General features: G+C 65.5%; 58 protein-coding genes (2 of these 58 running past the window's edge). 28 read left to right on the top strand and 30 right to left on the bottom strand.

Annotation, left to right across the window (positions count from 1 at the left end; translation table 11 throughout):
• The 3 genes from ftsY to ACO055_RS11125 all read left to right on the top strand — a co-directional run.
• Window positions 1–471, top strand: partial view of a signal recognition particle-docking protein FtsY gene (gene ftsY / locus ACO055_RS11115; protein ID WP_422058933.1) — the 3' portion only. 456 nt of this gene lie to the left of the window's left edge; 471 of the gene's 927 nt are visible here — the last part of the coding sequence; its start codon lies beyond the left edge, outside the window; its stop codon occupies window positions 469–471.
• Window positions 468–1,145: an inner membrane-spanning protein YciB gene (locus tag ACO055_RS11120; protein WP_422058934.1), complete on the top strand. Its 678-nt coding sequence runs from the start codon at window positions 468–470 to the stop codon at window positions 1,143–1,145. Before ftsY ends, ACO055_RS11120 begins: the two co-directional genes overlap by 4 nt.
• A 77-nt stretch (window positions 1,146–1,222) precedes the next feature.
• A complete protein-coding gene (locus ACO055_RS11125; protein ID WP_422058935.1) occupies window positions 1,223–1,795 on the top strand; it encodes a urate hydroxylase PuuD in 573 nt (190 codons plus the stop codon).
• Window positions 1,796–1,856: 61 nt separating this feature from the next.
• Here the strand turns inward: ACO055_RS11125 and ACO055_RS11130 are convergent, their stop codons facing one another.
• From ACO055_RS11130 to ACO055_RS11145, 4 genes are all read right to left on the bottom strand, one after another.
• Window positions 1,857–2,411, bottom strand: coding sequence for a gamma carbonic anhydrase family protein (locus tag ACO055_RS11130; RefSeq protein ID WP_422058936.1), 555 nt, complete (start codon window positions 2,409–2,411; stop codon window positions 1,857–1,859).
• A complete protein-coding gene (locus ACO055_RS11135; RefSeq protein WP_422058937.1) occupies window positions 2,408–4,666 on the bottom strand; it encodes a spermidine synthase in 2,259 nt (752 codons plus the stop codon). The genes ACO055_RS11130 and ACO055_RS11135 overlap by 4 nt, the downstream gene beginning before the upstream one ends.
• Window positions 4,667–4,685: 19 nt before the next feature.
• Window positions 4,686–5,684 carry a porphobilinogen synthase gene (gene hemB, locus ACO055_RS11140; RefSeq protein ID WP_422058938.1) on the bottom strand — a complete coding sequence of 333 codons (999 nt, stop codon included), beginning with the start codon at window positions 5,682–5,684 and terminating at the stop codon, window positions 4,686–4,688.
• A gap of 83 nt (window positions 5,685–5,767) precedes the next feature.
• On the bottom strand, window positions 5,768–7,288 hold the full coding sequence (locus ACO055_RS11145) for a M23 family metallopeptidase (protein WP_422058939.1): 1,521 nt from the start codon (window positions 7,286–7,288) through the stop codon (window positions 5,768–5,770).
• 319 nt (window positions 7,289–7,607) lie between these two features.
• Between ACO055_RS11145 and ACO055_RS11150 the strand changes: the two genes are divergently transcribed.
• The 6 genes from ACO055_RS11150 (at window position 7,608) to ACO055_RS11175 (ending at window position 16,380) form a co-directional block, all read left to right on the top strand.
• Complete coding sequence (locus ACO055_RS11150; RefSeq protein ID WP_422058940.1) at window positions 7,608–10,379, top strand: helicase-related protein; 2,772 nt, start codon at window positions 7,608–7,610, stop codon at window positions 10,377–10,379.
• The gene (locus tag ACO055_RS11155; protein ID WP_422058941.1) at window positions 10,379–10,678 is read left to right on the top strand and encodes an RNA-binding S4 domain-containing protein; all 300 of its coding nucleotides are present in this window, start codon (window positions 10,379–10,381) and stop codon (window positions 10,676–10,678) included. Before ACO055_RS11150 ends, ACO055_RS11155 begins: the two co-directional genes overlap by 1 nt.
• A 172-nt stretch (window positions 10,679–10,850) precedes the next feature.
• The gene (fdxA, locus tag ACO055_RS11160; RefSeq protein ID WP_422058942.1) at window positions 10,851–11,189 is read left to right on the top strand and encodes a ferredoxin FdxA; all 339 of its coding nucleotides are present in this window, start codon (window positions 10,851–10,853) and stop codon (window positions 11,187–11,189) included.
• A 151-nt stretch (window positions 11,190–11,340) separates the two neighbouring features.
• Window positions 11,341–11,991 (top strand): ATP-dependent Clp protease proteolytic subunit, encoded by a 651-nt coding sequence (locus ACO055_RS11165; RefSeq protein ID WP_422058943.1) that lies wholly within the window; start codon window positions 11,341–11,343, stop codon window positions 11,989–11,991.
• 179 nt (window positions 11,992–12,170) lie between these two features.
• Window positions 12,171–13,442 (top strand): ATP-dependent Clp protease ATP-binding subunit ClpX, encoded by a 1,272-nt coding sequence (clpX, locus tag ACO055_RS11170; RefSeq protein ID WP_422058944.1) that lies wholly within the window; start codon window positions 12,171–12,173, stop codon window positions 13,440–13,442.
• Window positions 13,443–13,713: 271 nt separating this feature from the next.
• Window positions 13,714–16,380, top strand: a complete 2,667-nt coding sequence (locus tag ACO055_RS11175) for a TonB-dependent receptor (RefSeq protein WP_422058945.1) — start codon at window positions 13,714–13,716, stop codon at window positions 16,378–16,380.
• A 122-nt stretch (window positions 16,381–16,502) separates the two neighbouring features.
• Here the strand turns inward: ACO055_RS11175 and ACO055_RS11180 are convergent, their stop codons facing one another.
• The 10 genes from ACO055_RS11180 to ACO055_RS11225 all read right to left on the bottom strand — a co-directional run bounded on the left by ACO055_RS11180 (window position 16,503) and on the right by ACO055_RS11225 (window position 20,193).
• Entirely contained in the window at window positions 16,503–16,913 is a 411-nt protein-coding gene (locus ACO055_RS11180) for a SufE family protein (RefSeq protein ID WP_422058946.1), read from the bottom strand.
• Window positions 16,914–17,117: 204 nt separating this feature from the next.
• On the bottom strand, window positions 17,118–17,372 hold the full coding sequence (locus ACO055_RS11185) for a hypothetical protein (RefSeq protein WP_422058948.1): 255 nt from the start codon (window positions 17,370–17,372) through the stop codon (window positions 17,118–17,120).
• Window positions 17,373–17,399: 27 nt separating this feature from the next.
• Window positions 17,400–17,669, bottom strand: coding sequence for a hypothetical protein (locus ACO055_RS11190; protein WP_422058949.1), 270 nt, complete (start codon window positions 17,667–17,669; stop codon window positions 17,400–17,402).
• Window positions 17,670–17,692: 23 nt separating this feature from the next.
• A complete protein-coding gene (locus tag ACO055_RS11195) occupies window positions 17,693–17,941 on the bottom strand; it encodes a hypothetical protein (protein WP_422058950.1) in 249 nt (82 codons plus the stop codon).
• A gap of 11 nt (window positions 17,942–17,952) precedes the next feature.
• A complete protein-coding gene (locus tag ACO055_RS11200; protein ID WP_422058951.1) occupies window positions 17,953–18,270 on the bottom strand; it encodes a hypothetical protein in 318 nt (105 codons plus the stop codon).
• 20 nt (window positions 18,271–18,290) lie between these two features.
• Complete coding sequence (locus tag ACO055_RS11205) at window positions 18,291–18,590, bottom strand: hypothetical protein (RefSeq protein ID WP_422058952.1); 300 nt, start codon at window positions 18,588–18,590, stop codon at window positions 18,291–18,293.
• A gap of 41 nt (window positions 18,591–18,631) precedes the next feature.
• Window positions 18,632–19,012 carry an envelope stress response membrane protein PspC gene (pspC, locus tag ACO055_RS11210; RefSeq protein ID WP_137891839.1) on the bottom strand — a complete coding sequence of 127 codons (381 nt, stop codon included), beginning with the start codon at window positions 19,010–19,012 and terminating at the stop codon, window positions 18,632–18,634.
• Window position 19,013: 1 nt separating this feature from the next.
• Window positions 19,014–19,289: an envelope stress response membrane protein PspB gene (gene pspB / locus ACO055_RS11215; protein ID WP_422058953.1), complete on the bottom strand. Its 276-nt coding sequence runs from the start codon at window positions 19,287–19,289 to the stop codon at window positions 19,014–19,016.
• Window positions 19,290–19,301: 12 nt separating this feature from the next.
• Window positions 19,302–19,964: a phage shock protein PspA gene (gene pspA / locus ACO055_RS11220; RefSeq protein WP_422058954.1), complete on the bottom strand. Its 663-nt coding sequence runs from the start codon at window positions 19,962–19,964 to the stop codon at window positions 19,302–19,304.
• Window positions 19,965–20,052: 88 nt separating this feature from the next.
• Window positions 20,053–20,193: a hypothetical protein gene (locus ACO055_RS11225; RefSeq protein WP_422058955.1), complete on the bottom strand. Its 141-nt coding sequence runs from the start codon at window positions 20,191–20,193 to the stop codon at window positions 20,053–20,055.
• A 176-nt stretch (window positions 20,194–20,369) separates the two neighbouring features.
• Between ACO055_RS11225 and pspF the strand changes: the two genes are divergently transcribed.
• Window positions 20,370–21,404 carry a phage shock protein operon transcriptional activator gene (gene pspF, locus ACO055_RS11230; protein ID WP_422058956.1) on the top strand — a complete coding sequence of 345 codons (1,035 nt, stop codon included), beginning with the start codon at window positions 20,370–20,372 and terminating at the stop codon, window positions 21,402–21,404.
• A gap of 225 nt (window positions 21,405–21,629) precedes the next feature.
• Here the strand turns inward: pspF and ACO055_RS11235 are convergent, their stop codons facing one another.
• Entirely contained in the window at window positions 21,630–22,151 is a 522-nt protein-coding gene (locus ACO055_RS11235; RefSeq protein ID WP_422058957.1) for a hypothetical protein, read from the bottom strand.
• A 228-nt stretch (window positions 22,152–22,379) separates the two neighbouring features.
• Between ACO055_RS11235 and rplU the strand changes: the two genes are divergently transcribed.
• The 3 genes from rplU (at window position 22,380) to ACO055_RS11250 (ending at window position 24,044) form a co-directional block, all read left to right on the top strand.
• On the top strand, window positions 22,380–22,892 hold the full coding sequence (rplU, locus tag ACO055_RS11240; protein ID WP_422058958.1) for a 50S ribosomal protein L21: 513 nt from the start codon (window positions 22,380–22,382) through the stop codon (window positions 22,890–22,892).
• Window positions 22,893–22,939: 47 nt separating this feature from the next.
• Entirely contained in the window at window positions 22,940–23,209 is a 270-nt protein-coding gene (gene rpmA / locus ACO055_RS11245) for a 50S ribosomal protein L27 (protein WP_422058959.1), read from the top strand.
• 238 nt (window positions 23,210–23,447) lie between these two features.
• Window positions 23,448–24,044, top strand: a complete 597-nt coding sequence (locus ACO055_RS11250) for a GNAT family N-acetyltransferase (RefSeq protein WP_422058960.1) — start codon at window positions 23,448–23,450, stop codon at window positions 24,042–24,044.
• A gap of 366 nt (window positions 24,045–24,410) precedes the next feature.
• Here ACO055_RS11250 and ACO055_RS11255 read toward each other — a convergent pair whose 3' ends face one another.
• A complete protein-coding gene (locus ACO055_RS11255; protein ID WP_422058961.1) occupies window positions 24,411–25,031 on the bottom strand; it encodes a DUF937 domain-containing protein in 621 nt (206 codons plus the stop codon).
• 178 nt (window positions 25,032–25,209) lie between these two features.
• Between ACO055_RS11255 and ACO055_RS11260 the strand changes: the two genes are divergently transcribed.
• Together ACO055_RS11260 and ACO055_RS11265 are read left to right on the top strand one after the other, a co-directional pair.
• Entirely contained in the window at window positions 25,210–25,626 is a 417-nt protein-coding gene (locus ACO055_RS11260) for a DUF3597 domain-containing protein (protein WP_422058962.1), read from the top strand.
• Between the two features lie 125 nt (window positions 25,627–25,751).
• Entirely contained in the window at window positions 25,752–27,596 is a 1,845-nt protein-coding gene (locus ACO055_RS11265; RefSeq protein ID WP_422058963.1) for a DUF885 domain-containing protein, read from the top strand.
• Here the strand turns inward: ACO055_RS11265 and ACO055_RS11270 are convergent.
• Together ACO055_RS11270 and ACO055_RS11275 are read right to left on the bottom strand one after the other, a co-directional pair.
• On the bottom strand, window positions 27,593–28,045 hold the full coding sequence (locus ACO055_RS11270; protein WP_422058964.1) for a hypothetical protein: 453 nt from the start codon (window positions 28,043–28,045) through the stop codon (window positions 27,593–27,595). The two genes, ACO055_RS11265 and ACO055_RS11270, sit on opposite strands and share 4 nt — an antisense overlap.
• Window positions 28,046–28,094: 49 nt before the next feature.
• On the bottom strand, window positions 28,095–29,696 hold the full coding sequence (locus tag ACO055_RS11275) for a phosphoenolpyruvate carboxykinase (RefSeq protein ID WP_422058965.1): 1,602 nt from the start codon (window positions 29,694–29,696) through the stop codon (window positions 28,095–28,097).
• A gap of 243 nt (window positions 29,697–29,939) precedes the next feature.
• On the opposite strand from ACO055_RS11275, the gene ACO055_RS11280 reads away from it, so the two are divergent.
• From ACO055_RS11280 to ACO055_RS11310, 7 genes are all read left to right on the top strand, one after another.
• Window positions 29,940–30,650 carry a response regulator gene (locus ACO055_RS11280; protein WP_422058966.1) on the top strand — a complete coding sequence of 237 codons (711 nt, stop codon included), beginning with the start codon at window positions 29,940–29,942 and terminating at the stop codon, window positions 30,648–30,650.
• The gene (locus ACO055_RS11285) at window positions 30,640–32,247 is read left to right on the top strand and encodes an ATP-binding protein (RefSeq protein ID WP_422058967.1); all 1,608 of its coding nucleotides are present in this window, start codon (window positions 30,640–30,642) and stop codon (window positions 32,245–32,247) included. The genes ACO055_RS11280 and ACO055_RS11285 overlap by 11 nt, the downstream gene beginning before the upstream one ends.
• 76 nt (window positions 32,248–32,323) lie before the next feature.
• Entirely contained in the window at window positions 32,324–32,770 is a 447-nt protein-coding gene (locus tag ACO055_RS11290) for an HPr kinase/phosphorylase (RefSeq protein ID WP_422058968.1), read from the top strand.
• A complete protein-coding gene (gene rapZ, locus ACO055_RS11295) occupies window positions 32,767–33,705 on the top strand; it encodes an RNase adapter RapZ (RefSeq protein ID WP_422058969.1) in 939 nt (312 codons plus the stop codon). The genes ACO055_RS11290 and rapZ overlap by 4 nt, the downstream gene beginning before the upstream one ends.
• A 38-nt stretch (window positions 33,706–33,743) precedes the next feature.
• Complete coding sequence (locus ACO055_RS11300) at window positions 33,744–34,148, top strand: PTS sugar transporter subunit IIA (RefSeq protein WP_422062459.1); 405 nt, start codon at window positions 33,744–33,746, stop codon at window positions 34,146–34,148.
• Window positions 34,145–34,423, top strand: a complete 279-nt coding sequence (locus tag ACO055_RS11305) for an HPr family phosphocarrier protein (protein WP_077145441.1) — start codon at window positions 34,145–34,147, stop codon at window positions 34,421–34,423. Before ACO055_RS11300 ends, ACO055_RS11305 begins: the two co-directional genes overlap by 4 nt.
• Before the next feature lie 146 nt (window positions 34,424–34,569).
• Entirely contained in the window at window positions 34,570–35,379 is an 810-nt protein-coding gene (locus tag ACO055_RS11310) for a TrmH family RNA methyltransferase (protein ID WP_422058970.1), read from the top strand.
• A 116-nt stretch (window positions 35,380–35,495) separates the two neighbouring features.
• On the opposite strand, the gene ACO055_RS11315 is transcribed toward ACO055_RS11310, so the two are convergent.
• From ACO055_RS11315 to ACO055_RS11335, 5 genes are read right to left on the bottom strand one after another with little or no spacing between them, the layout of a single operon-like run.
• Window positions 35,496–36,839, bottom strand: coding sequence for a DNA recombination protein RmuC (locus ACO055_RS11315; RefSeq protein ID WP_422058971.1), 1,344 nt, complete (start codon window positions 36,837–36,839; stop codon window positions 35,496–35,498).
• Window positions 36,840–36,892: 53 nt separating this feature from the next.
• Window positions 36,893–37,336 (bottom strand): PH domain-containing protein, encoded by a 444-nt coding sequence (locus ACO055_RS11320; protein ID WP_422058972.1) that lies wholly within the window; start codon window positions 37,334–37,336, stop codon window positions 36,893–36,895.
• A 9-nt stretch (window positions 37,337–37,345) separates the two neighbouring features.
• Entirely contained in the window at window positions 37,346–37,921 is a 576-nt protein-coding gene (locus ACO055_RS11325; RefSeq protein ID WP_422058973.1) for a hypothetical protein, read from the bottom strand.
• Window positions 37,918–38,415, bottom strand: a complete 498-nt coding sequence (locus ACO055_RS11330; RefSeq protein WP_422058974.1) for a vgr related protein — start codon at window positions 38,413–38,415, stop codon at window positions 37,918–37,920. The genes ACO055_RS11325 and ACO055_RS11330 overlap by 4 nt, the downstream gene beginning before the upstream one ends.
• A 6-nt stretch (window positions 38,416–38,421) precedes the next feature.
• Window positions 38,422–38,964, bottom strand: a complete 543-nt coding sequence (locus ACO055_RS11335; RefSeq protein WP_422058975.1) for a copper chaperone PCu(A)C — start codon at window positions 38,962–38,964, stop codon at window positions 38,422–38,424.
• 154 nt (window positions 38,965–39,118) lie between these two features.
• On the opposite strand from ACO055_RS11335, the gene dnaK reads away from it, so the two are divergent.
• Together dnaK and dnaJ are read left to right on the top strand one after the other, a co-directional pair.
• Entirely contained in the window at window positions 39,119–41,023 is a 1,905-nt protein-coding gene (gene dnaK / locus ACO055_RS11340; protein ID WP_422058976.1) for a molecular chaperone DnaK, read from the top strand.
• A 127-nt stretch (window positions 41,024–41,150) separates the two neighbouring features.
• A complete protein-coding gene (dnaJ, locus tag ACO055_RS11345; RefSeq protein ID WP_422058977.1) occupies window positions 41,151–42,287 on the top strand; it encodes a molecular chaperone DnaJ in 1,137 nt (378 codons plus the stop codon).
• Between the two features lie 115 nt (window positions 42,288–42,402).
• Here dnaJ and ACO055_RS11350 read toward each other — a convergent pair whose 3' ends face one another.
• On the bottom strand, window positions 42,403–44,715 hold the full coding sequence (locus ACO055_RS11350; RefSeq protein ID WP_422058978.1) for a patatin-like protein: 2,313 nt from the start codon (window positions 44,713–44,715) through the stop codon (window positions 42,403–42,405).
• A gap of 250 nt (window positions 44,716–44,965) precedes the next feature.
• Between ACO055_RS11350 and ACO055_RS11355 the strand changes: the two genes are divergently transcribed.
• Complete coding sequence (locus ACO055_RS11355) at window positions 44,966–47,134, top strand: primosomal protein N' (protein ID WP_422058979.1); 2,169 nt, start codon at window positions 44,966–44,968, stop codon at window positions 47,132–47,134.
• A gap of 93 nt (window positions 47,135–47,227) precedes the next feature.
• Window positions 47,228–48,745, top strand: coding sequence for a tetratricopeptide repeat protein (locus ACO055_RS11360; RefSeq protein ID WP_422058980.1), 1,518 nt, complete (start codon window positions 47,228–47,230; stop codon window positions 48,743–48,745).
• Window positions 48,746–48,751: 6 nt separating this feature from the next.
• Here the strand turns inward: ACO055_RS11360 and ACO055_RS11365 are convergent, their stop codons facing one another.
• Genes ACO055_RS11365 through ACO055_RS11375 form a run of 3 tightly spaced genes read right to left on the bottom strand, consistent with a single transcriptional unit; the run spans window position 48,752 to window position 51,008 of the window.
• Window positions 48,752–49,510 (bottom strand): isocitrate lyase/PEP mutase family protein, encoded by a 759-nt coding sequence (locus ACO055_RS11365; RefSeq protein ID WP_422058981.1) that lies wholly within the window; start codon window positions 49,508–49,510, stop codon window positions 48,752–48,754.
• A complete protein-coding gene (gene ada, locus ACO055_RS11370) occupies window positions 49,507–50,541 on the bottom strand; it encodes a bifunctional DNA-binding transcriptional regulator/O6-methylguanine-DNA methyltransferase Ada (RefSeq protein WP_422058982.1) in 1,035 nt (344 codons plus the stop codon). Before ada ends, ACO055_RS11365 begins: the two co-directional genes overlap by 4 nt.
• Window positions 50,538–51,008, bottom strand: coding sequence for a DUF1203 domain-containing protein (locus ACO055_RS11375; RefSeq protein WP_422058983.1), 471 nt, complete (start codon window positions 51,006–51,008; stop codon window positions 50,538–50,540). The genes ada and ACO055_RS11375 overlap by 4 nt, the downstream gene beginning before the upstream one ends.
• A gap of 159 nt (window positions 51,009–51,167) precedes the next feature.
• Between ACO055_RS11375 and ACO055_RS11380 the strand changes: the two genes are divergently transcribed.
• Both ACO055_RS11380 and ACO055_RS11385 read left to right on the top strand, forming a co-directional pair.
• Entirely contained in the window at window positions 51,168–51,989 is an 822-nt protein-coding gene (locus ACO055_RS11380) for a DUF2306 domain-containing protein (protein ID WP_422058984.1), read from the top strand.
• 41 nt (window positions 51,990–52,030) lie between these two features.
• Window positions 52,031–53,578 (top strand): S1C family serine protease, encoded by a 1,548-nt coding sequence (locus ACO055_RS11385; protein ID WP_422058985.1) that lies wholly within the window; start codon window positions 52,031–52,033, stop codon window positions 53,576–53,578.
• On the opposite strand, the gene ACO055_RS11390 is transcribed toward ACO055_RS11385, so the two are convergent.
• From ACO055_RS11390 to ACO055_RS11400, 3 genes are all read right to left on the bottom strand, one after another.
• Window positions 53,556–54,113 carry a hypothetical protein gene (locus ACO055_RS11390; RefSeq protein WP_422058986.1) on the bottom strand — a complete coding sequence of 186 codons (558 nt, stop codon included), beginning with the start codon at window positions 54,111–54,113 and terminating at the stop codon, window positions 53,556–53,558. The two genes, ACO055_RS11385 and ACO055_RS11390, sit on opposite strands and share 23 nt — an antisense overlap.
• 78 nt (window positions 54,114–54,191) lie before the next feature.
• On the bottom strand, window positions 54,192–54,668 hold the full coding sequence (locus ACO055_RS11395) for a DUF6790 family protein (RefSeq protein WP_422058987.1): 477 nt from the start codon (window positions 54,666–54,668) through the stop codon (window positions 54,192–54,194).
• A 26-nt stretch (window positions 54,669–54,694) separates the two neighbouring features.
• Window positions 54,695–55,132, bottom strand: partial view of a hypothetical protein gene (locus tag ACO055_RS11400; RefSeq protein WP_422058988.1) — the 3' portion only. 33 nt of this gene lie beyond the right edge of the window; only the last 438 of its 471 coding nucleotides appear in the window; its start codon lies beyond the right edge, outside the window; the stop codon is at window positions 54,695–54,697.

Raw genomic sequence — 55,132 nt, forward strand, 5'->3', positions numbered from 1 at the left:
GTCTGGGCCGAACGTCTGGGCGTGCCGATCATGGCCGGACCCGAAGGCGGCGACAGTGCCGGCATCGTCTTCGACGCCGTCAAGCAGGCGACCGCGACGGGCATCGACGTGTTGATCGTCGACACGGCAGGGCGGCTGCAGAACAAGCGCGAGCTGATGGACGAACTCGCAAAGATCAAGCGCGTGCTCGGCCGTCTCAACCCCGCCGCCCCGCACGACGTCGTGCTGGTGCTCGACGCAACCACCGGACAGAATGCGCTGTCGCAGATCGACGTGTTTCGTGAAGTGGCCGGCGTCACCGGCCTGGTGATGACCAAGCTCGACGGCACCGCGCGCGGCGGCGTGCTCGTCGCCGCGGCCGAGCGCCACGGCCTTCCCATCCATGCGATCGGCATCGGCGAGACCATCGACGATCTTCGCCCCTTCGACGCCGACGAAATTGCAGGCATCATTGCCGGAAACATCCGATGAACGAACCGATCGACCAGCTTCCCGGCGGCCCGGAGGCCGCCCCCGCACCGCCGCCCGCCAAGCATGGCTGGCTCAATTTCGCGATCGATTTCGGGCCGCTGCTCGTCTTCTTCCTCGCCTATAAATTGTCCTCGGGCGGCGAAGGCGCCTTCGCTGCGACCACCGCCGCGATCAAGGGCACGCTTGCCTTCATGGTCGCGATCGTCATCGCGATGGGCGTGTCAAAGTGGAAGCTGGGCAAGATTTCGCCGATGCTGTGGATGTCGAGCATCCTCGTCATCGGGTTCGGCGCACTGACGATCTGGTTCCACGACGAACGTTTCATCGTGATGAAGCCGACGATCATCTATGCCGCCTTCGCCGTCCTGCTGCTCGGTGGCTATTGGTTCAAGAAACCGATGCTCAAATATCTGCTCCAGTCGGCGCTCGAGGGACTGACCGAAAGGGGCTGGCTCTTGCTGTCGCGCAACTGGGGTTTGTTCTTCGCCACGCTCGGTATCGCCAATCATGTGATGTACGAGATGATCCAGGCGAAACAGATGAGTTTCGACTTTTGGCTGACGATCAAGGTCTGGGGTGTCACCGCGCTGTCGTTCCTCTTCACGCTGGCGCAGCTGCCGGTGATGCTCAGGAACGGGCTCGCCGTTCCCGAGGACGCCGACAAGCAAGCTTGAGCCTGTCCCCCTAGGCTGGCATAGCAGCGCCATCCGGCACCGGGTCGCACTGGGCCGAGACAAGAGGGGGATTGCAAATGGACAAGTTTTTCGGGAATCTTCACGCCGTACTCGGCGCGGGGCTGGTGCTGGCCATCATCCTGATGCTGGGCCTCAACGGCCAGAATTTCGAGGATGGCATTGCTGCGGGCAACGCGATCATGCGCTGGCTGCACACCTTCTTCGGCGTGCTGTGGATCGGGCTGCTCTATTATTTCAACTTCGTCCAGATTCCGACGATGCCCAAGATTCCGGCCGAGCTGAAACCCGGCGTGTCGAAGCATATCGCGCCCGCCGCGCTCTTCTGGTTCCGCTGGGCGGCGCTGATCACGGTGCTGCTGGGCCTCGCCATCGCGTTCCACGCGAAATATGCGATCCCGGCCTTGAGCTTGCAGGACCCCTACAAGCTGATCGGCGTCGGCATGTGGCTGGGCCTGGTCATGGCATTCAACGTCTGGTTCGTGATCTGGCCGAACCAGAAAAAGGCGCTCGGTATCGTCGAGGCCGACGATGCGACCAAAGCCAAGTCGGCGAAGACCGCGATGATCTTTTCGCGGACCAACACGCTGCTGTCGATCCCGATGCTCTATGCGATGGTGAACTTCAGCTGAGGCAGCGAGCCTGAAAAAAAGGGGCGCCCGGGGAAACCCGGGCGCCCCTTTTTCGTTGGCGTCAGCTTTCGATCGCCGCCTTGTGCATGCGCCCGTTCAGCACATAGTGCGCGACGCCCATCTGCATTCCCGCCGCCTGTGCGTCGTCGATCTCGCGCACGCGGCGCGCGGGCGATCCCGCCCATAGTTCGCGGTCGGGTATTTCCTTATTCTCGGTGAGCAATGCGCCCGCCGCCAGCATCGCGTCACTGCCGATGCGGCACCCGTTCATCACCGTCGCCTTGAGCCCCACGAAGGCCCGATCGGCGAGCGTGCAGCCATGCACCATGGCCATGTGGCCGATTAGCACATTCTCTCCAATGATCGTCGGAAAGCCGTCGGGGCGGTGCGGCATCGGGCCGTCGCAGTGCACGACGCTGCCGTCCTGGATGTTCGACCGCGCGCCGACGACGATACGGCTGACATCGGCGCGGAGGACGCAATTGTACCAGATGCTGACGTCGGGTCCGATCACGACATCGCCGATGATCCGGCATCCCGGCGCGATGAACGCACTCGGGTCGATCTGCGGCGTCTTGCCATTGACGCTGATGATGGTGACGTCGACGTAGGTCATGAGCGTTTCCCGACCAGATGGCCCCAGAGAAGAACCGGCAGCGTCGATGCATAGTCATCGGTCCAGGGTGTGAAGCCGGGACGCGCGGCAAGCGGCACCCACGCGTCATCCTGATCGGATTTGGCGCGCGGCTTCACGCCGCCGGTCAATTGCTGCAGGCGCTCGGGCTTTTCGGTCAGCGCCACCCAGCTCGACGCGGTCAGATTGCCATAGTCGCGGGCCATCGGGTTGTCGGCGTTCCCCGAAGGATCGAGCCGGATCGCGGCGCTCCACCCACGCGCCTTCGCCTCGGCCGCGAGGACGGGTTCGAGGTCGAAGAACCGGTTCGAGACATGGATCAGCAAGATGCCGCCGGGTTTCAGCGCCCGCGCATAGATACCGATCGCTTCGTTGGTCAGCAGGTGCAGCGGGATCGCGTCGGACGAAAAGGCGTCGATGACGAGGATGTCGAATTGCGCCGCCGGCCGCTTCGCGATCTGCAACCGCGCATCGCCGATCACGATCGGCACGGTGGGCGCGCATTTGCTGATGAAGGTGAATTTCGACGGGTCCCGCGCGATGGCCGCCATCGCGGGATCGATCTCGAAGATCGTCCACGCCTGTCCGGGGCGACGATAACAGGACAGCGTCCCTGCGCCGAGGCCGACGATACCGATCGAAGCGTTGGGTCCGGCAAGCTGCGGTGCCTTGTCGAGCGTCAGCCCGACGCCCGATTTGTGCCCATAATAGGTCGTCGGTTCGAGTTCGCGCCCCTTTTCGGTGCGCTGCAACCCGTGCAGCGTCGTGCCATGCGCGAGGCGGCGCTGGTGCCGATAGCTGTCGTCGGTCACCGTATAGACGCCGAAATAGCTGCGCACGCGCGAGCCGTCGGTGCTGCTTTTCAGCGTTTCGAGGCCGCCAACGCCGAGCATCAGCATCCCGAGCGACAGGACATAGGCCCAGCGCCATCCGATCACGAGCAGGCCGACGCCAAGCGTCAGCCCCGCCCAAAGACCATTGATGCCGCCGAACGTGCCATTCCAGTTGGCCGACAATTTCCAGCTGGCAAGAGCGGCAATGACCAGGAGAAGAACGACGATCGGCAGCGGCCGGGACACCTTCAGCCACCGGTCCCACGGGAACAGCGCCGGCAAGGGCAGCAGCATGGCCGCCGCCAGCACCAGAATCGGATGTTCGTAAACCCAGTCGAACAGCAGCGGCGCAATCAGCGCCGCGAACAGGCCGCCGAGCACGCCGCCCGCCGACATGATGAGATAGAACAGGGTGAGGTAACGGGTCGGCGGACGCAAATGATAGAGATAGTCGTGCAATGTGGTCGCCACGACGAACAGCATGACCAGACCCATGAAGGCGATCAGCATCGTCCCGCCGCTGGTGCTGAGAAGTGCCTGCCCGCCTGCGATCAGCAGCACCGCCGGGGCGAGCACCCGGAATGTTCCCTTGATCGATTCGGCATTGGAAAAGGCGATGGAGAAGCTGAGGAGATAGAGCCCGAGCGGGAGGACCCAGAGCAGCGGCATCGCCACGATGTCGGTGGTCAGATGCGTCGTCGTCGACAGCATCAGCCCCGAGGGGACCGCAGCGATGAGCAGCCAATGGATCTGGCGGCGCAGCGTCGGCCGTGGCTCGTCCGCCGCGCTGGCCGCATCATCCTGCGCGACATGGTTTTGCCAGCGCGCCGCCGCGGCGGCAGCGACCAGCAGCAGAAGCAAGGCATAGCCCGCGGTCCAGCCCCAGCTTTGCGATGCGAGCGGCAAATTCGGCTCGACGAGCGCCGGATAGCTGATCAGTCCCGCGAAACTGCCGAGGTTCGATGCCGCGTAGAGATAATAGGGATCGCCCGCGCGCGTATCGGCAGCGAACCAGCGCTGCATCAGCGGCGCCTGCGCCGATATGACGAAAAAGACCGGGCCGATCGACGCGAGCAACAGCAAGGGCACCCACAACGCTTCCTGCCCCGGCCCCGGCGGCGCAATCTGCGCGATGCCGAGCGGGAGCCACAGCGCGGCGAGCACGAACAGCGCAATGTGGATCATCGCCTGGCGGCGGATCTCGAAACGGCCGAGCCAATGCGCATAGGCATAGCCGCCAAGCAGCAACGCCTGATAGACGAGCATCGCGCTGTTCCACACCGCCGGTGCGCCGCCCAATTTGGGCAGCACCATGCGCGCCACCATCGGTTGAACCTGGAACAGCAAAAAGCTGCCGACCAATATGGTCAGGACAAAAAGCCAGCGGCGCGGTGTCTGCGTCATCTATTCCCCACCCGGTCGGTCAATCGTTCAAAAGCCGCGCCGCGTGGAGCGCATGATAGGTCAGCACGCCCGACGCGCCCGCCCTGCGGAAAGCCAGCAGGGTTTCGAGAACGAGGGCGTCGCGGTCCCCTGCCCCCACAGCGGCCGCAGCCTCGATCATCGCATATTCGCCCGACACCTGATACGCATAGACCGGGACTGCAAAATGATCCTTAACGGCGCGAACGACGTCGAGATAGGGCAGGCCGGGCTTCACCATCACGCTGTCAGCGCCCTCGGCAAGGTCCTGCGCGACCTCGCGCAGTGCCTCTTCGACATTGGCCGGGTCCATCTGATAGGTTTTCTTGTCGCCCTTGAGCAGGCCGCGCGAGCCCACGGCATCGCGGAACGGGCCATAGAAGGCCGAGGCATATTTCGCCGCGTAGCTCATGATCTGGACATGGCCAAAGCCCTCCATCTCCAGCGCCTCGCGGATCGCGCCGACGCGGCCATCCATCATGTCGCTGGGCGCGATGATGTCGGCACCGGCGCGCGCCTGGTTGAGCGCCTGCCCGACAAGCACTTCGACCGTCTCGTCATTGAGGACATAGCCCGCCTCGTCGATCAGCCCGTCCTGGCCGTGGCTGGTATAGGGATCGAGCGCGACGTCGGTGAGCACGCCGATATCGTCGCCGAGCGCATCCTTGATCGCGGCGACCGCCTGGCACATCAAATTGTCGGGATTGAGCGCCTCGGCGCCATCGGCGCTGCGCCGGTCGGGCTGAGTATAGGGAAAGAGCGCCAGGCACGGGATGCCCGCCGCCACCGCTTCCTTTGCGCGCGCTACGATCAGATCGACCGACCAGCGCGACACACCGGGCAGGCTGCCGATCGGCTCTTCAGCGCCGGTTCCGGGGCAGACGAACAGCGGCCAGATCAGGTTCGAGGGCGTGAGATGGTTTTCGCGAACCATCGCGCGGCTCCAACCGGTGCGGCGCGTGCGGCGCAAGCGCAGGTCGGGAAAGGCGGCTTCAGTCATGCGGCGTGCATAGCGGCGCGGCGCCCGAGGGCAAATGCTTATTGGACAAGGCCCCCTTCCGCCGGCGGGAGAGGATGGTGTGTTCAGTTCGCGCCGCCCGCGCGCTTCGTCGCGACGTCGGCCAGCGAACCGAGCTTTGGCCCCGCCGCGGGCTTGACCGCAGCCGCGCTCATCGCGGCGCCCGGCACGATCGACGTCAGTTGGCGGATGCGGGCGCGGAAATCAGCCAGCGCCTTGCCCTCGAGCTGCGCGCGCGTGACGAAGCTCACCGACATCGGATTCACCGGAACGCCGTTGCGATAGACTTCGAAATGGAGATGCGGGCCGGTCGAAAGGCCGGTCGAACCAATGTAACCGATCACCTGTCCGCGCGACACATGCTGGCCGGGGCGCACCGCAATGCGGCTCATATGGCCATAGCCCGTGCCGAGCCCGGCGCCGTGGCTGAGCTTCACATAATTGCCGAAACCGCCGGTGCGGCCCGCAATGGTCACCTGCCCGTCGCTGACGGCATAGATCGGCGCGCCATAACCGCCGCCAAAGTCGACGCCGCTGTGCATCCGCTTGTAGCCGAGGATCGGGTGGCGGCGCATACCGAAGGTCGAGGTGATGCGGCCGTTGGTCGGACGCCCGACCCCGCCTCCGCTCTGCTGGCCGACGCCCGATGCCTCGAACCATTGCAGACGACCGTCGACATTCCATTCGATCATCGACACTTTCGGCTTCCCGCCGCGGACAAGTCCGGCATAGAGAAGTTTCCCGGTCTCGCTCTCGCCCGTCTCTGCCCTGCGATGATCGACGATGATGTCATATTCGTCGGACGAGCGGATGTCGCCGCCGACCGAAATCTGGCGGCCGATGACGCGGAGATACGACTGGATCGATTCGGGCGAGGCGCCCGCGGCACGGGCCGAGAGATAAAGGCTGTCGCCGACCCTGCCGCGGATACGCAAGGGCGTGCTGTCGACCGCGATCGGAATCCGGCGCATCACCAGGCGGCCGTCGATCCGCTCCATCTCGATCCGCAGGTCGAACCGCGCGCGCATCGCGAGCGCTTCGACAGGGCGCGGCATGGTGCGCGCCGCACGGCGACCGAGGATCAGGTCGATGCGAGTGCCGGGCGCGATATCCGCCAGCGGCACGGCCGAAGAAACCTGGCTGGCGAGCGCCTGCGCATCGCCGCTGCCGACACCCGACCGTTCGAGCAGCCGCGCGAAGCTGTCGCCGGCGCCAAGCGTCGCGGTCAGTTCGATCTGCGGGCGCTCGGGCGTCTGGACGAGCGGGCGGACGGCGTCGGTCGCGGCCATGTGGCGGCCGGTGTCGCCGCCATAAGCGAGCGGCACGATCATCTGCGCGCGCGCTTCGTTGAAATCGGAGGCGTCGAGCGCAGGCGCGCCGCCGGTTGCCAGCGGCCGGACGCCCGGGAACGTCGCAATCGCCGCGCCGCAGAGAAAAGTTAACGTCGCAAGGCCCCGCCACCATTCGCGCGAGCCGATATTGTCGCCGAGATCGGGAACGAGATCGAGCAGCGCGAGCCGGTCGCGCCACGTCAGCCTGGGCTCGGGGCGGGTGCCCACTGTCCGCAACGGGATCGCCTGCGCCATCGAAAGCGCAGCCGCGTTGCCGGATATGCCCGCAAGGGATCCGTGGCCCGCAATGGGTTCGTGGCGCTTAAACAAAAAAGGCAACCCCCGCTCGACGGGCCTCCCATGACCCGGCCGTCGCATGCTTTTCGACCGCTTGTCTGTAAAGAAAGGTCGTTAAAGTCAATTTAATGGCCTCTGACAGCGCTCTGCTTGCGGCGGGCCGTGGCGGCGCTGCGCCATGATGTGCCCGCGCCAAGAAAATGCAGCCGTTCCGCCGCGGTTCGACGATCACCTGTTGCGCGCCGAACGCGCGCATGCCAGCAGAGGGAACAAGACAATGGCGCCACCCTCTTCCCACCCGGTCAAGGCTGTCCTTGGCCCCACCAACACCGGCAAAACCCATTTGGCGGTCGAGCGCTTGACCGCCCATTCGAGCGGCATGATCGGCTTTCCGCTGCGGCTGCTCGCGCGCGAGGTCTATGATCGGGTGGTCGCGATCAAGGGTCCGGCGCAGGTCGGACTCATGACGGGCGAAGAGCGCATCCTGCCGCCCGACGCGCGCTATCTTCTCGGCACGATGGAGGCGCTGCCCGTTGCCCGCGACGTCGCGTTCGTCGGCATCGACGAAGCGCAGCTCGGCGCCGACCCCGAGCGCGGCCATGTCTTCACCGACCGCCTGCTGCGCGCGCGCGGCCGCGAGGAAACGATGATCCTCGGGTCGGCGACGATCCGCGGGCTGGTCAAGAGCTTGGTTCCCGAAGCCGATATCGTCACCCGCCCGCGCTTTTCGACCTTGAGCTATGCCGGCACCTCGAAGCTGTCACGGCTGCCCAAGCGTTCGGCGATCGTGGCCTTCTCGGCCGAAGAAGTCTATGCGATCGCCGAGATGCTCCGCCGCTTCGCGGGTGGCGCGGCGGTCGTGATGGGCGCGCTCAGTCCCAAGACGCGCAATGCGCAGGTCGCGATGTTCGAGGCGGGCGAAGTCGATTATCTGGTCGCCACCGACGCGATCGGCATGGGGCTCAACCTCGACGTCCAGCATGTCGCCTTCGCCAGCCTGCAAAAATTCGACGGACGCCGACTCCGCCGCCTGACCGTTTCGGAAATGGCGCAGATCGCGGGACGGGCGGGCCGCCATCAACAGGACGGCAGCTTCGGTACGGTCGGCATGCCGCAAGGCGGCTTTACGCCCGAAGAAATCCTCGCGATCGAGGGGCATCATTTCCCGCCGCTGTCGAGCCTGTTCTGGCGCAATCCGACGCCGCGATACGACACACTCGACCGGTTGCTCGCCGATCTCGCGCAGCCGCCCACGCAGCCGATCCTTCGCGCCGCGCCCGAAGCCGTCGACCTCGCGGTGCTCAAGCATCTTGCCGGCGACATGGAAGTGCGGATGCGCGCCGGCGAGCCCGAAGCGGTCGAGCGGCTGTGGGACGTCTGCGGGCTTCCCGATTTCGAGCAACTGGGCGCCGAGCATCACAGCCGCACCGTCTTCAAGCTGTGGCAATGGCGGACGAGCGGCGACGGAACGATCGACCCCGACTGGTTTGCCAAGCGGCTGGCCCGCCTCGACGACACCGACGGCGACATCGACCAGCTCGCGAGCCGTATCGCGGCGGTCCGCACGCTGTGCTTCATAGCGCAACGCGGCGACTGGATTGCCGGCGGCGCCGGGTGGACCGAACAGACGCAGGCGCTCGAATCGCGCCTGTCCGACGCGCTGCATGCCGCGCTTGCCCAGCGCTTCGTCGACCGGCGCCTCGCGCTGTTGCTGCGCGACGCGGGGCAGCGCCATGCCGCCCTGCCCGTCGCCGTCGGTCCCGACGGCACCGTTGCCGTCGATGGCGAGGCGATCGGCACGCTCAAGGGCTTCTCGTTCAAGGTCGATGCCAAGGCCCGCGCAAGCGACCACCGGATGCTGCTCGCCGCTGCCGAAAAGCATTTGCGCAGCGAGCTGGCGCGCCGCGCCGCGACCCTGGCCGCCGGCGAGGACAATGGCCTGTCGCTCGTCAGCGAACCCGGCACCGCAGCGCGTCTCGCCTGGCATGGCGATGTCGTGGCAACGCTGGCGCGCGGGCCGACGCTCGTCCAGCCGACGATCCAGATCGACCCGTCGCTGCGCCGCCTGGAACCGCAGCAAGTGCTAGCGATTTCCGAGCGCTTGCAGGCATTTGTTGCCCAGCAACTGGCGCGCCATGCCGGTCCGCTGGCGATGATGGGCGAAGCAGCTGGCGATCTTTTCACGCCGCCGCGCGTCCGCGCGCTGCTCGCCGCACTCGTCGATGGCGGCGGCACCGCAAGCCGCGCAGCGGTCGAGGAGCAGCTTGCCGCCATCACCGCCGACGAGCGGCCACAGCTTCGCAAGCTGGGCCTCACCATCGGCTCGCTCGACATCTTTCACCCCCAGCTCTTGAAGCCCGAGGCGGTACGCTGGCGCGCGGCGTTGATGGCGGCGCAACAGGCAACCGCAGTTCCGGCGCTGCCGCCGCAAGGCGCGGTGATCCAGAAGACGGGCAACCACGCCGCGCTGACGATCGCGGGATTCCGTCGCTGCGCCAATGGCTGGCTGCGCGTCGACATGGCCGAAAAGCTCGCGCGACAGGCGCATGCCGCGCGCATGCAGGCCGCAGCGCCGCCGAGCGCGCCGCTCGCCGGTACAGGCGACGATCAAGACGAACATCACGACGGCGGCGACCAGACGCCGCTGCCGGGCTTTGTGATCGATCCTGCGCTGGCAACCTCGCTCGGCCTCGACGACGAGACGCGGCGCGCGCTGCTTGGCAGCTTCGGCTTTCGCAGCATCGGCGACGCCGCGCTGGACCGCTGGCGCTGGGCAGGTCTCAAGCGCCCCGACCAGCGCGAACGCCGCAAGCGGGGCAAACAAGGCAAAAAGGACGAAACGACCGCCAAGCCCGCGACCCGGAGCGAACGCCCCCGACGGCCTGCGCAACACGGCCAGAACCGGCACGGCAAGCCGGGGACCACGCCGAAGCCGCCCGAGGCCGCCGCCCGTCCGCCGCGCCCCGACCGTCCCGCGCGGCGCGGCCCGTCGCCGAACAGTCCCTTCGCCGGCCTTGCCGCGCTGCTTGCCGACGCGCGGAAGGATTGATGGCCAGCCCCGGCGCGGCAGGAAGCATCCGGCTGGACAAGCTGATCTGGTATCTGCGCTTCGCGCGCTCGCGCAGCGTCGCGCAGGCGATGGTCGCGGCCGGCCATATCCGGCTCGACGGGCGCCGGATCACGCGCGCATCCGCGGCGGTCCACGCCGGGGCAACGCTCGTCCTCCCCGTCGGCGAACAGATCGAGGTGATCCGCCTGCTCGTGCTGCCGCAGCGACGCGGCCCGGCTCCCGAAGCGCAGGCCTGCTACACCCGGCTCGATGGCGGAACGCCCGCCGCCGCGAGCTGAGCTATCGACCGCAAAGGAAAAGCTGCCTCCGGAAAGCGTGCCGATCGGCCTATCGAATGAGAGTGATTCGCAACTGTCACTTTGCGTTGACGCACTCCGTTGGTGCAGCTTAGAGCCGAGCAAATCACCGTCCGGACGGCAAGGGTGCCGCCGACCAAGGGAGCGAAAACCCATGACCTATGTCGTCACCGACGCCTGTATCCGTTGCAAATATATGGATTGCGTCGAGGTTTGCCCTGTCGACTGTTTCTATGAGGGCGAGAATATGCTCGTCATCAATCCCAACGAGTGCATCGACTGCGGCGTGTGCGAACCCGAATGCCCGGCCGAAGCGATCCTGCCCGATACCGAGAGCGGTCTCGAAAAATGGCTGGAGATCAACACCAAGTTCAGCGCCGAATGGCCGAACCTAACGACCAAGAAGGACAGCCCCGCGGACGCCGACGAATTCAAGGGCGTCGATGACAAGTTCGGCAAGTATTTCTCGGCCGAGCCCGGCGAAGGCGACTGATCGCGGGCACAGTTTGATTTACCGGGGCGGGACATCCCGCCCCTTTTTTTGCCCCCTTGAAACCACTCGGCTTGGCGCCGATGTAGGATGGCGACGGGGCAGCCCGCCGGTTCGCGGCAGGGCATCCCGGATAATGAAGGACGAAATTCCAATGATCGACCCGCTCGCCGCCCTTGTTCCCGTCGTCGTCGAACAGACCAGCCGCGGCGAACGCAGCTTCGACATCTTCTCTCGCCTGCTGCGCGAACGGATCATCTTCGTCACGGGCGAGGTCGAGGACCAGATGGCCTCGCTGATCACCGCCCAGCTGCTGTTCCTCGAATCGGAAAATCCGAAGAAGGACATCTTCATGTACATCAACTCGCCGGGCGGAGTCGTCACGGCGGGCATGGCGATCCACGACACGATGCAATATATTCGCCCCCGCGTCGGCACGTTCTGCATCGGCCAGGCTGCGTCGATGGGCAGCTTCCTGCTCGCGGCGGGCGAGCCCGGCATGCGCGTCGCGCTGCCCAACGCCCGCGTCATGATCCACCAGCCCTCGGGCGGTGCGCGCGGCATGGCATCGGACATCGAGATCCAGGCGCGCGAGATCCTGCGCATCCGCAAGCGGATGAACGACCTGTATGTGAAATACACCGGCAAGACGCTGAAAGAGATCGAAAAGGCGATGGATCGCGATACGTTCCTCGAAGCCGATGAAGCCAAGGAATTCGGACTCGTCGACCATGTCTTCGGCTCGCGCCCGGCGAGCGACGGCGAGACCGGCGCGGCGACCCAGAGCGAAGGCCCGACGCCCTGACGAACGGCGTCGCTGCAAGCTGCAAAGGGCTGGTAACCGCGTTTCTTGACGCGCCCTTTGCCGTGCGGCGCTATTCGGGACATTGCGGCGATGTCACCCAATTGCCATATTGTAATTGGGTGACCGCGGGCTAGGATAATGACGGCAGCGCCCTTTTGGCGCTGGCCAGAGGACATAATATGACCAAATTGAGCGGCTCGGACAGCAAGAGCACACTATATTGCTCCTTCTGCGGCAAGTCGCAGCACGAAGTCCGCAAACTGATCGCAGGACCGACCGTGTTCATCTGCGACGAATGCGTCGAACTGTGCAACGACATCATCCGCGAAGAGATCAAGGGCGGCGTTGCTGCGCGCAAGGACGGCGCAGTGCCCACGCCGCTGGAAATCTGCCAGCATCTCGACGCCTATGTGATCGGTCAGAACAAGGCCAAGCGCGTGCTGTCGGTCGCGGTCCACAACCATTACAAGCGCCTCGCGAACAGCGGCCGCGGCGAAGAGGTCGAACTTGCCAAGTCGAACATCCTGCTCGTCGGCCCGACCGGCAGCGGCAAGACTCTGCTCGCACAGACGCTCGCGCGCTTCCTCGACGTGCCCTTCACCATGGCCGATGCGACGACGCTGACCGAAGCCGGCTATGTCGGCGAGGATGTCGAGAACATCATTCTCAAGCTGCTGCAGTCGTCCGACTATAATGTCGAAAAGGCGCAGCGCGGCATCGTCTATATCGACGAAATCGACAAGATCAGCCGCAAGGCCGAAAATCCCTCGATCACCCGCGACGTGTCCGGCGAAGGCGTGCAGCAGGCGCTGCTCAAGCTGATGGAAGGCACGACCGCAAGCGTTCCGCCGCAGGGGGGCCGCAAGCATCCGCAGCAGGAGTTCCTGCAGGTCGACACGACGAACATCCTTTTCATCGCCGGCGGCGCTTTCGCAGGCCTCGAAAAGATCATCGGCGACCGCTTGCAGGGCAAGTCGATCGGCTTTGGCGCGCATGTCGCCGGACCCGACGAGCGCCGCACGGGCGAGACGCTCAAGCAGATCGAGCCCGAAGATCTGCTGAAATTCGGCCTGATCCCCGAATTCGTCGGCCGCCTGCCGGTGATCGCGACGCTCGAGGATCTCGATATCGACGCGCTGGTCAAGATTCTGGGCGAGCCCAAGAACGCGCTGGTCAAACAGTATAAGAAGCTGTTCGACCTGGAGGAGGTCGCGCTGACCTTCACCGACGATGCGCTGATCGCGGTCGCCAAGAAGGCAATCGAACGCAAGACCGGCGCGCGCGGACTGCGCTCGATCGTCGAGGCGATCCTGCTCGATACCATGTTCGACCTTCCCGACCTGACCGACGTGGTCGAGATCGTCGTCGACAAGGATGTCGTCGAGGGCCGCAAGGACCCGGTCCGCGTCTATGCCGACAAGGCAAAGGAAGCGGCGGGCGACGCGGCCTGAGTCGCGGTGCTGCCCCGATAGGGCGGCGCTTCATGTTGCATCGCAGCAACAGTTTCCCGAAAAAATGCATGGCGGCCTGTGGATAATTCCGCAGGCCGCACGCAAATTCGTGCTTTTTTGACCTTTTCCTGATCCCCGCCGCCTTCGCGGCTTGCACTGTCACAATTGCTGTCACAATCGTGCCACATGCGGGCTTCAGGGGCGCTCGCAGGACAGGCGCGCCCCTTGGTCGCGCGCCTGCCGACTGCAAATCTAAGGGGACAACCTGATCATGACTTTACGTAACACGCTCGCCGCGGGCGCCGCGATGCTGCCGCTCGCGCTGCTGTCGACGCCGGCCTTCGCACAGTCGACCGGCTCGCAGGATTTCGAAAACGAAATCGTTGTCACGGGCGTTTCCGCGACCGACGTCGCCGGCATTACCTCGCCCGACACGTCGAAGGCGAAGTCGGTCCTCGGCCAGGAAGTCATCGGCCGCCAGAACCCCGGCCAGACGATCCTCGACACGATCAACCTGATCCCCGGCGTCAACTTCACCAACAACGACGCCTATGGCTCGGCCGGTGGCCAGCTGACGATCCGCGGCTTCTCGGCCGACCGCATCAGCCTGACCTTCGACGGCGTGCCGCTGAACGATTCGGGCAACTATGCCATCTATTCGAACCAGCAGCTCGACCCCGAGCTGATCGAGCAGGTCAACGTCAACCTCGGTTCGACCGACGTCGACAGCCCGACCGCCGCCGCAACGGGTTCGACCGTCAACTATCGCACGATGGTTCCGACCGAAGAATTCGGCGTCAAGCTTTCGGGCTCGGCGGGTGAATATGAATTCATGCGCATCTTCGGCCTGGTGAACACCGGCGAATTCACGCCCTTCGGCACTCGCGCCTTCCTGTCGGCGTCGACGGCGTCGAACAACAACCCGTACAACAACTACGGCCGCCTCCGCAAAAAGCAGTTCAACGGCCGCATCTGGCAGCCGATCGGCAGCGACGGCGACTTCGTCTCGGTCGCGGGTCACTATAACGTCAACCGCAACAACTTCTTCGGTTCGGTGCCGCTGCGCCTCGACACCGGCCGCGTCGTCGGCTCGGGTTCGGGCAACCGCTTCCCGATCACCAAGGACGAGCGCGAATATGACATCGCCGCTCCCTGCCAGATCATCACGGCCTCGGGTCCGGGCCCCCAGACAACGAACACCTGCGGCACGGAGTTCGATCGCCGTTACAACCCGTCGAACACGGGCAACATCCGCGGTGCATCGAAGTTTACGCTGACCGAAGGCCTCGTGCTGACGATCGACCCCAGCTATCAATATGTGAAGGCCAATGGCGGCGGCACGACCACCGGCAACGAAGGCTATCGCGACATCAATCCGACGGGGACCGGTACCAACGGCGTCGGCACCTGCGGCACCACGGCTGGCCTGATCACCTCGACGCTTTTTTGCTCGACCGGCTATCTTGCCGGCCAGCCCTATTTCGGGCGCGACCTCAACGGTGACGGCGATATCCTCGACCGCGTTACGGTCCTGGCGCCCAGCCAGACCCAGACGCATCGTTATGGCGTGATCGCCAACTTGCGCTGGGACATCAACGAGAACCACACCGTCCGCGCCGGCTTTACCTATGACCGTGCGCGTCATCGCCAGACCGGCGAAGTCGGCTTCCTGCAGGCCAATGGCGAGCCGTTCAGCGTCTTCCCCGTCACCGACAATCCGCTGGCCGATGCCACCGGCGTCGTCCTGCAGAAGCGCGACCGCCTGTCGTACGCGATCCTGACGCAGGTTTCGGGCGAATATCGCGGCGAATGGGCCGACGGCCGCCTGATCACGACGGTCGGTATCCGCGCGCCCTTCTTCAAGCGCGACCTGAACAACAATTGCTTCACGTCGAGCGACACGGGCTTCGTCGAATGCTTCGGCAGCGCCGCCGATGCACGCAACGCAACCTACGCCGGCCTGAACCCGACGATCCAGGCTCCGCAGCAGCGCGTGCTGAAGTATGACGACATCCTTCCCAACGTCGGCCTGATGTTCAAGCCGAACAGCCAGATGTCGGTGTTCGCCAACTATTCGAAGGGCCTGCAGGTTCCGGGTACGGATGCGCTCTACAACGCATTCTTCTTTGCCCCGAACACGCCGTCGGCGCGTCCGCAGCCTGAAACCTCGGACAACTTCGACCTCGGCGTCCGTTATCGCACGAGCAAGATCCAGGCGCAGGTCTCGGGCTGGTTCACCAAGTACGACAACCGTCTGGCATCGGCGTTCGATCCCGAAACCGATCGCAACCTGTACCGCAACCTTGGCCGCGTCGATAAATATGGCATCGATGGTAGCATCGCCTATCAGCCGGTTCCCGAACTCGCGCTCTATGTCTTCGGTTCGTGGATGAAGTCGAAGATCAAGGACGATGTGCAGTCGGGCGAATGCACGCTCGCGCAGGTCAACGCCGTTCCGCGGATCGCAGGCTGCACCACGGTCGGCCAGCCGATCTTCGTCGCGACCGCAGGCAACCGCGAATCGGGCGCGCCGGCATACAGCTATGGCGGCACGGTCCGTGGTACGCTGGGTCCGGTCGAGCTGGGCATCACCGGCAAGCGCACCGGCGGTCGTTTTATCTATGACACCAACCTGCCGGTCATGGGCGGCACCTCCACCGTACCGACGACCCTGTATCCGGCGAAGACCAACGCTTACTGGCTGGTCAACCTGGATGCGCGCATCGGTCTCGAATGGGCGGGCCTGAACGACAAGACCTTTTTCCAGGTCAATGTCTACAACCTGTTCGACTCGCTTTATGTGGGCAACTACACCCCGGGTCTGAACCAGGGTGGCGTGCTCGGCGCAGGCGTGTTCACCGGCAACCCGGCAGCGGTTCCGAACGCCCAGATCGGCGCCCCGCGCACGATCAGCGCGACGCTCACCGTCGGCTTCTAAGCCGCACGGACAGAGAGGAAAAAGGGGCGCGGGAGGAAACTCCCGCGCCCTTTTTCTTGTCAGCGGAAATCGTGGGAAGCGTCGCGAGGGATAGCGCGCGGGATCAACCCGCGAGCGCTTGATCAGCCCGCAGCGAGGCGGCGGGCGGTGTCCTGGACCAGCGCGATCATGTTGGGCACGCCCTGGGTGCGGTTCGACGAGAGCTGGCGCGTCAGGTCGAAGGGCGCAAGCGCAGCAGCGACGTCCATCGCCGCAACGTCGGCCGCGGGTTTGTCCTGCACGGCGGCGAGGACGAGTGCGACGATCCCCTTGGTGATCGCGGCATTGCTGTCGGCGAGGAAATGCAAGGCGCCATCGTCGCGGGGCACCGGATAGACCCAGACGCTTGCGCTGCATCCGCGGACCAACGTCGCGTCGGTCTTGAGCGCGTCGGGCATCGGATCGAGCGTGCGGCCGAGGTCGATCAGCAAACGATAGCGATCGTCGCCGTCGAGAAAGTCATATTCTTCGAAGATGTCGTCGAGACTGCGCATGGCGGCGCCAGTGACAGATTTGGGGAGTGGTGGAAAGCTCGAACAACTTGCCTCCCATATCGTCATGCCGAACTTGTGTCAGCATCCATGGACTGCCTTGAACGCGTTTGCACCATTGGGGGAGCGGTCCACGATGAACCCTGGAACAAGGTCAGGGTGACGAGGAGCAGGATATCGGCATCGCCCCCTCAGGGTCGATGTCCGTTAAAGATCGACCCCCGCGGCGATGGCTTCGAGCTTGCGCAGCCGTTCCTTGAGGTCGGCGATTTCGATCCGTGATCCGGCGTGCGGCACGGTGGGGTCCTGCGCCGGCATATGGCCGGCGGCGAGTTCCTCGCGCTTCAGCTGGATCCAGTCGCGCCAGCCGCGGAGCGCGACCAGGCTGACGATCATCAGCGCGCTGAGCGCCACCGCGGCGGGGATCAAATTGGCTGCGAGATCAGAAGCGATTATGGCCATGTCGCGGCTCCTTCTTCGTCACAAATCTTACGGCAGAGACCGGTCGCGGAGCTGTTCGATCTCCTGATCGAGCGTCGCGGCGCGGTTGCTGTCGGTGGCGATGCGTTCGAGCACCTGGATGCGCTCCTTGAGCGCGCGGATTTCGGATTGCAGCGCTTTGGTCTCGGCATCGTTTCCGGCGTTGCCGACGAAAAACTCGTTGCCTTGGCGATCGCGGCGGATGCCGTGCTTGGCGCGGATGATGCTGCCGATCGTCACGATCGCGACGATACCGAGAACCATTTCAAACGGGCCCATGGGGAAGATCCTTTCGCTTGTTTTCAGTTGAGCGGCGTGTCGCGCAGCTTTTCGATCTCGTTGGCGACATCGACGCCGCGGTCGGTCGCAATCCGTTCGAGGACGCGGACGCGCTCCTCCAGCCGCTCGGTGTGCGCCGCATATTGGGCGGCCTTTTCGGCGGTCATTTCGGATTGCTTCTCGATCATCTTCTGCTGGTGCTTCGACCAGATGGCAAAGCCGCCGAGCAGGAAGGGAGCGAGGGGAATCAGGATCCAGATAGCATCACCCATGGCGGGTCTCCTCAGTTGGCCGGGCGCCGCAGCGCCTCGATCTCGTGGCTCAGCCGGTGGCTTTCGTCGGTGACGATGCGCTCGATCACCGCGAGGCGATCCTTGACCGATCCAAGCTCGGCGCGCAGCTGGGCATTTTCCTGGCTGATCAGCTTGACGCGTTCCATCGCTTCGTCGCTGGTCTTGGGATAGACCGCCTTGCCCCAGCTGTTTTCAAGCGGATAACCGTTCTTGACGCGAAGCCAGGTGGTGAAGACCCATCCGCCGACCCCGGCCAGGCCGACAACGGCAGCCACGGGAGCGATGCTATTCAGAACGTCGAGAGTCATGTCGTCTTCCCTTTTGTCGTTTAGCGCAGACGGTCGATCTGGTCGGCGAGCTGTGCGGCCTGGCCGTTGGTTTCGGTCGCGATCCGTTCGAGGACCGAGATGCGTTCTTCCAGCCGACTGATCTGACCCGAAAGCCTTGCATTGTCGTCGGTCAGCAGCGCGATTTTTCGATCAGCGTCGACGTCGGTTCGATGAACCGTGCCACCCCACTCATTTTCAACGGGATAGCCGTGCTTGGCGCGGATCCAGGTGGTGAACATCCAGCCGCCGATCGACAGAGCGATGATGGCGAGGACGAAAGTCGGACCGGCGAAATTCATCTTGATTCTCCCTGTTGCCCCATCCCTGCCGGGATGCCCGCTCAGCGCAGCGCGTCGATTTCGTCGGCGAGGCGGCGGTTGTGGCTGGTATAATATTGCTCGATGTCGGCGAGGCGGCGGTCGATGTCGCGGAAGCGCGACTTGATGTCGCGGGTCGAAGCGGTCGGGTTGCTGCGCACGCCCTGCCAGAACTTCGCTTCCTCGCTGGAACCATAGAGCGCGAAGGGTTTCGGCGTGCCCATCCAGGCGACCATCCAGTAAGCGATCAGCGTCCAGGGAAAGCCGCCCATCAGGGTCAGCAGGACGGCGCCGACGCGAACCCAGAGGACATCGATCCCGCTATAGTCTGCGATCCCCGAGCATACACCGCTCCATTTGGCGTTCTGTTTGTCGAGATAGAATTTTGTGCGGCTGGCAGACATCTCAGTTCCTCCGGCTGGGGTTTTCGAGCTGCGCCAGCTCTTCATCGCTACGAACCGCGGGGCGGAAGTCGGGATGGTCGGCGCTGATGATGCGTTCGACGGTGTGCAGGCGGTTCTCGAGCCGGCGCGCCGTGTCGTATAGTTCGTCGAGCAGTTGCTCGTCCTCTCCGGTCAGCGTCTTGGCCTGTTTCCACTTCGTGATGTAGTGGAGGATCAGCCAGGGCAGACCGAGGAAGAGCGTGCCGATGACGATCGGGACAATGATCACTTCTTCCATCGGTCCGGTTCCTTACTTCTTGGCCTGGGCCGCTTTGAGGGCGGCGAGTTCGTCGGCGACCTTGTCGGCCGACTGCAGTTCGGCGATTTCCTCGTCGAGCGACTTCTTATAGCCGAGGTTCAGCGCATCGGCGCGGCCTTCGGCGTCGTCGACGCGGCGTTCGAGGATCTCGAAGCGCGAGAAGGCATCTTCGACGCGGTCGCCGTTCGTCATCTCGCGCAGCTTGTAGCGGTTCTCCGCGCTTTCGAGGCGGTTGACGACGCTCGACTGGCGGGCGCGCGCTTCGCTGAGCTTTTTCTGCAGCTTGGCGATGTCGTTTTCATAACCCTTGAGCGCGTCGTCGAGGACGGCGATCTCGCTCTTCAGGCGCTCGGCCATGTCACCGGCCTTCTGCTTTTCGACGAGCGCTGCGGTGGCAAGGTCTTCGCGGTCCTTCGACAGCGCGAGTTCGGCCTTTTCCTTCCAGCTGTCCTGCAGGCTTTCCAGCTTGGCGATATGTCGGCGCATTTCCTTCTGGTCCGCGATCGTGCGGGCAGCGGAAGCGCGGACTTCGACGAGCGTTTCGTTCATTTCGAAGATGATCTGGCGGATCATCTTTTCGGGATCTTCGGCCCGGTCGAGCAGATCGGTGACGTTGGCGGCAATGATGTCGCGGGTTCGTGAGAAAATACCCATTTGGAAACTCCTGTCGAAAATTTTGGTCCGAGAAATGCTGGTGCCGGGGCGGGGCAAGGGGGAGAGTGCCCCGGCACCAGTGTGTCGGTCAGGCCAGATGGCTGACCGCCGGGGTTGCTGCAGCGATGTCGTAAAGGACACGCGGCTGGTCGATCACTCCGACGAAGATGGCCAGCGCTCCGACCGCGCTGAGCGCGAAAGTGGCGGCCTGGGCAAAAGTCGTCTTCATGGGTTCTACCTTCCTTTTTTCGCTGCACCGGAGCGTGCTGCACCGGTTCGACTGATACTCTGCATAAGGCGTGCCAATTGCCCTGAAGCGCGGAAAAGCGCATAACTTCACGCACAAATCGCATTTCCGGCCGATTTGACTTGCCAATCAGCGGGAAATTTTGCCAATGATTGGGAATGGAGCGCGAAACGCAGTTCATCGGCCAGTCGGCAGCTTTTCAGGACGCGGTCGATCGCGCGAGCCAGGCCGCGGCGCTCGACCGCCCCGTGCTGGTGATCGGCGAGCGCGGCACCGGCAAAGAACTGATCGCCGAGCGGCTTCACCGCCTGTCGTCGCGCTGGGACCGGCCCTATGTGATCCTGAACTGCGCGGCGATGCCCGAAACGCTGATCGAATCCGAACTGTTCGGGCACGAGGCCGGTGCGTTCACCGGCGCGACGCGCACCCGCGCGGGGCGATTCGAGGAAGCCGACGGCGGCACGCTGTTTCTCGACGAACTCGCGACGATGTCGATGGGCGCGCAGGAGCGTCTGCTGCGCGCGGTCGAATATGGCGAAGTCACGCGCGTCGGTTCGTCGCGCCCGATTCGCGTCGATGTGCGCATCGTCGCGGCGACCAACGAGCATCTGCCCGCCGCCGTCGACGAAAACCGGTTCCGCGCCGACCTGCTCGACCGGCTGTCGTTCGAGGTCATCACCCTGCCCCCGCTGCGCGCGCGCGAAGGCGATATCGAAGTGCTCGCGACCTATTTCGGCCAGCGTATGGCGGCGGTGCTCGGCTGGGACGAATGGCCGGGTTTCGGCCCGCGCGCGCTGGCCGCGATGGAAGGGCACGACTGGCCAGGCAACGTCCGCGAGCTGCGCAATGTCATCGAGCGCGCCATCTATCGCTGGGCCGATCCCGAACGGCCGATCGATGCGCTGAGCTTCGACCCGTTCGCGAGCCCGTGGCAGCCGGTGGTGCGCAAGACGGCGGCAAAGGCGGACGCCGCGCCCGCTTCGGCGGGCGATGCGACGCCCGCGACCACGGCGCACGAGGCGCCCTCCGGCCCCGTCAGCGACCTGCGCGCGGCGGTCGATGCGTATGAGAAGCAGATCTTGTCCGACACGATGGCGCGCTGCCGCTTCAACCAGAAGGTCGCGGCCGAAGCGCTGGGACTGAGTTACGACCAGATTCGCCATGCCTTGAAGAAGCATGGGCTGAATCAATAGGTCACCGCTTTATCGTCATGCCGGACTTGATCCGGCATCCATGACCGCATCGGCCGAATGGACCCCGGATCAAGTCCGGGGTGACGAAGGAATGAAGGGTGCCGAAAGAATGAGGCGTCACGAAAGAATGACGGGTCACGAAAGAAGGCGGCGTGACGAAAGAAGGAGCGGTTACGAAAGAAGGAGCGGTTACGGAAGAACGGGCGGTGACGAACGAAGGATAAGCTATTCCCCCGGGAGCTGGTCGCTCAGCGCCTCGATGATCGCATCCTGCGCCGACGCCGTATCGGCGAGCTTTTCGCGCAGCGCATAGACTTCGGGCAGGCCGTCGACCGCTTCGTCGATGCTGCGTTCTATATATAGGCGGTCGATATCGGCGAGCGCGACCGTAAGCGGGGCGCGGGCGGCAATAAGCCGCGAGATCGCCTGCTGCGCGACGACCCACCGCTCGCTGGCAACCGGCGCGCCCGCCGCCGCCGAGACGAGCGACGCGGTGCTGCCGCGCTCTGCGACAAAGGCCTGTTGTGCGGCGGCACCATCGGCATCCCAGCGCGCGAGGCGGCCCGCGAGGTCGGTTGGGAGCGCCCCCGGCGGCGCAACCACAACGCTGGGCGGCGCGACGTCGAATCGCCCCTCGACCGCGCGCTTGGCAAGCGACGGAGCCGCCGCGCCGCTGCCTTGCGCTGCGGCGCAGCCGGAGAGCATCAGCGAGGCGGTGAACGGCAGAAAAAGAAGGGCGCGCTTCATCGCCGTCCCTGATATGAGCGCAGACGCATCGCAGCAAGCGCCGAATCGGCCTTCTGCCCGCGCGACACCGCACACCGCTCTTTTATTGGAAAAAGCGCGGAAATATGCGGTTGACAGCTCGCGCCGGGAACGCTAGTGGCGCTGACTTTCCCGCATGCCGGAAAAATCGCCTGCCTCGGCAGGTGACTGGTGCGCGGGTGATCTAGTTTTTTGATTGGATGGAAGACCATGTTCGCAATCGTGCGCACGGGCGGCAAGCAGTATCGCGTCGCCGCTGGAGACAAGATCGCCGTCGAGAAGATCGAGGGTGAAGCTGGCGACACCGTGTCGCTGGGCGACATTCTGCTGGCCGGCGACGGCGGCGAAGTGAAGGACGCGAACGGCCTGACCGTTTCGGCCGAGATCATCGCCCAGACGCGCGGCGAAAAGGTCATCGTCTTCAAGAAGCGCCGCCGGCACAATTATCGCCGTCGCAACGGTCACCGCCAGTCGCTGACGCTGCTGCGCATCCTGGCCGTCGGCGAAGCCAAGAAGGCAGCGCCGAAGAAGGAAGCCGCTCCGAAGGCTGAAGCTGCTCCGAAGGCCGAAGCCGCTCCGGCCGTCGAAGCCAAGGCTGCTGCGCCCGCCGCCGAGAAAAAGGCCGCCGCGCCGAAGAAGGCTGCTGCCCCCAAGGCCGAAGCCGCCGAAGCGCCCGCCAAGAAGCCCGCTGCCAAGAAGGCAGCCCCCAAGAAGGACGCCTGAGTGCGGTAACGCAGCTCGGCCCCGGAACGAACTAAGGAGTATAGGTCATGGCACATAAGAAAGCAGGCGGTTCGTCGCGCAACGGTCGCGACTCGCAAGCCAAGCGCCTTGGCGTGAAGAAGTTCGGCGGTCAGGAAGTGATCGGCGGCAACATTATCGTGCGCCAGCGCGGCACCAAGGTGTACGCGGGCGTCAATGTCGGCATGGGCAAGGACCATACGCTGTTCGCCACCGCCGAAGGCCGCGTCCGATTCCACGACGGCAAGCTTGGCCGCAAATATGTCTCGGTCGACATGATGGCAGAAGCCGCCGAATAACGGACGACTTTGTACGGGTCGTCCACCAGGGATGACCCGGAACGGTCCTTTCCGCCACGGCGGGAACAAAGTTCGAAAAGAGGGAGACGGGTCACCCCGGACTCCCTTTTTTCTTGCCCGAAATCCGCATGCTAGCGGTCAGGCGCGAAAACGGGGCCATCCATCTCCCTCCGCATCGCATGTCGTCAAAGCGTCACCATCTGGCGGCTAGGGCGACAGGCAAATGGGAGTGATACTGATGTTTGCGCGTACCGAAAGACTGTTGCTGCGGCCCGGCTGGCAGGAAGATGCCCCCGCGCTTGCCCGCGCGATCGGCGAAGAGGCGGTCGTGCGCAACCTCGCCCGCGCGCCCTGGCCCTATGGCGAAGAGGAAGCGCAGAGGTTCCTGAGCATGGCGCACGATCCCGCGCAGCCGCGCTTCCTGATCTTTGCGCGCACCGGCGGTGCGCCGCGTCTGGTCGGCGGATGCGGCATTTCGCCGAACCCCGACGGCGAACTCGAAATGGGTTACTGGATCGCCCGCCCCTATTGGGGTCTCGGCTTTGCGACCGAAGCCGGGCGCCAGCTCGTCCGGATCGCGCGGGCGATGGACCTGCCCAAGCTTGGCGCCGGCCATTTTCTCGACAATCCGGCGTCGGGTGCGGTGCTGCGCAAGCTGGGGTTCCGGGCGACCGGCAAGGTCACCCAGCGCTATAGCGCGGCGCGCGGCGGCGAAGCGCCCTGCGCGCTGTTCGAAGAGGGCGACGGCGACGGCAGCGATGCCGTCAGCCCGATGCGAGACCGCATCGGGGGTGACGACGATTTTCGCCAGGAAATCCGCTTGCTGGCGGCGTGAAGAGACGCCAGATTCGTCCAGTCTAGCGAGTGCTTTGGGGTGGTGAGCGGGCATCGCGACCTTCGTCATTCCCGCGAAAGCGAGAACCTGACGACCCAGCTGTTCCCCGGCGAAGGCCGGGGCCCAGGGCGCTGGACAGCTGGCCTTGCGTGCACGCTGTGGACCCCGGCCTTCGCCGGGGAGCACATCGCAATTGTCCGCAATCGGTCGTTAGCCCCCGTCATGCTGAACTTGTTTCAGCATCCATGGCCGGACCCCTCCTTTCGCGCCGTGTCGAAGGAAACGGCCGCCCATGGATCCTGAAACAAGTTCAGGATGACGGCGAAAGGGACGTCGTCTTTCGGTCGTTAGGGGATATGCCTTCGCTTAGCCCCGCAACTTCCCTGCCATGCCGATGATATCGTCGAGCGGATTGCCGTCGCCGTCCATGTCGAGCATGCCGGCCAGGCCGCCGAGGCCGCCGCCGCTGGCGCCGCCACTGCCGCCCAGCACGCTGCCGAGCATCCCGCCGAGACCGCCGGTCGAGCCGCCGCCCAGCGCGCCGCCGATCAGGTCGCCGAGGCCGCCGCCGCCCTGCTGTCCCTGGCCACCCTGCTTCGCCATATAGCCGGCAACCATCATCGCGAGGATCGGCAGCATCTGCTTGAGCAGCCCCGAATCGAGGCCGGTCTGGCCGGCGGCGTGGTCGGCGACCGTCCGGCTGACATCCTTCGATCCGAAAATCTGGCCGAGCACGTCATTGCCCTGCCCCACCGGAGTCGGCTGCGACCCGAGCACCGCGTCGAGGAGTCCGCCGCCGCCGAGCTGACCCAGCAGTCCGCCGAGCCCTTCGACTCCGCCAGTGCCGGTCGCCTGCTTCTTGAAGCCGCCAAGGATAGCGGGGAGCAGCGCCTCGGCGCCCTGCCTTGCGACCGCGGGCGGAATTCCCAGCTCGCTCGCCATCGATTCGATGCCGCCGGCCTGCGCCAAAATGTCGGTCAGATTCATGATAAGTCTCCCACTTCGGCGCAGGATCGAAGAGCGCCGATGGCGCGTACCATAGGCCCGTGACAGACGAAGCACGAGACGTTCATTTCGCTGTCATTTTCAGATGCCTAAGTCCATTCTGCGGCCCTGCGACTCGCCCCTTCGGGCAGGGGCCGCGCATCTTAGTGGGAGCATAATCATGAGCATTTTCGGCAAGATCAAGGACGCGATCTTTGGCAAAAAGGCGGAAGCGGCAGAGCCCGCTGCTCCGTCGGCATCGGCAAGCGCCATCGGTGCTGCGGTCGGCGCCGCGACGAGCGCGATGGCAACGGCGGCCGAAACCCCTGCCCCGATCAGCGACGTCGATGTCGAGGCGATTCTGTCGGCGGAAGCCGCAAAGGCAGGTCAGACGCTCAACTGGCGGACCTCGATCGTCGACCTGATGAAGCTGCTCGGCATCGATTCGAGCCTCGACAACCGCAAGGAACTGGCGACCGAGCTTGGCTATACCGGCGCCCTCGACGGCAGCGCCGAAATGAACATCTGGCTGCACAAGGCCGTGATGCGCGAACTCGCGGCGAATGGCGGCAAGGTTCCCGCCGACCTTACCGACTGACCAACGCAGCATAGTTTTCGACGGGGGTCGGGAAAGCCAGCGCTTTCCCGACCCCTTTTCGTTGACCCCCGCGCGGGCGTGCCTAGACAGGTTTCACGAGAAACAAGATCGCCAGGGAGCCCGCCGTGCACGACCATCTTTCGACCCCCGTCAGCCGCCGCCAGACGCTCGCCACGCTGGGCGCAGGCGCAGCGAGCCTTGCCGTCACCAGCCCCGCCGCCGCGTTGCAGGCACCGCCGAAGAGCGATGCGCAGCTGCTGCTCGATTCGGTGGCCGACAATCTGCTCGCGCTGTCGCCCGAAGGCGCGACCGCGCTGGGGATCGACACCGGTGCGCGCGCGGCGATGCGCGGCAAGCTGAGCGATCGGTCGGCCGCAGGACAGGCCGCCGTCGCGACCCTATTGAAGGCCGACCTGGCGCGCGTCCGCGCGTTCGACAAGACAGGCCTCGACCATAAGACGCGCACCAGCCTGGCCGTCGTCGACAGCGCCTATGGCGTCGCGCTCGACGGCTTTGCCCAGCCCTATGGCGACGTCGCGGTCGGTGGCTGGCGCAACACCCCCTATGTCGTGATCCAGAATGTCGGCGCCTATCTGGACGTTCCCAAGTTTCTCGACAGCGACCATCCGGTGAAGAACGCGAGCGATGCCGAAGCCTATCTGTCGCGTCTCAATGCCTATCCGGGCGCACTGGACGGCGAGACCGACCGGTTGAAGGCCGCGGGCGCGCAAGGGATGATCCCGCCCGCCTTCCTGATCGACAAGGCGGTCAAGCAGCTCGAGGCAAGCCTGGTCGATGCGCGCGAAGGCGGCGGGCTGGTCGAAAGCCTCGCCAAGCGGACGCGCGAGGGCAACATCGCGGGCAATTGGGGGCCGCGGGCCGAGGCGATCACGCGCGGCGCCGTGGTCCCGGCGCTCGATCGCCAGCTTGCCGAACTCAAGGCCCAGCGGCCGAAGGCGACGATGGACGCCGGCATGTGGGCGCGCCCGCATGGCGACGAATTCTACGCCTGGGCGCTGCGCGCATCGACGACGACGCGCATGACGCCCGACGAAGTGCATGCGATGGGCCGCGAGCAGCTTGCCGACCTGCACGGCCAGATGGACCCGATCCTCAAGAAGCTGGGCTATACCAATGGCTCGGTCGGCGACCGGATGAACGAGCTGGCCAAGGACCCGCGGTTCAAATTCCCCGACAATGACGCCGGCCGCGCCGAGATCGTCGCCTATATCCAGACCTGGCTCGGCAAGATCCGTGCGCAACTGCCGCGCGCGTTCCGCACCCTGGTGAAGGGCAATGTCGAGGTGAAACGGCTGCCGCTGGCCGAGGAGCCCGGCGCGCCCGCGGCCTATGGCGGCGCGGGGTCGATCGACGGCAGCGTTCCCGGACGGTTCTGGATCAACCTGCGCACCACCGAATTGCACAGCAGATATTCGCTGCCCGACCTGGCGATGCACGAAGCGATCCCCGGCCATGCCTGGCAGGGCGAATATGCGAACCAGATGCCGCTGATCCGGACGATGCTGGCATTCAATGCCTATTCCGAAGGGTGGGCGCTCTATGCCGAACAGCTCGCCGACGAGCTGGGCCTCTATGACGATTTCGAGGTCGGACGGCTCGGCTATCTTCAGTCGCTCGCGTTCCGCGCGTGCCGCCTTGTCGTCGACACCGGCATCCATGCCAAGCGCTGGACGCGCGAACAGGGCGTCGATTTCTTCGTCAAACAAAATGGCTCGAACCCGCTCGAGGTGTCGAGCGAAGTCGACCGCTATTGCAGCTGGGTCGGCCAGGCGTGCGGTTACAAGGTCGGGCACAGCGAGATCGTCCGCCAGCGCGGCCGCGCCCAGACCGCGCTCGGCGCGAAATACGACCTGCGCGATTTCGACAATGTCGTCGTCGAGGGCGGCAACGTCCCGCTCGACGTGCTCGCGCAGAATGTCGACGCCTATATTGCGGGGACGAAGGGCTAGGCCTGCGGCAACGGCGCCAGATCGGGCGCGACGAACCCGCGCCGCGCGGGGACCGAGAACAGCAATTCGCGGCTGTAAAAGCGCAGCGGCCAGTCGCGGCGGCCGACGTCGGACAGCAGCATCGCATTGACGCGTGCGGCGAGGCCGGTCTCGGCGGTGTCGGAAAGAAACAGCCGCACCCCCGCGACATAGGCGCGGGTGATGCTGTCGTGATAGCCCTGCGTATCGTCGTTCACGCCGCCGACGCTCTCGTTGAAGCGGCGGATGATGTCGCCGATCGCGGCATCGACATCGACGTCGGGGCGCTCGCTGAGCAGCCACAGGCAGGCGCCGAGATGCGCCTCGTGCGTCCAGGCTTCGCGCGGCAGGGTACAGGCGAGCAGGCCGGTGCCGAGCGCGCGGATGTCGGAATCGCGCTCGAACAGGCGCGTTGAATATTCGATAGTCATTGGTCCGGTCCTTCCGGGTGATGTGCCACCCGGACGTTGTCCGGGTCAATTATGCTGCGATGGCCGCCTGCGGCGCGGCCTGGCGGACGCCTTCATCGACATGGTCCGCAAATTGCGCGAAATTGTCGATGAATTGCTGCACCAGCGCTTGCGCGGTGCGGTCATAGGCGGCCTTGTCGGCCCAGGCGCCGCGCGGATCGAGGATCGCGCTGTCGACGCCCGGCACCGCAACCGGATATTCGAAACCGAAGTTCGGGTCCTTGCGGAATTCGGCGTCGTTCAGGCTGCCGTCGAGCGCCGCATTGAGCAGCGCGCGCGTCGCCTTGATCGGCATGCGCTTGATCCCGTCCATCGTCGCCATGCCACCGGTCCAGCCGGTGTTGACGAGCCAGCACTGGACGCCGCCCTTGGCGATGCGCTCTTTGAGCAGATTGCCATAAACCGACGGATGGCGCGGCATGAAGGGGGCGCCGAAGCAGGTCGAGAAGGTCGCCTCGGGCTCGGTCACGCCGATCTCGGTCCCCGCGACGCGCGCGGTATAGCCCGACAGGAAGTGATACATCGCCTGGTCGGGGGTCAGCTTCGCGATCGGGGGCAGCACGCCATAGGCGTCGGCGGTGAGCATGATGACGGTCTTGGGAACCGGCCCCATATTCTGCTCCGACGTGTTCGGAATGAAATCGATCGGATACGAACCGCGGCTATTCTCGGCCAGCGTCGCGTCGTCGAAATCGAGTTCGCGGGTCACCGGATCGATCACGACATTTTCCAGAACGGTGCCGAACCGCTTCGTCGTCGCAAAAATCTCCGGCTCCGCCTCGGGCGAGAGGCGGATCATCTTCGCGTAGCAGCCGCCCTCGAAATTGAAGACCGCGGTGTCCGACCAGCCATGTTCGTCGTCGCCGATCAGCGTGCGCGAGGCGTCGGCCGACAGCGTCGTCTTGCCGGTGCCCGACAGGCCGAAGAAGACCGCGGTGTCGCCATTGGCGCCGATGTTCGCCGAGCAATGCATCGGCATCACGCCCTTCACCGGCAGCAGATAGTTGAGGATGCCGAACACCGACTTCTTCATCTCGCCCGCATATTGCGTGCCGCCGATCAGGATCAGCTTTTCGGTGAAGTTGACCGCGATGACCGTTTCGGTGCGCGTGCCATGCTTCGCCGGATCGGCGCGGAAGCTGGGCAGGTCGATGATCGTATATTCGGTCGCGAACGCCGCCAGCTCGTCGGCCGTCGGACGGACGAGCAACGTGCGGATGAACTGGCTGTGCCAGGCGAATTCGGTGACGACCTGAACCGCAACGCGATGCTCGGGCTGCGAACCGCCGAACAGCTGCTGGCGGAACAGGCGCGGACGCGCGGCGAGGTGCGCGAGGAAATCGGCCTTCAGCGCCGCAAAATGATCGGGCGTCATCGGGACGTTGGTCTTGCCCCACCAGATGGTGTCGCGCGTTTCGTCGTCCTGGACGATGAACTTGTCCTTGGCGCTGCGGCCGGTGTGCTTGCCCGTTGCGACGACGAGCGGGCCGTCCTTCGCGAGCAGACCTTCGCCGTGGCGGACCGCATCCTCGACCAGCTGGGCCGTACCCCAGTTTTCGGCCACATCCGCCGTCGTCTCGACGGCCAGGTTGCCGATAACAAGCTTCGTCATTTACTTAGCCTTTCCCATATCCGTCCGCTGCCCTTGCATAGGTATGCAAGCCCTGCCGAACGAAGGAACAGGCCCGCATCTGCAAATGGGTGCCGACGAAATGTCGATTCCGAAATCCCGGTCGCGTTAGCGAGGATGATACAGGACGTCAAAATATTAAAGGGTAAACCGCGCAGCGGTGCGCAGTTGTCGCTGGGCGGCAGATCGGCTAGTTCGTCGTCGGGTCCGCCCAATGGAAAGAACATGACGGCAACCATCGCGCTGGTCGACGACGACCGCAACATCCTGCAATCCCTGTCGATCGCGCTGCAGGCCGAAGGCTTTGTCACGCGCGTCTATTCGGACGGCGAAGCGGCGTTGCGGCCGCTGATCGACAATCCGCCCGATCTTGCGGTCTTCGACGTCAAGATGCCGCGGATGGACGGGCTCGAACTGCTGCGCCGCCTGCGCGAAAAAAGTCAGCTGCCGGTGATCTTCCTGACCAGCAAGGACGACGAGATCGACGAGGCGCTGGGCCTTGCGATGGGCGCCGACGACTATATCGCCAAGCCGTTCTCCCAGCGGTTGGTGATCGCGCGAATCCGTGCCATTTTGCGACGCGTCGAGCTCAACAAAAACGTGCCGAGCGAGGATGACGAACCCGTCGCCGAACCCATCAGCCGCGGCCGGTTGACGATGGACCCGGCCCGCCACCGGGTCAGCTGGGACGAAAAGGACGTGACCTTGACCGTCACCGAGTTCCTGATCCTGGAAACATTGGCCGCGCGGCCCGGCATCGTGCGCAGCCGCAACCAGCTGATGGATGCGGCGTATCAGGACGATGTCTATATCGACGACCGGACGATCGACAGCCACATCAAGCGCCTGCGCCGCAAGTTCCGCGAGGTCGATCCGGAATTCGACGCGATCGCAACGCTATATGGGGCGGGATACCGTTTTTCCGATGATGGCTGACGCAAAGAAATTCGATGCGACCATCGCCGAGCAGGAGGAAGCCCCGCTCGTCTGGTCGGCGCGCTGGTCGCTGACGACGCGCATCCTGGCGGTGAATATCCTGGCGATCATTCTGTTCGGTGGCGGCTTTTTCTATCTCGATACCTATCGCACGCGCCTGGTCGACACGCGCATGGACGTGATGGCGGCGCAGCTCGACCAGCTCGACGAAGCGCTGGAAGCGGCGCGGCCCGACCAGCGCCAGCATCTGATCGACGAATTTACCCGCGCCACCGAATCGCGGCTGCGTTTCTATGCGCCCGACGGCCGCAAGCTCGCCGACAGCTTCGCCACCGGCCCGGCCACCTACACGCTGCGTGACCCCGACCTGCAGCCCTGGAAACGCGATGCCGCGCGCGCCATGGACCGCGGCATCGACTGGATCGTCGGTGCGCCGGCCTATCCCGAATTCGAGGAGCCTCTCGTCGATTGGGGAGGCACGTGGCCCGAAATTGCCGAAACGATGAAGACCGGCCGCGAGGCGAGCCGTTTCCGCTACGCGCCCGAACGCACCCCGCTGCTCAGCGCGACGCGCGTCGTCGATCTCGACACGCCCGAGGCGATGTTGATGACCGTCAATGCGCGCGACATCACCAAGACCGTGCGCGCCGAGCGCTTCCGGCTTGCCGTCGTCGTGCTGATGGTGCTGCTCGCCTCGGTGCTGCTTTCGCTGTTCCTGGCGCGCACGATCGTCCGCCCGCTGCGACGACTGGCCCGCGCGGCGGTCCGCGTCCGGCTGGGCCGCGCGCGCGAGGTCGTCGTGCCGCGCCTGCCGAGCCGCCGCGACGAGATCGGCACGTTGGCCCGCGCGCTCAGCGACATGACGCAAGCGCTTCGCGAACGGATCGACGCAGGCGAGCATTTCGCCGCCGACGTGACGCACGAGCTCAAAAATCCGATTGCCTCGGTCCGCTCGGCCATCGAGGGCCTGGGCCGCGTCACGACCGACGACCAGCGCGCGCAGCTGCTCGCGATCGCCGACGAGGATGTCCGGCGCCTCGACCGGCTGGTGAGCGATATCAGCGAAGCGAGCCGCGTCGACGCGCAATTGTCGCGCACCCTGTTCGAGCCGGTCGATGTCGGGATGATGATCGAATCGATGCTCGCGGGCCGCGCCGCGCGCGCCGACCAGAACGCGTCCGCGCCGCCCGTCGCCTTTGCCCGACCGCGCAAAAACACGACGACAGTCGCCGGCGACGGTCACCGGCTGGAGCGCGCGATCGACAATATCGTCGACAATGCGATCAGCTTCTCGCCGGTGGACGGCCTTGTCTGCGTCTCCGCGACGCGGCTGGGCGACGAGGTCCATATCCGCATCGATGATGATGGCCCCGGCATCGACCCCGACCAGCGCGAGGCCATTTTCCGCCGATTCCATAGCGAAAGGCCCGACGGCGAAGTCTTTGGGCGCCACAGCGGCCTGGGTCTCGCCATCGCGCGGACGATCATCGAAGGCCATGCCGGGACGATCTCGGCGCGCGATCGCGACGACGGCCGACGCGGCGCGAGCTTCCTGATCACGCTTCCGGCGCGCGACGGCGCCGACGAGACCGCTTGAGAAGCGTTATCCTTCCCGGGAAAGGTTAACCTATCGTCCTTGCGGCACCGCAGCATCGCCGGTAAGCGTGCTGCCCATGTTCCCGAGCAGGACCAAGCCCGAGATCGTCAACATCCATGCCAGCTGCGTCGTGGCGGGCAGCGGAGGCGTGCTGATTCTCGGCAATTCGGGACAGGGTAAATCCGACCTCGCCTTGCGCCTGATCGACAAGGGCGCGCGGCTTGTCGCCGACGACCGCTGCGACATCTGGTACGAACGCGAGCGGCTGTGGTGCCGCCCGCCCGAAAATCTGGCGGGCAAGCTGGAGGTGCGCGGCATCGGCATCATCGAACGGCCGTGGACCGCTCCCGCACCGCTGGCTCTCGCGGTGCGGCTGACCGACCGTTACGACCGCATGCCGGTGATGAACCAGGTCGAGATGGTGGCGGGGCATCCGCTGCCTGCCTTGTTGCTGTCGGCGTTCGAGGCGTCGGCACCGATCAAGATCATGCTGGCGCTCGAACGGCTGGCGCCGGGCGCATGAGCGAACCGAGCGAGCAACGGCTGCTGCTCGTGACCGGCCTGTCGGGCGCCGGCAAATCCACGGCCCTCAAGGTTCTGGAAGATCTGGGCTGGGAAGTCGTCGACAATCTGCCGCTCGCGCTTCTGGAAGCGCTGATCGACGCGCCTGCCAAGCGCAGCGAAGCGAATCGCCCGCTCGCGATCGGGATCGACAGCCGCAGCCGCGGTTTCCGCCCGCCCTTGCTCGTCAAGCGGATCAAGGAGCTGCGCGAGGGTGGCGAGCGCGATATCCAGACTCTGTTTCTGGATTGCGCGGGCGCCGAACTCGAGCGCCGTTTTTCCGAAACGCGCCGTCGGCACCCGATGGCCGAGGACCGGCCCGCCGCCGACGGGATCGCGCGCGAACGCGAAATGATGGAGCCGCTCCGCCGCTGGGCCGAGCATGTGATCGACACCACCAACTACAGCAGCAACGACCTGCAACAGGAAGTCCGCCAGCGCTTTGGCGACACCGATGACGACGAGCCGGTTCTCAACATCGTGAGTTTCGGCTTCGCGCGCGGATTGCCGCGCCACGCCGACCTGGTGTTCGACATGCGCTATCTGCGCAATCCGCACTGGGACCCCGCGCTGAAGCCCGGCACCGGCCTCGATCCCGACGTCGCGGCCTATGTCATGGCCGATCCGGCTTATGAAGACAGCGTCGCGCAAATCGAGACGCTGATCCTGACCTTGCTGCCGCGCTATCGCGTCGAGGGCAAAAGCTATGTCACCATCGCATTCGGCTGTACCGGCGGCCGGCATCGCTCGGTCCATGTCGCCGCGCGTGTTGCCCAAACGCTACGCGTGTCCGGATATGAGCCGACCCTGACCCACCGCAATCTTGACTCTGCCCCGCAAGATGGGCTTGAGGGCAGGCCCCCGCCCGCATCTTCCGCCGGCGCAGGAAAATCATAAGGGTCTCCGATTGCATGGCCACCGATAAAGCATTGCCGCTGCTGGGAATGGTACTCGTCACCCACGGCCGCCTGGCCGATGAAATGGTGCGCGCGATGGAGCATGTCGTCGGCCCGCAGCGCGCGATCGGCACGGTGTGCATCGGTCCCAACGACAATATGGAAATGCGCCGCAAGGAAATCGCCGACGCGATCCATGCCGTCGACGAAGGGCGCGGCGTCATCATGCTGACCGACCTGTTCGGCGGCACCCCGTCGAATCTCGCGATCAGCCTGCTCGAAGGCGGACGCACCGAAGTGATTGCGGGGGTCAACCTGCCGATGCTGATCCGGCTGGAAAGTGCCCGCAAAACGATGGACCTGCGCGCCGCGGTGATCGCGGCCAAAGAAGCAGGCCAGAAATATATCTCCGTCGCGTCGGAGATGCTGGGAGTGGGGCCATGAGCGAAAACAGCGAGACGGTCGAGATCACCAACCAGCGCGGGCTGCACGCCCGCGCGAGCGCCAAGTTCGTCACCTTCGTCAGCCGCCTGCCCGAAACGGTGTCGGTCGAAGTCGAAAAGGGCGGATCGCGCGTCAACGGCACCTCGATCATGGGATTGATGATGCTGGGCGCCGCGAAGGGCGACAGCATCACGATCCACACGAAGGGCGACGGTGCCGACGCGGCGCTGCTCAAGCTCGTCGGGCTGGTCAAGGACAGCTTCGGCGAGGACTGACGGGGAGCGCGCTTCTCTCTCATTCGCCGCGCCCTGCGAAGGCAGGGGCGCTCCACCCGGGGTAGAATTATGAGACGGGCGTGGTTGGCGGGCGAGAGCATAGATGATGGGCCCCTGCCTTCGCACGGGCGCAGGAAAGAGAAGAGATGCCCGGCCGCCGCAGCTTGATAGAAAGCCTGTCCAATCCGCTGATCAAGCGGATGCGGTTGCTGCGTGAAAAGCGCCATCGCCGCGCCGAGGGGCTGTTCCTGGCCGAAGGGCTGCGCATCGCGACCGAAGCGCGCGAAGCCGGCGTGTTGCCGCAATGGCTGTTTCTGGCCGAGGACGGCGCAGCGCACCCGCTCGCCAAAGCACTGATCGACGCGACACTCGCGGCCGGGGGCGAAGTGATCGACACGACGCCGGCGATCCTGTCGAAGCTGTCGGGCAAGGACAACCCGCAGGCGATCGTCGCGATCTATGCCGAGCCGAAGACCGCGCTCACCGATCTCGATCGGGGCGCCGCGCCGATCTGGCTGGTCGCCGAGCGGCTGCGCGATCCGGGCAACCTCGGCACGATGCTGCGCACCGGCGATGCGGTCGGCGCGGGCGGGCTGATCCTGCTCGACGAGAGCACCGATCCCTATGCCGTCGAAGCCGTGCGCGCGAGCATGGGGGCGATCTTCACGCAGAAGCTGGTTCAGGCGCGATGGGAGGCGTTTCTTCCCTGGCTTCGCGAAGGGCCGGGCGAGCTGATCGCGACCTGGCTGGGCGACGACACGCAGGATTATCAGGCGGTGCGCTATGCCGCGCCGACCTTCATCCTGATCGGCAATGAATCGCAGGGGATGCCCGAAAGCTATGCCGCGGCGGCCGATGTGCGCGTGAAGATGCCGATGATGGGCAAGGCCGACAGCCTCAACGCCGCCGTCGCCGCCGCGGTGATGGCGTATGAGGTGCTGAACCAGCGGCGATGATTATTGCGCGCCGGCTGAGGTAATCCTGGTCATTCCGGACGCGATCCGCGATGGCCAAGAAGCAGAGGTCAGCCGATGATCCGTTCGCTTGCGATCCTTGCCCTGCCCGCGCTCGGTCAGTCGTTCGCACCGTTCGTCCCCGACAGCTTGGCGAGCGGCCGCGCCGCCGTTTCGGCGACGGGCAGCGCCGCAATCTCGCGGTCGCCCGTCTCGACATCGAGCGCCTCGAAGCGTTTGGCTTGCGTCAGTACCTGCGATTCGAAGCTGCCGACGAAGGCGTTGTACGCGCCGGTCGCCTGATCGAGATTCTTGCCCACGCGCGCGATATGGCCCCCCATCACCGACATGCGCGCATAAAGCTCCTTGCCGAGCGCCGCGATCTCGCGCGCCTGCCCGGCCAGCTTTTCCTGCCGCCACACCGCCGCGACCGTGCGCGCGATCGCGATGAGGTTGGTCGGCGTCGCGAGCAGCACCTTGCGCTCGAACGCATAGTCCCAAAGCTCGTGATCCTGATCGAGCGCGGCCGCGAGGAAATGTTCGCCGGGGACGAACATCACGACAAAGTCAGGCGTGTCGTCGAACTGGTTCCAATAGGATTTGGCGCCGAGCATGTTCACATGCGCCTTCATCGCCGCGGCATGGGCGGCGAGATGCGCCATCTTCTCATTCTCGTCGACCGCGCCGAACGCATCCTGATAGGCATTGAGCGACACCTTGGCGTCGATGACCAGGCTCTGCCCGCCGGGCACCTTGACGACCACGTCGGGGCGCAAACGGCCGCCGTCGCCATCGGTGACGCTGACCTCGGTCTGGAAATCGGCATGTTCCGAAAGCCCGCAGCTTTCGAGCACGTTGCGCAACTGCTGCTCGCCCCAGCGTCCGCGCGCCTTGGGCGCATTGCGCAGCGCATTGACGAGCTTCGCCGCTTCGCTCGACACGCGTTCGGTGCCCTCGCGCATCGCGGCGATCTGGCCGTGGAGCAGGCCGAACGCGGTCTGACGCTCGGCCTCGACCTTGCCGACCGCTTCCTCATATTTCTGCAGCCGCTCGTGAACCGGGTTCAGCAGCGCCTTCAAATTCTGCCCCGCCGTCTCTTCGCTCTGTTTGAAGCGTTGGTCGGCGCGTTCGAGAAAGACTTTCTGCGCTTCGCCGAGCATCGTCTGCCCGACCTCGCGGAACTGTGCCGTGAGCGCGGCCTGCGCATCCTTGAGCTGCGCGATCTGCGCATCATGCGCTTCGTCGCGCGCCTTTTGTTCGGCCAGCCGCGCCGCGAGCTGCAGGTCGGCGCGCTTGCGCGCGTCGGCTTCGGCAGCGAGGTCGGTCACCGCGACCTTGAACCGCTCAGACAATCCGTCGCGCTCGGCCTTGAGCGCGCCCGCCTGCCGCCCGGCGAGAAGCCAACCGATCAGCCCCCCGAGAAGCAGCGTGACAAAGGCGACGAGAAGCGCGGTTCCATCCATCGGCGGAACATAGAATGAACAGCGCCGGTCTGGCTAGAGCGAATTGCGCGACGTCAGATCAATTCGCTCGAAACGTCGAGTTCGCGCACGCGCCGTTTCTGCCGGGCCGCGTCGACGAGGCGCCGCAGTTCCTCGCGCCGTTCGGCAGCGCGTTCGATATGCGGCATCACCAGCGCGCCGCCGCGCGTCGTCTCGTCGGACGAATCGACGCTGATCGTGCCGATGCCGGCCCATTGGTTGATCAGGGTAAAGTCCATGCGGACATCCTTGACGCGATAGAGTTCGATCTCGTCGACGCTCTTGACGAAGATGCCCTTGCGCAGGAGCAGCCGGTCCTCGGTCAGTTCATAAGTGACGTCGAGGTTGCGGATCCACTGGACGAGGATGATCAAAAAGCCGACCCCGACCAGGCAGAGCGCCAGCGTCAGCCAGCCGACGAGCGTGCCGCGGAGCCAGCCCCAGGTCGAGGAACGAAAGCGATCGAGGACTTCGGGCATGGGCACCTCCTAAACGATCAGATACGCGACGACATACCGCGCGATGAGCAGCGAGAGCAGTATCATATTCCAGCGCCGGTCCTTCACCCACATCGCCGCGGCGATCAGCGCGATCAGGATCAGCGTCATCGCGAGCGGCAGCGGATTGAGAAGCAGCGGCGCCAGTTTGGGATCGCCCGCGAAATAGGAAAGCTGCGCCGCGAGCAACGCCAGCAGCAGGCCGAAGACGATCCGCCGCACACGGAAATAATGGGTATCGAGGTTGGCGAACCCCTCCGGCTGCGACGGGAAAACAAGCCGGGCGGCGAGGAAATAGATGCTTGCGAAGGCCGCGACCGCCATCAGCACCGCCGACGAGACTGTGACATCCGCCTGCACGCGCCACGCAGTACCCCAGAACGACAGAAGATCGAGCATCACGAAGACCGCGAGGAGCGGCGTCAGCCAGCCGATCGCGAACTTGCCGTGGCGTTCCTCCGCCGCGAAACGCGCCTCGAGCGCGCGCCCGAGCCCGCCGAGCAGTTCGACCATCGAAAGGCCGAGCAGCAGGCTGTAGAGCGCAAAGACGAATTCGAAATCGCTCATTGGGCGACCTTCCAGGCGTCGGGCAGGATTGCGCGATAGGAATCGACGCCGGGCGCGCCGCCGATGCTCACGCCCTGCGTCAGCAGCCAGTAATGCCGCACGATCTCGGCCTGCTGTTCGAGCCCGTAGCGATGCAGCGGCCAGCCAGGTTTGAGGCCGTAATCATAGGTCGCGAACGGGTGGCGCATCAGCACGAGGTACCAGCGTCCGCGCTGCTGCGCCTGCCAGACATGCGTCAATTCGTGGAGGAACAGGCCCTTTGCCTTCAGCTCCGCTTCGCGCCCGCCCACTGGGCACGAGAAGTCGTCACAATAGACGCCGCCCTTCGGATGGAAATGCAGGTCGCCCATCGGCGCCATCACGATCCGGCGCGGCTGGAAGAAGGCCCATTTATAGTGCCGCACACGCACGCGCGCATAATCGATCGCGTCGCCGAACACCGTCCGCGCGAGCGCGATTTCGCCGTCGGTCAGGGGCCGTGACGGGCGCGGCACCGCCGCTTACTTCTTGGCCGCGTCCGGAGCCGGCGTCCCGGCGCCCATCGCGCCATGGTCCATCGCGCCATGGTCCATTGCGGCTTCGCCGCCCGCTGCCTCGCCGGGCGCGCCCTTGATCGGCACATCGAACAGGATGCGCTCGTTATTGTTGTTGGTGAAAACAAATGCCATCGGCAGCTTGCCCGCACGCACGGCCGCGCCGTTGATGTTCCAGATCATCAGATGCTTGCCGCCCTGCTTGAATTGCAGCTTGCCGTTCGCCGGAACATCGGCGCTGAGCAGCGGCTTCATCGTCATCACGCCATTTTCCTTGACGCTTTCATGCATCTCGACCCGCTGCGCGAGGTCGGCAGTGACGGCGACGAGCTGGACGTCGCGCGGGCCGCCTTCGACGGTGAAATAGCCCACGGCGGGACGGTCGGGCGTCGCGCCCATCTGGATATAGCCGCCGACGACGTTGAGCTGCTGTCCGGCGCCCAGATTCTTCTCGCACGCCGTCAGCGTGAGCGCGGTGGCGGCGAGAGCGAGGAGTGCGAAGGGTTTCATTTTGGGAGGACTCCGTAAAAGCGCGATATTTCGCGTCCCCGATACGCCGTCAAAACCCTTGTGCCAAGGCAAAGCGCACCTATATCGCCCCCATCAAAACCATGAACGGCGTGCCTTTTCAGGGCGCCCAAGAAGCAACAAGGACGTTTACTATATGGCCAAAGTGATCGGGATCGACCTCGGCACCACGAACAGCTGCGTGGCGGTGATGGAAGGCGGCAAGCCCAAGGTTATCGAAAATGTCGAAGGCACGCGCACGACGCCGTCGATCGTCGCCTTCGCCAAGGACGGCGAGCGATTGATCGGTCAGCCGGCCAAGCGTCAGGCGGTCACCAATCCCGAAAATACGGTTTTTGCGGTGAAGCGCCTGATCGGCCGCCGCTTTGACGATCCCATGACCAAGAAGGACATGGAACTCGTCCCCTATACCATCGCGAAGGGCGCCAACGGCGACGCATGGGTCAAGGCGGGCGGCGAGGATTATTCGCCGTCGCAGATCTCGGCCTATATCCTCCAGAAAATGAAGGAAACCGCCGAAGCCTATCTGGGCGAGAAGGTCGAACAGGCGGTCATCACCGTTCCTGCTTACTTCAACGACGCCCAGCGCCAGGCGACCAAGGATGCCGGCCGCATCGCGGGCCTGGAAGTGCTGCGCATCATCAACGAGCCGACCGCGGCCGCGCTGGCCTATGGCCTCGACAAGACCGAGAACAAGACGATCGCGGTCTATGACCTTGGCGGCGGCACCTTCGACATCTCGATCCTCGAGGTGGGCGACGGCGTGTTCGAGGTGAAATCGACCAATGGCGACACCTTCCTCGGCGGCGAAGATTTCGACAGCAAGATCGTCGAATATCTCGCCGACGGCTTCAAGAAGGATGAAGGCATCGACCTGCGCGGCGACAAGCTGGCGCTGCAGCGTCTGAAGGAAGCCGCCGAAAAGGCGAAGATCGAGCTGTCGTCGGCCGCGACGACCGAGGTCAACCTGCCCTTCATCACCGCCGACGCCAACGGGCCGAAGCACCTGGTCAAGACGATCACGCGATCGGACCTGGAAAAGCTGGTCGAAGAGCTGGTGAAGCGCACGCTCGAACCCTGCAAGAAGGCGATCAAGGACGCCGGCATTTCGGCGAGCGAGATCGACGAAGTCGTCCTGGTCGGCGGCATGACGCGCATGCCGCGCGTCCGCGAAGTCGTGAAGGACTTCTTCGGCAAGGAACCGCACACCGGCGTGAACCCCGACGAAGTCGTCGCGATCGGTGCCGCGATCCAGGCCGGCGTGCTGCAGGGCGACGTCAAGGACGTGCTGCTGCTCGACGTCACGCCGCTGTCGCTCGGCATCGAGACGCTGGGCGGCGTGTTCACGCGCATGATCGACCGCAACACCACCATCCCGACCAAGAAGTCGCAGGTCTATTCGACCGCCGACGACAACCAGTCGGCCGTGACGATCCGCGTGTTCCAGGGCGAGCGCGAAATGGCGGCCGACAACAAGGCGCTCGGCCAGTTCGACCTGGTCGGCATTCCGCCGGCGCCGCGCGGCGTGCCGCAGATCGAAGTGACCTTCGACATCGACGCCAACGGCATCGTGTCGGTCCACGCCAAGGACAAGGGCACCGGCAAGGAACAGCAGATCAAGATCCAGGCCTCGGGCGGGCTCAGCGACGCGGACATCGACCAGATGGTCAAGGACGCCGAGCAGTTCGCCGAAGAGGACAAGAAGCGCCGTGAGGCGGCCGAGGCGAAGAACAACGCCGAAAGCCTGATCCATTCGACCGAACGCCAGCTCGAAGAGCATGGCGACAAGATCGACGCGGCCCTCAAGAGCGAGATCGAAGCGGCCGTCGCCGAAGCCAAGACTGCGGTCGAAGGCGGCGATCCGGCAGCGATGACCGAAAAGAGCCAGGCGCTCGCGCAGGTCGCGATGAAGCTGGGCCAGGCGATCTACGAGAAGGAGCAGCAGTCGGCGGCGTCCCCCAACGCCGATGCCGAAGCCGCTCCGGCCGACGAAGATGTCGTCGATGCCGAATTCTCCGAAGTCGAAGACGACAAGAAGTAAGAGCTGACCTCTCATGCCGTTCGTGCTGAGCTTGTCGAAGCGCTGCCCTTCTTCTTCAGGGAAGAACGGCCCTTCGGCAGGCTCAGGGCGAACGGAATTGAGAGGTAGGGCTAGGGGCCGATAGATTATGTCGCTCGACATCGATTATTACGAACTGCTCGAAGTCGAGCGTACCGCCGACGATGCGACGCTGAAGGCGAGCTATCGCAAGCTCGCAATGCAATATCATCCCGACAAGAATCCGGGGTGCGACGACAGCGAAGCGCGCTTCAAGGCGATCAGCGAAGCGTATGACTGCCTGAAGGACCCGCAGAAGCGCGCCGCCTATGACCGTTTCGGCAAGGCCGCGTTCCAGAATGGCGGGCCCGGCGGGGGCTTCAGCGGCGGCTCGGCCGATTTCGGCGACATCGGCGATATTTTCGAATCGATCTTCGGGTCGGCCTTCGGCGGCGGCGGGCGCCAGCAACGCGGTCCCGCGCGCGGTGCCGATCTGCGCTATGACATGGAAATCCGCCTCGAGGACGCTTTCACCGGCTGCGAGCGCGAGATTCAGGTCGATGTCGCCGCGCGCTGCGAGACGTGCGACGGGTCGGGCGCCAAGCCCGGCACCCAGACCAATCGCTGCTCGACCTGCGCCGGCCACGGCAAGGTGCGCGCGCAGCAGGGATTTTTCATGGTCGAGCGCACCTGCCCGACCTGTCAGGGCGCGGGCGAGGTCATCGCCGACCCGTGCAACACATGCCATGGCGAAGGCCGCGTCGACCGGCGCAAGACGCTGACCGTCAACATCCCCGCCGGGGTCGATGAAGGCACGCGCATCCGCCTGTCGGGCGAAGGCGAAAGCGGCGCGCGCGGCGCCGCGCCGGGCGATCTCTACATCTTCCTGCACATGGCGCGGCACAAGGTGTTCGAGCGCGAAGGCACGACGCTGTTCACGCGCGCGCCGATCAGCTTCACCACCGCAGCGCTTGGCGGCTGCATCACGATTCCCGGGCTCGAGGGCGAGCGGCACGAGATCAATATCCCGGCCGGGATCCAGTCGGGCAAGCAGCTGCGCCAGCGAGGCGCCGGCATGCCGGTGCTCAACGGCCGCGGCCATGGCGACCTGGTCGTCCAGGTCGATGTCGAAACCCCGACCAAGCTCAGCGCGCGCCAGAAGGAGTTGCTCGCCGAGTTTCGCGAGACCGAGACCGGCGACGAATGCCCTGCGAGCCAGGGCTTTTTCGGGCGGATCAAGGAAATGTGGGACGATTTGACGGAGTAGGCTGTCGCCCGAAGCTGTGCTCCCCGGCGAAAGCCGGGGTCCAGACGCCTGAACCAACCTCGCTCCCGAACGCTATGGACCCCGGCTTTCGCCGGGGAGCACTATCGGAATCAACTCAACCGATCTCCGCCCTGAGCTCGGCAATCAGCGCCTTCACCTTCGGCAACCGGCCCTCTTCCTCGTCGAGGATCGCGTGGAAGGCGCGGCGCTTGATCGCCGCCAGCTCGTCCGCGGTCAGCGCGCCTTCGCCGCTCACGCCGCTCGATACGATATCGATCAACCGGTCCGCGCCGTGGAGCCGCCCCCACAGATAGTCATTCTCGCGATAGGCGCGGCTGAAGAAGGCACCGAAGCTGTTGAACTCGATCCCCTTGAGCATCGCCCCCGCGCCGCCGGTGCGGATCGCGGTGGCGTCCGAGGGGGAGATGCGGTCGATCTTGATCGGATCGAACTCGTCGAACCCCTCGCCCTGGAGCAACGGCAAGGTCGCGATGTCGTAAAAGGGATAGCCCAGATAGGCGAGCAGCATGATGCGCCGGTCGTCCTTCGGCAACCCGGCGAGCCCCTCCGCCACCAGCGTGTCGGCCTCGGCATCGGCGCCGATCAGGTCACGGCGGCTGCCGATCGCGTCGATCCACGCCTGGGCGTCGGCGTTGGCGGGCACGTCGATGCCCGCCAGCCAGCTATCGCCCTCGCGTTCGACATAAAGGCCGAGCGCCGCATAGATGGCGTCACGCATCGCATCGCACGCGGGGTCGCGCGCTTCGCGCTTCGCCTCGACCACCCGGTCGAGCTCGCGCGCCAGGAAGCGCAGACGGCGGATGCGAAAGCCAAGGTCGTGGGTGCGGAAGAAAACGACCGCATCGTCGCTCGCGCCGAGGCCGCGCTTGCCCGACAGCCGGTCGAGCCCGCGCGCGCGGATTTCCTCCCACAGCGCGCTCCGCCGGTTGCGCCGGTGGATGTCGCCTTCGGGCGGGGCGAGGCGGTCGATCGCACCGATCAGCTCTTCGACCACCGCCGACAGCTTCAGATGCCCATAGGGCGCATAAGCGAAGCCCGCGCGCGCCGAGGCCTGCTTCTGCGCCTTGGCGCGCCATTTCTGAAGCCGCGCCGGAGTCGGCGTGTCGAGAAAGAAGGTGCTGCCGAACAGCGCCGCTACCTGTTCCTCGACCTCGACCTTCATCGCGTCGATGATGTGCTGCATGCGGCGAATACGTCGCGACATGCCCTCGATCGCCTCGACATTGTCGCGGATCGGCTGCTCGCGCGGAATTTCGGACAGCGCGCCGAGGATGGTGGACATGAAGCCCGGCAGGCGCGGCGGCTCGCCATCCGCCGCTTCGCCCGGCTTGCCAAAGCTGATCGAGCGATAATCGGGCTTGGGATCGATATAGACGAAGCGCCGGTCGATCTCGCGGCGCGCCGGACGCTGTTTCAACGCCGCGATCGCGGGCCGGAAGGGCGCGTTGGCGAGCACCGATCCGTCGATGAGGACCCGGTCGGCGGGATCGGCCTCGCCGCCGGCGGGCAGCTGCGCACGGACGAAAGCCTCGCGGCCGAGCCAGGCCAGGCCGCGCTTGTCCAGCACGCGGTCGAGTTCGCGCAAGGTGAAGGGCGGAAAGGCGCCCGGAAAGCTCGCCGTCGCGCGCGCGGCCGCGGCGAGCGCGGGCACGTCGCAAAGCCCGTCGCCGACCCGATCGTCCTGGCGGAAGCGCATCACCAGCCGATGCTCCTGCTCGGTCACGCGTTGCGGGCTGTTGAGCGCGAGCGACGTGCTGTGCCCGGCGAAATCGGTGACCGAGACGAACAGGTCGACCGGCTGACCCGCCGGCACCAGCGGCGGGCCCTTCGGCCCCTTGTCCATCGCGTCGAACGCGTCGAGCAGCAGCTCGGTAAAGGTTTCGCCGCCGAACGGCGGTTCGAACCAGCGCGCGCGCACGAAACGCGACAACTTCGCGCGCACTTCGTCCTGCGCATCCTCGCCCACCGTCCGGTCGATGACATTGCCGCGCCGCTTCATCGCCCAGCCGGCGATCGGCACCGCCCAGAATTTGGTCGCTGCCGACAGCGGCCGGGCATCGGGATCGAGCAGACTGTCGACATCGGCATCCTTCAGCCACAGTTCGGTCAGCGGATCGAGCGACTGGCCGCCGGCGATCGCGCGCGCCAGGAAAATGCCGTTGATCCCGCCCGCGCTCGCGCCCGCGACGATGTCGGCAAGGACGCGCAGATGCACGCCGCTCTTGGCCGCGATCGCGTTCAACAATTCGCCATAAATGCGGCCCGACCCGGTCTGCGACGCCCCTTCGTGAAAGGCGCGCGACGCGGCGGACAGCCGCCAGATCTCTTTCGTGATGCCATGCATATAGACGGCGAGACTGATGCCGCCGTAGCAAATCAGGGCGAAGCGCAGTTCCTTTTCCCGCATACGCAGGTGATAGCGCGGTTTGAGCGCTCGGCAAAGGAGCGCCCATATAATCGGTAGCGGCGACGAAATGGCCTTCGAAGAACGATCAAGGCCGACGCACTGAATCTCAGTTATCCGGAGCGTTGCTGGACGAGGCTTTCGACAAGACATTGCGCCATGACCGGCAAAATATCGGGAACAACCAAAAACAAGGGGCCGGTGCTCCCTGCGCTTTCCTATTTTACCCGCCGCCCTATATCCTGCCCCATCCATGACCCGCGCCCGCGTCCTCCTTTTGACCGCCGCCCTCGGCCCGCTCGACTATCGCGTGCCCTATGGCAGCGACGCGCCGCTCGGCAGCGTCGTCGTCGTGCCGCTGGGGCCGCGACGCATGGGCGGCGTGGTGTGGGAGGACGAGAGCTTCGGCGCGCCCGAACCCGTCGGCGACAATCGGCTGCGCAACCTGTTCGAGGTCGTGCCGGTGCCGCCGGTTTCGGCGCCGCTCCGCAAGCTTGTCGAATGGACGAGCGACTATTATCTCGCGCCGCCGGGATCGGTGCTGCGCATGGTCTTGCCCGGCGCAGCCTTCGCCGACGCGCGGCGCCCGATCATCGAATATCGCGCCACCGGCGAACTGCCCGCACGGATGACCCCGCAGCGGACCGCCGCGCTCGACAGGATCGGTCCCCGCCAGGGCATCGTCCGCGAACTCGCGGCGATGGCCGAGGTCAGCGAAGCGGTGATCCGCGGGCTCGTCCAGACCGGTGCGCTCGAAGCCGTCAGCGTCGCGGCCGACGCGCCCTATCCCGACCCCGATCCCGCCTTCGCGCCGCCCGATCTTTCGGACGAACAGACCGCCGCCGCCGCGCATCTACGCGAGGCAGTTGCCGCCGCGAAATTCGAGACCCTGCTCCTCGACGGCGTCACCGGATCGGGAAAGACCGAAGTCTATATGGAAGCGATCGCCGCCGCGATCGACGCGGGCAAGCAGGCGCTCGTCCTGCTCCCCGAAATCGCGCTTACCGAGCCTATGCTGACGCGCTTTGCTGCGCGCTTCGGATGCGAGCCGGTGGCATGGCACAGCGGGCTGCGCTCGACCGAGCGCCGCCGCGCCTGGCACAGCATCGCAGCGGGCGAGGCGAAGATCGTCGTCGGCGCGCGCTCGGCCCTGTTCCTGCCCTATGGCAATCTGGGCGTCATCGTCGTCGACGAGGCGCACGAGACGAGCTTCAAGCAGGAGGATGGCGTCCATTATCACGCGCGCGACGTCGCGGTGATGCGCGGGCATTTCGAAGGGCTGCCGGTGATCCTCGCCAGCGCAACCCCTGCGCTCGAAAGCCTCGCGATGGTCGAGGCCGGCCGCTATCGCCATATCGTCCTTCCCGCGCGCTATGGCGGCGCGACAATGCCCGATCTTGCCGCGATCGACATGCGGCAGGATCCGCCCGACCGCGGAAGCTGGCTCGCCCCGCCGCTCGTCGAGGCGCTCGCCGACCGGTTGCAAAAGGGCGAACAGAGTCTGCTGTTCCTCAACCGCCGCGGCTTTGCTCCGCTGACCTTGTGCCGCACCTGCGGCCACCGCATCCAGTGCCCCAACTGCACGGCGTGGATGGTCGAGCACCGCCTTGTCCACCGCCTCGCCTGCCATCATTGCGGCCATGTCATGCCGCCGCCGCGGCTGTGCCCCGAGTGCGAGGACGAGGACAGCCTCGTCGCCTGCGGTCCCGGGGTCGAACGCGTCGCCGACGAGGTTGCATTGCGCTTTCCCGAAGCGCGCACCGCAATCGTCACCTCCGACACGCTCTGGTCACCCGCGAAGGCTGCCGAGTTCGTCGATAATGTCGAGGGCGGGCTGGTCGATATCATCATCGGCACACAGCTCGTCACCAAGGGCTATCATTTCCCCAACCTCACGCTCGTCGGCGTGGTCGATGCCGACCTTGGCCTCGACGGCGGCGACCTGCGCGCGTCCGAGCGCACCTTTCAGCAGATCGCACAGGTCGCGGGGCGCGCGGGGCGCGGGGTCAAGCCCGGCGAGGTACTGATCCAGACGCGCGTCCCCGACGCGCCGGTGATGGCCGCGCTCGTCGCCAACGACCGCGAAGGCTTTTACGCCGCCGAGGCTGCGGCGCGCAAACAGGCCGGCGCGCCGCCCTATGGACGCTTTGCCGCGCTTGTCATCTCGTCGGAGGATATCGAGGTCGCGCGCGGCGTCGCGCAGCGGCTGGGGCAGAAGGCACCGGTCGCCGATGGCCTTGCGGTCTATGGCCCCGCGCCCGCGCCGCTTGCGATGCTGCGCGGACGTCACCGGTTCCGCCTGCTCCTCCACGCGCCGCGCAGTTTCGACCTGCAGGGGACGATCCGCACATGGGTGGACAGCATCGACTGGCCCGCGAAGGCACGGCTCGCGATCGATATCGATCCATACAGCTTTGTGTAACCGTCACATGACTTTACAGCATGAAGGCGGGCTGGCAGCATCGCGTCACTAACGGGCGGGGGCGCAGAAATGAGAAGAGCTGGTTTAGGCCTTGTGGCCGGAATCGCGATAGTCGGGGTGGCGGCACCGGCGCAGGCCAAGTGGCTCCGCGCCGATTCCAACAATTTCATCATCTACAGCGAAGGCAGCGAGCGGGATCTGCGCGACTTTGCCGAGAAGCTTGAACGCTTCGACGCGACGCTGCGCTATCGCTTCAAGGTCGAAGGCGGCAAGGATCCCAACCCGCTGACCATCTATCTGGTCGACCGAGCGACCGACGCCGGCCGCCTCGCGTCGGGCAAGGGCGGGTCGTCGATCGCCGGTTTCTACAGCCCCGATCCCGAGGGCAGCTTTGCCGTCTCGAACCGCGAAGATTATGTCATCAAGGGAACGCCGCAATCGCAGCAGACGCTGTTCCACGAATATGGCCATCACTTCATGCGGCGGTTCCTGCCCGGAGCGTTTCCGGCATGGTTCATCGAGGGCTTCGCCGAATATTATTCGAGCGCCGATTTCACCAAGGACGGCAAGGCCGAGGTCGGCAAGCCCGTTTACAGCCGCGCCTTCGGCCTGCTCACCATGCCAAAGATCCCGGCCGAGACCCTGTTGTTCAAACGCCCGCTCGAAATGCGCAATTCGGGACAGATGGACGTCTATTACGGCCGGTCCTGGCTGCTGACCCACATGCTTTTCAACGACAAGGCGCGCATCGGGCAGCTCGGTTCCTATATCGACGCGATCCACAAGGGCGTCGATCCAAAGAAAGCGGCGACTGACAGCTTCGGCGATCTCGCGGTGCTCGATCAGGATCTCAATCGCTACATGAACAAGCCGATGAACTATCGAACCACGGCCGACGCCATCGCGATCGCCGGGCCGATCACGATCGGCGCGCTGACGTCCGCGCAGGATGCGGCGGTGCCGCTGCGCCTTGAGCGCCTCAGCGCTGACGGTGACGTCCGGATGCTCAAGGCGCGCGACGGATTCAAGCGGCTGACCGCGCAATATCCGGGCGATGCCGGCATCTGGTTCGAACTCGCGCGCGCAGAGTGGGACCTGACCGACGACAATCGCGACAAGGCTGCGGCGCGCTCGGCGGTCGACAAGGCGCTGGCGATCGACCCGAAGCATGTGCGCGCCAACGTCCTGCTCGGCGAAATGCTGACCGGCGAGGTCGAGGACAAGAAGGACGCGACCGCCGCCGACTGGAACGCGGTGCGCAAACCGATCATCCTCGCCAACCGGACGAACTCGGACGACCCGGTACCGCTCTCGGCGTATTACCGGACCTTCGTCAATCAGGGCATGAAGCCCCCGCCGATCGCGGTCGAAGGCCTTGCGCGCGCCTTCAACCTCGGCCCCGAAAATATCGAGGCGCGGATGAACTATGCCTTCGCACTCGCGAACGACGGCAAGTTCGACGCGGCAATCAGGCTGGCTCGAATCGTCGCGTTCGATCCGCATGACGGCGGCGGCGGAGAGGAATTGCTCGCCCAGCTCGAGAAAATGCGCGCCTATGCCGAAGGAAAAGCGCAAGGCGGCGAAGCCGACGCCGAAGCGTCGGCCGACTGACGTCGCTCAATAATCGGGTTCGGCGCCGCCCAATAGCTGCTGCGTCTGTCCGGCCAGCCACGCCATCGCAGCCGCCCAGGGCTGGTGCCCGTGGCTGATCCGCGCGACCCCGAGGGCCGCAAGTTCCTGGTGTGTCGGACCGCCCTTCCCGCGCAGGATATTCACTGGCAGCGGCGAGCCTTCGCAAATCGCGCCGATGCATTTGGGGTCGAGCAGAAACGGCACGAACAACGAACCCGCTCCAGCGTCGGCATAAGCGCGCGCGCGCTCGAGCGTCGCGGCGACCAGCGCATCGCCATCCTTGGCCGCATCCGCTCCGCGAAAGGTGTCGCAGCGCGCGTTGACGAAGATGCCGGTGTCGGCAGCGGCGCAATAGCGCGCGACGGCTTCCGCCAGGGGCAGCAGGTCGGACTGGCCGGGCAGCCGGTCCTCCATGTTGATCCCCGCCGCGCCCGCAGCCTTCGCTCGCCCGACCGACACGCCGACCGCGGTGGGATCGGCGCCATAGCCCGACTCCATGTCGATGGTGACCGGCAGGTCGGTGACCGACAGGATGCGGCCCAGATTCTCGAACACATCCGCCAGCGGGAAATCCTCGCCGTCGGCGCGCCCCTGCGCGCCCGCGACGCCATAGCTGCCCGTCGCGATCGCCTTCGCGCCGGCCGCGGCAACGGCCTTTGCGCTTCCCGCGTCCCAGATGTTGATCAGGATCAGCGGGTCGCCGGGAACATGAAGCGCGCGAAACTGGGCCACTTTGTCCGTCATTTGATTTCCCTCTTCAGAAGCTCGCGCTTGATCGGCAGGCCATAGGCATAGCCGCCGAGCGATCCGTCGCTGCGTACCACGCGGTGGCACGGGATCAACACCGCGACATTGTTCGCGCCGTTTGCGCTCCCCGCCGCGCGCACGGCCCTGGGCTTGCCGACGGCCGCGGCGATATCGGTATAGCTGCGCGTTTCGCCCGCCGGAATCTTGCGCAGCTCGCGCCACACCGCTTCCTGAAATGCGGTGCCCTTCACGTCGATCGGAATATGGTCGAAGCCGTTCACCGGCGCCTCGACCGCATCGACGACCTGTTTCAGCAGAGCCGAAAACTCGCCGCCGCCCTCGACCAGATCGGCGGCGGGGAAACGCTGCTCGAGCGCCTCGCGCCCTTCGTCAAAGCTCAGGCGGCACACGCCTTTCTCGGTCGCTGCGACGAGCATGTCGCCCAGGCTGGTCGGCACGACACCCCAATGGATCGTCGCGCCCTTGCCGCCGTTCACCCAGGCCGAAGCCGTCATTCCCATCCGTCCCTCCATATTGTCATAGAAACGCGACGGCCCCGAAAAGCCCGCATCGTAGATCGCGTCGGTCACGCGCGTGCCATCGCTCAGCGCCTGGCGCGCCCGCTCGTCGCGTAGCGCGCGGGCGTAGGCCGCGGGCGACAGCCCCGTGTGGCGCGTGAAGACACGCTGGAAATGCGTCGGCGAATAGCCGGTGCGCGCCGCAAGATCGCCAAGCGCGAGCGGCTCCTCGCTCCCCTTGATCGCCGCGATCGCCTTGATCACCGCGCCTTCGTCGCGCGCGACATCGTCGGGAAGGCAGCGCTTGCACGGGCGCAGGCCCGCAGCACGCGCCGCGGCGCCGTCGGCGAAGAAGCGGACATTTTCGCGCAAGGGGTGGCGCGCGGCGCAACTCGGACGGCAATAGATGCCGGTCGTGAGCACCCCGGTAATAAAGCGTCCGTCATACGCCTTGTCGCGGCGGATCGCGGCGGCCCAACGCTCGTCGTCGGTCATCAGATCGCTGCTCATGCCGCATCCCTTTCGATCCGCGCGGCGAAACAACCGGCCGCAGCGTTGTGCGCATCGATATAGGCAATGGCATCGTCGGCGAACAGATCGCGGATCGCGCCATCGCTCTCGCCCGGTCCCGCAAGCCGCGTATTCCGCAGCAGGCCGTCGGCGTCAAAAGCGCGCATCGCGATCATCCGGTCGTCGAACACATCCGGCGTCGCGTCGCGATAGCTGGCGGCCTCGACGTTGCGCCGGACGAAAATGGCATAGGCGCTTCGATACGGAGTCGCGACGTCGTGGCTGGTGTGATGGAGCAGGATCAATTCCTCGCCGGCGCGCGCATTGGCCAGGCTGGTCCGGCACGGAAAGCCATGGTCGGCGGTCGCGGTGACGCGGCGGGCATGAAGTGCCGCGAGCGCATCATCGTCCAGATCGAACAAGGGCGCGAAGGTGTCGGGGTCGAGTCCGCGGATTTGGTAGGTCATGTCGATATCCTTTCTGTCTGACCACCGGATGCCACGTCGCAATCGGGCCCGCGTCCCGATGCTTGCGTTCAAAGTTTCTCGCTTACTGTATTGCTGTATTATAACATTGACTCACCGCCATCTCTGCGCCATTCTCCCGCCCATCTGGGGGAGCTTGCCATGGCGACGATCGACGCATCCTTCGCATCCAGCCGACCGGCGCGCCGGACCGACTGGCTCGGCCGGGCCGCCACCTTCTGCTATCTCGCGATCGCTGCGGGACAGCTTCTCTTCACCGCCTTCATCCTTGCTTTCTATTACCCGTCATCGCTGTCGGGCGATTTCGCCGCGTGGAATACAAAACCGCTGATCAAGGGGTTCGTCGCGGGCGATGTCAGCGGAAACCTTTTCTTTGCGGCGCATGTGCTGATGGCCGCAGTGATCAGCTTCGGCGGGCTCGTGCAGCTGATCCCCGCCATTCGCGGTCGCTGGCCGGCAGTCCATCGCTGGAACGGCCGCGTCTATCTGGTAAGCGCTCTCACGCTGTCGCTCGGCGGTCTGTGGCTGACGTGGGCCCGCGGCACCTGGCTGACGCTGACGGGCGCGTTCGGCATCACGCTCGACGCGATGCTCATTCTCACCTTCGCGGCGCTGGCGTATCGCGCCGCCCGCGCACGCCGCTTCGCCCTGCACCGCAGCTGGGCGCTCCGCCTGTTCGCGGTCGCGAGCGCCGTCTGGTTCATGCGCGTCGGCTATATGGCATGGGGCATCGCGACGGGCGGCGCGGGAATCGGCAAGGCGATGGACGGCCCGTTCGACATCTTGCTCGCTTTCGCCAATTCGCTCGTGCCGCTTGCCGTGGCCGAACTCTATCTGCGCGCATCGGCGCATGGCACGGCGGCCGCGCGCAAGGGCGTCGCCGCGCTGCTTGGCGTCAGCGGGCTGATCATCCTCGGGGGAAGCGCCGGGGCCTGGATGGTGATGTGGGGTCCGTACCTATAGGCGCGCTTGCCTTCGAGCCGTGAGCGGCTAGGTTCCGCGCCATGAACCGCCTTGCCCTGCTTCTCGCCGCCCTCTTCGCCATCATCCTGCCCGCGCACGCCGCCGACGATATCGCCGCCGCTTCGCGCAGCGTCGTGCGTGTCGTCACGGTCGCGATGGTCGACGGCGAGGTCGTCGGCTTTGGCCATGGCAGCGGCATCGCGATTTCGCCGACGCGAATCGTCACCAACGCGCATGTCGTCGAATCGGCGGCGCGCTACCCCGACAATGTCGCCCTGGGCGTCGTCCCGTCGGAAGGTCAGAAAAGCTATGCGGCAAAGCTGATCGCGATCGACACTGCGCGCGACCTCGCGCTGATCGAAATCACCGGCACGCGGCTTCCGGCCGCCGCCATCTATTCAGGACCGATCGATTCGGGGGCCGATGTCGTGGCGCTGGGCTATCCGGGCAACGTCGACCTGGCGACCGCGCGCAGCGCGTCGGACTATATCACGCCGCGCACGCCGACGCGCAGCGAGGGCAATCTGTCGAACACGCAGTCGGTCGACGGGGTCGCGATGCTCGTCCACACGGCCAAGATCTCGCGCGGCAATTCGGGCGGCCCGCTGGTTGACCAGTGCGGCCGCATCGTCGGGATCAACAGCGCGATCACCCGCGCCGACGACGGCGATTCGCCGTTCGCCTTCGCCATCTCGACGCGCGAGCTGGCGCGTTTCCTCACCGACGCGGACCAGCAATATGGCAGCATCGGCACCCCGTGCCTGTCGATGGCCGAAGCCGACGCGCGCGACCGCGCCGCGATGGATGCCGATGCGCGCAAGGCGGCCGCGGCGAATGCCGCCAAAGACGAAGCCGCGCGGCTCGACCAGGAGCTCAAACAGGCGCGCGCCGAGGAAGAGGCACTCGCCGCGCGCGAGAACCGCATCGCGCTTGCGGGCGTGCTTTTCGTCATCGGCGCGCTGTCGGCGGGCGCCGCGCTGATGTTCCATGGCCAGAAGAATGTCCGCAACGCGAAGATCGCGGGCGGCGTCGGCGGCGCTTTGATCCTCGCCGCGGCGGTGCTTTTCGTCACCCGCCCCGACGCGCATGCCGAGATCGAAGGCGAAAGCGCGCCCGCTGCTGTCGAGGCCGCCCCCAAACTCGCCGAGGGCGACCTCCTCTGCACGATCCGGCCCGACCGCAGCCGGATCACGGTATCGGAGACGAACGATGTCCCGATCAAGATCGGCACGGGCGGCTGCGTCAACGACAAGACGCAATATACGCAAGGGTCCGACGGCCATTGGCAGCGCATTCTGGTACCGAACGACGAGCCCACCGTCACCGTCGCCTCGCTCGACCCTTCGGGGCGCGAATATCGGGTTGACCGCTATCTGCTCGATGCCGAGACGATGACCAAAGCGCGCGAGATTCGCGCCGGCGCGACGCTCAAGAGCTGCACCGCAGATCAGGGGCAGGTCACCGCCTTCGCCACGCAGCAGGATGCGGTGCGCGCGGTGCTGCCCGCGAGCCCGAACGAACGCCTTGTCTATCAATGCCAAAAAGCCGCCGCCGGGGCGGCCGCGGTCAAAGCTGCGGCCGCGCCTTGAGGCGATAGCCCGCGCCAGGGTCGATCCAGATATAGCTAGCCATCAGCTCGCCGGCGAATTCGCCGTCGACGGTGCCGACCTCCAGCTGCATCGCATCGTCGGGCCGGGTAAAGGCATAGGAGCAGGCCTTGCGGTTCCACAAGGTCGCGACCATCGCGTCGCGATAGAGGATCGCATAGCGCTTGTTATCGGCGGGCGCATAAGGCTCGCGCCCGCTGACAATGCGAAAGCCCGCCATATAGCTTTCGTTGACGACGCCGCACAGCGCCGCACCTTCGCGCGTCAGCCCGATCCGGAGCTCGGCCGCGAGCGACGGGCTGTCGGCGAGCGCCGTCAGCTGGCGCGCCTGGACGCGGCCGCCGTCGCCCTCGCTGAACCAGGTCATGATCCGGCAGGTCCGCGCCTCGGTATCGGGTTCGTGGCACTGTATCTTGCCGGCGCGCGCGGGGGCGAGCTGGTCCTTGACCGGTTTGTATGCGGGATCGATGGCGAATGTCGTTCCCGACATCAACAGCAGCGCGGCGATCAACGACATGGCGGCGGCCCTCCTCGCGCAAAAGCTGCGCCGAAGAGGTTTAGATTGGGTTAGGGCCAGGACCCTAGAGCCAGGACCCTAAGAGCGCCCCCAGACCGGAAAGGTCGCAGCCAGAAAGGCGAACAGCAACGCCGCCATCCCCAGGTCGGAGACCATCGCGACATTCTCCGAAAATTCGCGGTGGCGGTTCGTCCCATGCAGGGCGCCCGCCATCGCGTAGAAGAGCATCCCCGCGATCGCCATCGGCGCGACCCATTCAGGCCGCCTGATCGACGCGATCGAAATCAGCCCGATCGTGACATTCCAGAAGCCCAGTTCCTGCGCGAGAGGGAACGCCGCCTTGTCGGTGACGCCGAAAATGCCCGTCGCGGTCAGTTCGGGCTTCACGACCTGCCGCACACCCGCGATCAGCAGCCGGACGCCGACGCCCCAGAAGACGAACCATTTGCCGATCAGCTGCCACAGGTTCGCGGTCCCCCCGCCGGCCCAGCGCTCGATCAGCACCGACGCCGCCGGAAGCACCAGCATGGTCAGCACAACAACGATCAGATGCATCGCTCTCTCCCCCTTGCCATCGCCGCTCAGCGCGCGCGCCAGGCGGCGCGAATCTCCTCAATCCGCTTCTTCGCTGCGGCATCCGCGGCCGCCTTGCCGCCCTGCCTTGCCACTTTCTCATGCAGGTCGTTGACCGCGATGGCGTCGTCCTGCGAACATATCCGCTCGTCCGGATTGCCGCCGCGCAGATAATAGCCCTCGCTCGCGCACTGACCGTCGAGCTCGGCAAAGCAGGAGCCCTGGGTGGTGACCGCGAAGTCGACCGGCGGCATCGGGGTGACCGTCAAGCCCTTCCGCTCCTGGTCATAATCGAAACTGCATCTTTTGTCGGTCGCATCGTTCATCACGCACATACAGCGTGCATCGGCCAGATTGCGCAGGCGGGCGATGCGCGACTGCTGGTCCTGGAGCGCTTGCTGCTCGCCCCCGCCGCCTCCACAAGCGGCGAGCGCCAGCATGCCCGA

Source organism: Sphingopyxis sp., from assembly GCF_965227415.1.
In the GTDB taxonomy this organism is placed as follows: domain Bacteria; phylum Pseudomonadota; class Alphaproteobacteria; order Sphingomonadales; family Sphingomonadaceae; genus Sphingopyxis.

Bases quoted from the DNA above. Each gene is read 5' to 3' on its own strand.
- ACO055_RS11365 (WP_422058981.1), bottom strand. From the start codon at position 49,510: ATGACGGACAAAGTGGCCCAGTTTCGCGCGCTTCATGTTCCCGGCGAC.
- ACO055_RS11155 (WP_422058941.1), top strand. From the start codon at position 10,379: ATGGCCAGCCCCGGCGCGGCAGGAAGCATCCGGCTGGACAAGCTGATC.
- ACO055_RS11335 (WP_422058975.1), bottom strand. From the start codon at position 38,964: ATGAAACCCTTCGCACTCCTCGCTCTCGCCGCCACCGCGCTCACGCTG.
- pspF (WP_422058956.1), top strand. From the start codon at position 20,370: ATGGAGCGCGAAACGCAGTTCATCGGCCAGTCGGCAGCTTTTCAGGAC.
- ACO055_RS11150 (WP_422058940.1), top strand. From the start codon at position 7,608: ATGGCGCCACCCTCTTCCCACCCGGTCAAGGCTGTCCTTGGCCCCACC.
- ACO055_RS11225 (WP_422058955.1), bottom strand. From the start codon at position 20,193: ATGAAGACGACTTTTGCCCAGGCCGCCACTTTCGCGCTCAGCGCGGTC.
- ACO055_RS11270 (WP_422058964.1), bottom strand. From the start codon at position 28,045: ATGACTATCGAATATTCAACGCGCCTGTTCGAGCGCGATTCCGACATC.
- clpX (WP_422058944.1), top strand. From the start codon at position 12,171: ATGACCAAATTGAGCGGCTCGGACAGCAAGAGCACACTATATTGCTCC.
- ACO055_RS11355 (WP_422058979.1), top strand. From the start codon at position 44,966: ATGACCCGCGCCCGCGTCCTCCTTTTGACCGCCGCCCTCGGCCCGCTC.
- ACO055_RS11120 (WP_422058934.1), top strand. From the start codon at position 468: ATGAACGAACCGATCGACCAGCTTCCCGGCGGCCCGGAGGCCGCCCCC.
- ACO055_RS11305 (WP_077145441.1), top strand. From the start codon at position 34,145: ATGAGCGAAAACAGCGAGACGGTCGAGATCACCAACCAGCGCGGGCTG.
- ACO055_RS11180 (WP_422058946.1), bottom strand. From the start codon at position 16,913: ATGCGCAGTCTCGACGACATCTTCGAAGAATATGACTTTCTCGACGGC.
- ACO055_RS11380 (WP_422058984.1), top strand. From the start codon at position 51,168: ATGGCGACGATCGACGCATCCTTCGCATCCAGCCGACCGGCGCGCCGG.
- rpmA (WP_422058959.1), top strand. From the start codon at position 22,940: ATGGCACATAAGAAAGCAGGCGGTTCGTCGCGCAACGGTCGCGACTCG.
- ada (WP_422058982.1), bottom strand. From the start codon at position 50,541: ATGAGCAGCGATCTGATGACCGACGACGAGCGTTGGGCCGCCGCGATC.
- ACO055_RS11205 (WP_422058952.1), bottom strand. From the start codon at position 18,590: ATGAATTTCGCCGGTCCGACTTTCGTCCTCGCCATCATCGCTCTGTCG.
- ACO055_RS11310 (WP_422058970.1), top strand. From the start codon at position 34,570: ATGCCCGGCCGCCGCAGCTTGATAGAAAGCCTGTCCAATCCGCTGATC.
- ACO055_RS11235 (WP_422058957.1), bottom strand. From the start codon at position 22,151: ATGAAGCGCGCCCTTCTTTTTCTGCCGTTCACCGCCTCGCTGATGCTC.
- pspB (WP_422058953.1), bottom strand. From the start codon at position 19,289: ATGGAAGAAGTGATCATTGTCCCGATCGTCATCGGCACGCTCTTCCTC.
- ACO055_RS11195 (WP_422058950.1), bottom strand. From the start codon at position 17,941: ATGGGTGATGCTATCTGGATCCTGATTCCCCTCGCTCCCTTCCTGCTC.
- ACO055_RS11255 (WP_422058961.1), bottom strand. From the start codon at position 25,031: ATGAATCTGACCGACATTTTGGCGCAGGCCGGCGGCATCGAATCGATG.
- ACO055_RS11125 (WP_422058935.1), top strand. From the start codon at position 1,223: ATGGACAAGTTTTTCGGGAATCTTCACGCCGTACTCGGCGCGGGGCTG.
- fdxA (WP_422058942.1), top strand. From the start codon at position 10,851: ATGACCTATGTCGTCACCGACGCCTGTATCCGTTGCAAATATATGGAT.
- ACO055_RS11275 (WP_422058965.1), bottom strand. From the start codon at position 29,696: ATGACGAAGCTTGTTATCGGCAACCTGGCCGTCGAGACGACGGCGGAT.
- ACO055_RS11185 (WP_422058948.1), bottom strand. From the start codon at position 17,372: ATGGCCATAATCGCTTCTGATCTCGCAGCCAATTTGATCCCCGCCGCG.
- dnaK (WP_422058976.1), top strand. From the start codon at position 39,119: ATGGCCAAAGTGATCGGGATCGACCTCGGCACCACGAACAGCTGCGTG.
- ACO055_RS11285 (WP_422058967.1), top strand. From the start codon at position 30,640: ATGATGGCTGACGCAAAGAAATTCGATGCGACCATCGCCGAGCAGGAG.
- rapZ (WP_422058969.1), top strand. From the start codon at position 32,767: ATGAGCGAACCGAGCGAGCAACGGCTGCTGCTCGTGACCGGCCTGTCG.
- ACO055_RS11385 (WP_422058985.1), top strand. From the start codon at position 52,031: ATGAACCGCCTTGCCCTGCTTCTCGCCGCCCTCTTCGCCATCATCCTG.
- ACO055_RS11395 (WP_422058987.1), bottom strand. From the start codon at position 54,668: ATGCATCTGATCGTTGTTGTGCTGACCATGCTGGTGCTTCCGGCGGCG.
- ACO055_RS11165 (WP_422058943.1), top strand. From the start codon at position 11,341: ATGATCGACCCGCTCGCCGCCCTTGTTCCCGTCGTCGTCGAACAGACC.
- dnaJ (WP_422058977.1), top strand. From the start codon at position 41,151: ATGTCGCTCGACATCGATTATTACGAACTGCTCGAAGTCGAGCGTACC.
- rplU (WP_422058958.1), top strand. From the start codon at position 22,380: ATGTTCGCAATCGTGCGCACGGGCGGCAAGCAGTATCGCGTCGCCGCT.
- ACO055_RS11325 (WP_422058973.1), bottom strand. From the start codon at position 37,921: ATGAGCGATTTCGAATTCGTCTTTGCGCTCTACAGCCTGCTGCTCGGC.
- ACO055_RS11350 (WP_422058978.1), bottom strand. From the start codon at position 44,715: ATGCGGGAAAAGGAACTGCGCTTCGCCCTGATTTGCTACGGCGGCATC.
- ACO055_RS11375 (WP_422058983.1), bottom strand. From the start codon at position 51,008: ATGACCTACCAAATCCGCGGACTCGACCCCGACACCTTCGCGCCCTTG.
- ACO055_RS11200 (WP_422058951.1), bottom strand. From the start codon at position 18,270: ATGACTCTCGACGTTCTGAATAGCATCGCTCCCGTGGCTGCCGTTGTC.
- pspA (WP_422058954.1), bottom strand. From the start codon at position 19,964: ATGGGTATTTTCTCACGAACCCGCGACATCATTGCCGCCAACGTCACC.
- ACO055_RS11135 (WP_422058937.1), bottom strand. From the start codon at position 4,666: ATGACGCAGACACCGCGCCGCTGGCTTTTTGTCCTGACCATATTGGTC.
- ACO055_RS11290 (WP_422058968.1), top strand. From the start codon at position 32,324: ATGTTCCCGAGCAGGACCAAGCCCGAGATCGTCAACATCCATGCCAGC.
- ACO055_RS11250 (WP_422058960.1), top strand. From the start codon at position 23,448: ATGTTTGCGCGTACCGAAAGACTGTTGCTGCGGCCCGGCTGGCAGGAA.
- ACO055_RS11315 (WP_422058971.1), bottom strand. From the start codon at position 36,839: ATGGATGGAACCGCGCTTCTCGTCGCCTTTGTCACGCTGCTTCTCGGG.
- hemB (WP_422058938.1), bottom strand. From the start codon at position 5,684: ATGACTGAAGCCGCCTTTCCCGACCTGCGCTTGCGCCGCACGCGCCGC.
- ACO055_RS11390 (WP_422058986.1), bottom strand. From the start codon at position 54,113: ATGTCGTTGATCGCCGCGCTGCTGTTGATGTCGGGAACGACATTCGCC.
- ACO055_RS11190 (WP_422058949.1), bottom strand. From the start codon at position 17,669: ATGGGCCCGTTTGAAATGGTTCTCGGTATCGTCGCGATCGTGACGATC.
- ACO055_RS11175 (WP_422058945.1), top strand. From the start codon at position 13,714: ATGACTTTACGTAACACGCTCGCCGCGGGCGCCGCGATGCTGCCGCTC.
- pspC (WP_137891839.1), bottom strand. From the start codon at position 19,012: ATGTCTGCCAGCCGCACAAAATTCTATCTCGACAAACAGAACGCCAAA.
- ACO055_RS11280 (WP_422058966.1), top strand. From the start codon at position 29,940: ATGACGGCAACCATCGCGCTGGTCGACGACGACCGCAACATCCTGCAA.
- ACO055_RS11260 (WP_422058962.1), top strand. From the start codon at position 25,210: ATGAGCATTTTCGGCAAGATCAAGGACGCGATCTTTGGCAAAAAGGCG.
- ACO055_RS11145 (WP_422058939.1), bottom strand. From the start codon at position 7,288: ATGGCGCAGGCGATCCCGTTGCGGACAGTGGGCACCCGCCCCGAGCCC.
- ACO055_RS11320 (WP_422058972.1), bottom strand. From the start codon at position 37,336: ATGCCCGAAGTCCTCGATCGCTTTCGTTCCTCGACCTGGGGCTGGCTC.
- ACO055_RS11130 (WP_422058936.1), bottom strand. From the start codon at position 2,411: ATGACCTACGTCGACGTCACCATCATCAGCGTCAATGGCAAGACGCCG.